Raw genomic sequence first — 56,020 nt, 5'->3', positions numbered from 1 at the left:
TACAAACCATCACCTTCGACAAAACCGATGTAATTGATACCTCGGGCTGCCTGCAACAACGTGGCGGCCAGCTTGACCTGCTGATTTCCCTTGATGTCCTCGGTGCCGATATTCAACAACGCCACGCGCGGACGAGCAATGCCCAGCGTTTCCGCTGCGACCGAGCCCATCACAGCGAACTGCAACAGATGTTCCGCGCTGCAATCGACGTTGGCACCCAGATCGAGCAACTGGCAATAACCCTTCTGTGTCGGAATGGCCGCCACCATGGCCGGCCGATCAATGCCCGGCAAGGTCTTGAGCACAAAACGCGACAGCGCCATCAACGCACCGGTATTGCCGGCACTGACGCAGGCCTGGACCTTGTCATCGCGCAGCAACTCGAGCGCCACGCGCATGGATGAGTCGGGCTTGCCTCGCAGGGCCTGGGCAGGTTTTTCGTCCATGGTGATGACTTCGGACGCCGGAGCAATCGACAGGCGTGCGCGATCCACAGCCGAATGGCCAGCGATCAGTTCTTCAAGAAGGGAGGGTTGACCGACGAGGATCAGGTGCAGCGAGGGGGTAGCAGCCAGACAAGCGAAGCTGGCCTGAACAATGCTGCGGGGACCGAAGTCCCCGCCCATTGCGTCAATCGCGATGACTTGAGCAGACAAGTGATTACTCGTCAGCGCCCTTGTCGATCACTTTACGGCCACGGTATACGCCTTCTGGCGATACGTGGTGACGCAGGTGAACTTCACCGGTGGTTTTTTCTACAGACAGGGTGCTAGCCTCGAGAGCGTCGTGCGAACGGCGCATGTCACGGGCAGAGCGGGATTTTTTGTTCTGCTGAACAGCCATAATTGATTAACTCCTAAACGTTTGGGTCACGCTTTAACTGCGCCAATACACTGAACGGGTTGGACCGCGTTACCTCGTCCTCGCTCGGTTCGGGCTCATCTGCTCCCGCCGGCTGCTGGCATTCTTCCGGATGATGAGCAGGCACAATGGGCAAGGCGAGCAGAAGCTCCTCCTCGATCAGTGACTGCAGATCCAAAGGATCTTCGCCCAGTTCCAGCACGTCATAACCTTTCGGCAACGACTGGGTATTCGCACCCTCCTTCACCACAGCGTAACTGCATTCGCTATGGATCGGCAGGGTGACCAGCTCAAGACAACGCTGGCAAACCATTTTGACCTCGGTGTCGATAAAACTGTGGATGACCACAGATTTACGTTCATCTCGTTCAAAAACGAATTTAGCCTGCACCGTACCGACATTGTCGGAAAGCGGGTCGCAGAGTCTCTTCAAATCGGCCAGCAGCATTTCACCTTGGAGGGTGGTGCCACGATCAGCCAATTTGCGCGGGTCAACGTGAGGTGGAATCGGGTCATTCAACATAGGCGCAGCATTATAGGGATGCACCCGGCCATGTCAAAGGAAATTCAGCCCTGTCCGTCACTTGGAAGCCCCGCTAGAATTCACGACTGTCATTTGGAGTTGCGCATGCTGCCTTTATTACTCGCTTCCAGCTCAGCTTATCGCCGGGAATTACTGACCCGTTTGCAGCTGCCCTTTACGTGCAGCTCGCCGGATATCGACGAGAGCCATCGCCCCGGCGAGCCCGCCATCGAGCTGGTCAAACGCCTGGCCGAAGAGAAGGCGCGCGCCCTGGCGGACAGCCATACCGCTCATCTGATTATCGGCTCAGATCAGGTCGCCGTATTGGGCAACCGCATTATCGGCAAGCCACACACCTTCGAAAAAGCCCGAGAGCAACTCCAGGCCTCAAGCGGCACCAGCGTGACATTCCTGACCGGACTGGCCCTGCTGAACAGCCAGACCGGCCATTGCCAGGTCGACTGCGTGCCATTCACGGTACACATGCGCACACTCGACACCGCACGAATTGAACGCTACCTGCGCGCCGAACAGCCCTACGACTGCGCTGGCAGCTTCAAGGCCGAGGGTCTGGGCGTCAGCCTGTTTCAAAGCACCGAAGGGCCTGACGCGACCAGCCTCGTCGGCCTGCCATTGATTCGCCTGATCGACATGTTGCTGGCTGAAGGCGTGCAAATCCCGTAGGAGCCGGCTTGCTGGCGAACCGGGGCGACGCGGCGCGCCAGGTATGCCGCCATCGCTGGCAAGCCAGCGCCTACAGGTCATGGGAAGGCAAAAAAACCGGCAATGGCCGGTTTTTTTGTGCAATCAAAAGATCAGCGCAGCGACGGACCGTTAAACCCCATCCACATCGCCAGATGCTCAGCCACGCTGGCGCCCAGCTTCTTCGAGAAGCGATCGAATGGCGACTCCTGAACGGTAAAGTCCACCAGCTCTTTCTCGCCGATCACATCCCGCGCAACCGAACTGGCACTGCCCAATCCATCGACAAGCCCTAGCGGCAGCGCCTGCTCGCCGGACCAGACCAGACCGGAAAACAACTCCGGATGCTCCTTGTCCTTCAGGCGATCGCCGCGCCCCTGCTTGACGCTGTTGATGAACTGTTTGTGCGTCGTATCGAGCACACCTTGCCAGAACACCGTTTCTTCCGACTTCTGCGGCTGGAACGGGTCGAGGAACGATTTATGCTCGCCCGAGGTGTATGTGCGACGCTCGACACCCAGTTTCTCCATGGTACCGACAAAACCGTAACCGGCCGCCGTCACACCAATGGAGCCCACGAGACTCGCTTTGTCCGCGTAGATCTGGTCGGCGGCACTGGCGATGTAATACGCCCCGGAAGCCCCCAGATCAGAAATGACCGCGTACAGCTTGATCTCCGGATGCAGGCCACGCAGGCGGCGGATCTCGTCATAGACGTAACCCGACTGCACCGGACTGCCGCCCGGACTGTTGATGCGCAGAATGACACCCTTGACCTTTTCATCCTCGAAAGCTGCGCGCAGGCTGCCAACGATGTTGTCGGCACTGGCCGGCTCCTTGTCGGCGATCACACCGGTCACGTCGATCAACGCGGTGTAGTTGCCACTGCGAGTTGCCGCCTTTTCCATGTCCATCAACGGCGAAAACAGCGCCAATGCACCGAACAGGTACACAAAGGTCAGCAGCTTGAAGAATATTCCCCAGCGACGGGACCGGCGCTGTTCCTGCACGCTGGACAGCAAGGTCTTTTCCAGCAGCTTCCAGCTTTTCGCGTCACCGTCATCAGCGCTCGCCTTGGCAGGCGCTTTCCATTCGTCGGTCATGCCATACACCCCAGCAAAAACGTATTAAGCCTGACGAAGCCAGGCGTGCAATTCGGAAAAACGATCTATGGACAGCCGCGGCTCAAACAGCTTCAGCGCCTCAATGGATTGAGCACCATAGCTCACCGCAACTGAATCCATGCCGGCATTGCGTGCCATTTGCAGATCAAACGACGAATCCCCGACCATCAGCGCCTGCTGCGCAGAAACGCCGCAATGAGCAAGGATTTCTTCCAGCATCAGAGGATGAGGCTTGCTGGCCGTTTCATCTGCCGCACGAGTGACATCGAAGTAATCTTCCCAGCCGTGCGCCTTGAGCACCCGATCCAGCCCGCGACGAGCCTTGCCGGTGGCCACCGCCAAGTGATAACCCTCATTGCGAAAGGCTGCCATCGACTCGACAACACCCTCGAACAACGGCGACGGCACAGCTTCCGATGCGATGTAGTGATCAGCATAGTGCTGACGAAACGCGACGAGCTCGTCATCGCCAATATGCGGATACAACGTGCGAATCGCCTCGGGCAACCCCAGTCCGATGATGCCCTTGACGGAAAAGTCATCGCACAATTGAAAACCGGAGCGCTCGGATGCCACATGCATCGCTTCGACAATCCGACCGATGGAGTCGGCCAGGGTGCCATCCCAATCAAAAATCAGCAGCTTGTAGTCAGATGGGCGCACTCAATCGCTCCACGGTCTTGGCCCACATTTCGTCTACCGGCGCCTGAAGCTTCAGCTCACCACCATCCGGTAACGGCACAGTCAGCATGTAGGCGTGCAGGAACAGGCGCTTGCCGCCCAGATCGCGAATTTCCTTGCTGAAATCGTCATCACCGTATTTGGTGTCACCAGCAATGCAGTGACCCGCGTGCAAGGTATGGACACGAATCTGGTGAGTGCGGCCGGTGATCGGCTTGGCTTCGATCAGGGTGGCAAAGTCGCCAAAACGACGCAGGACCTTGAACACGGTCACAGACTCCTTGCCCTCCTCCTCGTCGACCTCGACCATGCGCTCACCGGAGCGCAGATTGCTCTTGCCGAGCGACGCTCGAACTTGCTTGATCGAGGACGCCCAGTTACCGCGAACCAGCGCCATATAGCGCTTATCGACGCCATCGCCGCCATCGCCGCGCAAGGCTGTGTGCAAATGACGCAGCATGCTGCGCTTCTTGGCGATCATCAGCAGGCCGGAAGTGTCACGGTCGAGGCGGTGAACCAGTTCGAGCTCCTTGCAATCGGGACGCAACTGACGAAAGGCTTCGATGACGCCGTAATTCAAGCCGCTGCCGCCGTGAACGGCGATACCGCAAGGCTTGTTGATCACGATCAACGCCTTGTCTTCGAAGACAATCGAGGCTTCGAGGCGCTGAAGCAGGCCCTGAGCCAGCGGTACCGGCTCGTCGCGCTCAGGCACACGAACCGGCGGCACGCGCACGATATCGCCCGCCTGCAGCTTGTATTCGGGCTTGATCCGCCCCTTGTTCACACGCACTTCGCCTTTGCGCAAGATGCGGTAAATCAAGGTCTTGGGCACACCTTTGAGCCGTGCAAGAAGGAAGTTGTCGATGCGTTGGCCGGCATATTCCGGCGAGACCTCAAGCAGTTGTACGCTTGGAGTCGGGAGGGTAGTCGTCGTCATGCCGCGGATGATAACAATTTTTATGGAATTGAAGCACTTAATCATTGCTGCTATAGTCGCGAACGCCGCCAAAAGCGGCCTGGACAGCGGACCATCGGTCAAAAACCGGCCCTGACCAACGCAATTCACCAGGACGCGAGGCCGTCCTACGGGGCTTTCGCTACGTAACGGTGGAGTTTGCAGGTGTAACGAGCGCAGGTGACATGAGGCCTGAATCACGCTGCAAAACGGAGTATCTCACTCGTTTTGCAAGCCATATTCACGGCCAGTTCACAAAGTGCAGTCAGCTGCGAATGACCCCGAGCGAACGCTTCGGAAACAACGCCTAAATTAGCCATGATGCGTGACCTCCCCTTTCGGAGCTCACGGTAAATGCCAACCCGCTGCGGATTCTGCGCGCGGCAGCACCCGAATTATCAGGGATACGTGTAGGGTGGAGATGCACAACCGCTGGACTGTGTAGCAATAGGCTTTATCAAGACGCTTCATCTCGTCCACAGCCGCTGGTTGATTCCTCCTCCTGACTGAGTGCTTAAGTAGCCACAGCAAGCAGGACGCGTACGTCGCGATGAAGGCCCACATTGGCCAGACTTCGCTGGACACGGGAATGGCCAACCACTCCCGACGCACCTGACACCGACCGTGAGAAGTCGTGTGTGCCGAACGCCGTTTCCGGCAGCCCGGAAACCGACGGTACTACATGAAAAGAATGCTGATTAACGCAACTCAACCCGAAGAGTTGCGTGTTGCACTGGTAGATGGCCAACGCCTCTACGACCTGGACATCGAATCCGGTGCACGCGAGCAGAAGAAGGCCAACATCTATAAAGGCCGGATTACTCGCATCGAACCAAGCCTCGAGGCTGCCTTTGTCGATTTCGGCTCTGAGCGCCACGGCTTCCTGCCCCTCAAAGAAATCTCCCGCGAATACTTCAAGAAAGCCCCTGAAGGCCGCGTCAACATCAAGGACGTCCTGAGCGAAGGCCAGGAAGTCATCGTTCAGGTCGAAAAAGAAGAACGTGGCAACAAGGGCGCCGCCCTGACCACCTTCATCAGCCTGGCCGGTCGATATCTCGTTCTGATGCCGAACAACCCGCGTGCCGGCGGTATCTCCCGTCGCATCGAAGGCGAAGAGCGCAATGAACTGCGTGAAGCCCTGAACGGCCTGGTTGCCCCGGCTGACATGGGTCTGATCGTGCGCACTGCCGGCCTGGGCCGCAGCAGCGAAGAAATGCAGTGGGACCTCGACTACCTGCTGCAACTCTGGACCGCCATCAAAGAAGCCTCGCTGGATCGTTCCGCGCCGTTCCTGATCTACCAGGAAAGCAACGTGATCATCCGCGCCATCCGCGATTACCTGCGCCAGGACATCGGCGAAGTGCTGATCGACAGCGTTGAAGCCCAGGACGAAGCCCTGACCTTCATTCGCCAGGTGATGCCGCAGTACGCCAGCAAGATCAAGCTGTACGAAGACAGCGTTCCGCTGTTCAACCGCTTCCAGATCGAAAGCCAGATCGAGACCGCTTTCCAGCGCGTCGTTGAACTGCCTTCCGGCGGTTCCATCGTCATCGATCCGACCGAAGCCCTGGTGTCCATCGACATCAACTCGGCGCGCGCCACCAAAGGCAGCGACATCGAAGAAACCGCGCTGCAGACCAACCTTGAAGCCGCCGAAGAAATCGCCCGTCAGTTGCGCCTGCGCGACATCGGCGGCCTGATCGTCATCGACTTCATCGACATGACCCCAGCCAAGAACCAGCGTGCCGTGGAAGAGAAAGTCCGCGAATGCCTGGAAGCCGACCGCGCTCGCGTGCAAGTCGGTCGTATCTCGCGCTTCGGCCTGCTGGAAATGTCCCGTCAGCGCCTGCGTCCGTCCCTGGGCGAAAGCAGCGGCATCGTCTGCCCGCGTTGCAACGGCACCGGCATCATCCGTGACGTTGAATCGCTGTCCCTGGCGATCCTGCGCCTGATCGAAGAAGAAGCCCTGAAAGACCGTACCGCCGAAGTTCGCGCACAAGTGCCGATCCCGGTGGCCGCGTTCCTGCTCAACGAAAAACGCAACTCGATCACCAAGATCGAACTGCGCACCCGTGCCCGCATCGTCATTCTGCCGAACGATCACCTCGAAACGCCGCACTTCGAAGTGCAGCGTCTGCGTGATGACAGCCCGGAAGCCGCGACCAACCAGTCCAGCTACGAAATCGCTGCTGCCGCTGCCGATGTGGAAGAAGTCCAGCCAGCCGCCGCGACCCGCACCCTGGTTCGCCAGGAAGCCGCCGTCAAGACCGCACCGGCCCGCGCCAACGCTCCGGTTCCGACCGAAGTCGCCGCTCCGGCCCCTGCTCCGGTTGCAGTGCCTGAGCCAAGCCTGTTCAAAGGCCTGGTGAAGTCGCTGGTCAGCCTGTTCGCCACCAAGGAAGAGCCTGTTGCTCCGACCGTGGTTGAAAAGCCTGCGACCACCGAGCGCCCGGCCCGTAACGAAGAGCGTCGCAACGGTCGCCAGCAGAGCCGCAACCGTAACGGTCGCCGCGATGAAGAGCGCAAGCCTCGTGAAGAACGTGCTCCGCGTGAAGAACGCGCCCCACGTGAACCGCGTGAAGAGCGTCAGCCACGCGAAACCCGTGAAGAAACGCCGGCCGTAGCCCGCGAAGAACGCGCACCTCGCGCACCTCGTGAAGAACGTGCACCGCGCGCACCGCGTGAAGATCGCAAGCCACGTGGCGAGCGTGAAGAACGCGTTCGTGAACTGCGCGAACCTCTGGATACCACGCCAGCCGCCGCTCCAGCTCCAGTTGCAGCTGTCACCGCTGAAGAGCGTCCGGCCCGCCAGCCACGTGAAGAACGTGCTCCACGCCCACCGCGTGAAGAACGCCAGCCACGTACCGAGCAAGCCGCTGCCGCCGTCGCCGAAGAAGAACTGCCGACCAGCGAAGAGCAACTGCAGGAAGACGGTCAGGATGGCGCCGAAGGCGATCGTCCACGCCGCCGCTCCCGTGGTCAGCGTCGTCGCAGCAACCGTCGCGAGCGTCAACGTGACGCCAACGGCAACGTGATCGAAGGTTCGGAAGATTCCGAAGGTAACGAAGGCGCCGAAGGCCCTGAAGCACCAAGCACTGCCGATCTGGCCGCCGGCCTGGCTGTTACCGCAGCCGTTGCCAGCAGCGTGATCAGTGCTCCAGCCGAAGCACAGGCCAACGAGCAAGCCGAACGCGCGACTGCCTCCACCCTGGAAACGGCTCCGGTCGAAGCGCCAGCTGTTGAAGCGACCACGCCGGTCGAAGTCACTGCCGCGCCAGAAGTCGAAGTCGCACCAGCACAGCCTGTTGTTGAAGCCGCTGCCGAACCCGCCGTGGTTGCGGAACCGGTTGTTGAAACCGTGTCTGAAACCGTTCGTGAAGTTCGCGAAGAGCAAACCGCATTCAACTGGGTTGCCGAGCCTGCTGCCGCTGAAACACCAGCACCGGTGCCAGTCGCTGAACCTGAAGTAGCGCAAGCGATGGTTTCCGAACCTGTGGTTGCTGCTGCCGAGCCTGCGCCAGTTGTTGAAGCGCCAGTTGTTGCCGAAGTTGCACCGGTCGTCGCTGAAGTGACCACACCTGTCGTGGAAGCTGCCCAAGTCAGCGCCCTGACGCCAAGTGGTCGCGCGCCTAACGATCCACGCGAAGTGCGTCGTCGCAAGCGTGAAGAAGAGCGTCTGCAGAAGGAAGCCGAACTGGCCGCCGCTGCTGCACCGACTCCGATCGTGGCTGAAGCGGTTGAGGCAGCACCTGCCGAGACGGTTGAATCCGTGATCGAAGAAGCACCGCGCTCGGTTCAGGAAGCCGTAGAGCAACACGAACAAGCCGAGGAAAAAGAACACGAGCCTAAACCGCTCGTCTGATTCCGACGCTGACTAAAAAGCCCCGCCTGGTGATCCAGGCGGGGCTTTTTATTGCAATAAAGATCCCGCAGCCTTCGGCAGCGCCTACAGATGCTCGACGCAGGAGCTGCCGAAGGCTGCGATCTTTTTGATTTCACCCAAAGACCAACTTCTCCGGCACATCCACATCCCACAAAACCCCGGGATCATCCACCGAAACCTCAACCACTCGCCCCTGCGCAAACAAGGGCTTGGCTCCCCGATCTCCCGAAAGCGCCATCAAGCCAGGTCCAAAACTGCGACCGAAACCGACCGGATGCCCGTAGTCACCATCATGTACCGGGACACTGATACCATCTTCAGCAACTTGAACCACAATTTGCTCGATAGTCGACGGCAAAACAAACGGCATATCCCCCAACACCATCAACCATCCCCCGAGCTCCCCGCACGCAGCCACACCCGCGGCAATGCTGTCGCCCATTCCAGTGGACTCGATCAGCACGATCGCGCAACCATAAGCCTTTGCCATGCGGATCACTTGCGGGCGGTCAGCGGTGGTTACCAACACCCGCTTCTCCAGGGTTGCCGGCAGATTGACCAGCACCTGCTCAATGACAGATCGAACCGCGCCATCTCGACCGACGCAGTCAGCCAGCAACTTGTCTTTCTCGGCACCGGCGACCTGGCGAAACCGACTCCCCTGCCCCGCTGCCAGCACAATGACGCCGATGGGCTCGCTCATACATCCTCCTGCAACGGTTTCTTCTGTTTCAACTCGACGCCATTTTTGATCGCCACGATTTCGGCCATGAGCGACAAGGCGATTTCCGCTGGATTATGACTACCGATATGCAGACCGATCGGGCCGTGCAATCGAGCGATGGCCTGTTGTGACAAACCCAGTTGAGCCAGGTTGTCCCGGCGTTTCTGGCTGTTGATCCGTGAGCCCAGTGCGCCGACATAGAACGCCTTGGAATCGAGGGCTGTCAGCAGCGCCATGTCGTCCAGGCGCGGGTCGTGAGTCAGGGCGACGATGGCCGTGCGTTCGTCGGTCTGGATACTCAGGACGGCCTCGTCGGGCATGCCCGAGACAAAACGTCCGTGCTGCGCTTCCCAGCCATAGACGAACTCGGTGCGCGGGTCGCAGATCAGTACTTCAAAATCCAGCAACCGGGCCATTTCGGCGACATACCGGGACAGCTGCCCCGCGCCAATCAACAACAGACGCCAACGCGGACCATAAATTGCGCGCAAGGTCTGCCCGTCGAACATCAACACGTCCGACTTGCTGGCTGGCGTCAAAATCACTTGGCCGGTTTCAAGGTTGAGTTCCCGTGCGACGATTTCATGGGCCTCACAGTGGACCAGCAATTGCTCGACCCAGGCCGCATCATCGACGCGCTCTTCGATCAAACGCAGCGTACCGCCACACGGCAAGCCGAATCGCGCCGCCTCTTCACGGGTGATGCCGTAGGTAATCAGTTGCACCGCTGGCCCGTCGACCGGGATTCGACCGTCGTGCTGCCGTGCAATCAGATCATCTTCGACGCAGCCACCGGAGACCGAGCCAATCACCACACCGTCCTCGCGCAGCGCCAGCATCGCCCCAGGCGCCCGGGGAGCGGTGCCCCAGGTCTGGGCGACGCTGTACAACATTACCCGCTGACCAGCGCGGCGCCACTCCAACACGCTGCGCAGGACATTCAGGTCGGCGCTGTCCATCAGGCGCCTGCCTTCTGCCAACCCGACAGCTGATAACGAACCGGCAAATTGCGAATGCGTTGGCCGGTGGCGGCGAAGATCGCATTGCACAGCGCCGGGGCAATCGGTGGCACACCCGGTTCGCCGACGCCGCCCAACGGAACGTTGCCCGGTGGGGTCACCAAGTGTACGGCGATGTCTTTCGGCGCCAGGGACATGCGCGCCACTTCGTACATGTGGAAGTTGTCCTGCTGGACCTTGCCGTCCTTGAAGCTGATTTCACCCAGCACCGCGTTGCCCAGCCCCATGACACAGGCGCCTTCGAATTGAGAGCGAATCCGTTCGGGGTTGATCTGCGGTCCGCAATCGACGGCAATATCGGCCTTGTGCACGATCAGCGTGCCGTCGTCTTTGACTTCAACCTCGATCACCGCTGCCACGTACGTCACGAAACTGTAATGCACCGCCAGACCCAATCCTCGCCCTTTGGGCAACTCGCGCCCCCAACCGGCCGCCTTCGCGGCAGTTTCCAGCACCGTACGCAGGCGTGCCGTATCGATCGGATAACGCTCCGGCGATTCACCGTAGTTCCATTCTTCACTCAAGGTGCGCGGATCGATCTGACGGTCCGGGCCGAGCAATTTGACCTGATACTTGAGCGAGTCCTGTCCGGCCTTGTGCGCCAGTTCATCGATAAAACTCTGGACCGCAAAGCCATGGGGAATATTCGACACCGAGCGATACCAGCCGACCCGGGTGTGTGCCGTCGCTTCAGGGTTTTCCAGGCGGATGTTGGGAATGGCATAGGCCATGTTGGTGAAACCCATGCCCAGTTCGAACGCCGCTTCATGGCTCATGCCCGGCGCAAACAGCGCAGTGATGCTCGGCGCCACGGTGCGGTGCAACCAGCCAGAGGGCAAGCCGTCCTTGTTCAGGCTGGCCTTGAGGTATTCCACCGACACGGTGTGGAAGTAGGAATTGTGGATGTCGTCTTCACGGGTCCACTGCACACGCACGGCTTTGCCGGGGAATTCCTTGGCCAGGATGGCGGCTTCGATGATGAAGTCAGGTTTGGACTTGCGCCCGAAACCGCCGCCCAGCAAGGTTACGTTGAACGTGACCTTGTCCAACGGCAATCCCAGGCGCTCGCCGATCCGCTGGCGGCTCACCTGTGGCGCCTGACTCGGCCCCCAGGCTTCGCAGACGCCATCCTTGTAGCGTGCGATGGCGACCATCGGTTCCATCGGCGATTGCGACAAGTGAGGCAGGTAGTAGGACGCTTCCAGCGTGTTGTCGGCGCTGCTCATGGCTTCGTCGATGTTGCCGGTATTGCGCACCACTTTGCCGGGTTTGAGTGAAGCAGCTTCCAGTTCCTTGCGGTAGGCAATCGAGTCATAGCTGGCATTAGGGCCGTCGTCCCACTCGATCTTCAGCGCCTCGCGCCCCTTGATCGCGGCCCAGGTATTACTGGCCACTACGGCGATTCCGCCCAACGGTTGAAACTCGGAAGGCAACGGACGGCTGTCGATCTGAATGACCTTCAGCACACCGGGGACTTTCATCGCCGCACTGCCATCGAAACGTTTGACCTTGCCGCCATAGACCGCAGGCCGGGCGATCACCGCGAACAACATGCCGTCGAAATGCACATCGGCGCCATACACGGCACGACCATTGACGATGTCGTCACCGTCGATGGCCTTGGTGCCTTCCTTGCCGATGTAGCGAAATTCCGACGGCTGCTTGAGCTTGAGGCTGTCGCGTGCCGGTACAGCCAAGGCACCGGCAGCAGCGGCCAGCGCGCCGTAGTCCAGCTCGCGGCCCGACGGTGTATGGATGACTTTGTGCAGTTGCGCATGGCATTCGCTGACCGGCACTTTCCACTGCTCGGCGGCGGCTTGTTCGAGCATGGTCCGCGCGGCGGCACCGCAACGGCGCATCGGTTCGTACCAGTGGCGCATGCTGCGCGATCCGTCAGTGTCCTGATTGCCGAAGCGCACTTCGTCACCCGGCGCCTGCCGTACTTTGACCCGCGCCCAATCGGCTTCCAGTTCATCGGCCACGACCATGGTCAGGCTGGTGCGCACGCCCTGGCCCATTTCCGAACGGTTGCACACCACGGTCACCGTGCCATCCGCGGCAATGCTCACATAGACCTTGGGGTCATCGATCCAGCCGTTGGGCATACCGTCGGCGCCGAACTTTTTCTCTTTCTCTTCAGCAAACGCCTCCTGCCAGCCCCAACTGGCGGCAACGACCAATGCACCAGTGGCGCCGACACCCTTGAGGAAGCCTCGGCGACTGAGGTTGCTCAGGGCGAAGCCATTCGGTAACTGGCTCATGCCTTGGCCTCCTTCAGGTGAGTGGATGCCTGACGGATGGCGGTCTTGATGCGATTGTAGGTGCCGCAACGGCAGATGTTGCCGACCATCGCTTCTTCGATCTGCTCGTCGCTCGGGTTCGGATGGATCTTGAGCAACGCGGTCGCGGACATGATTTGCCCCCCTTGGCAAAACCCGCATTGGGCCACCGCGCTATCGAGCCAGGCTTGCTGCACGACTTTGCCAATCGGGTCCGCGTGCAGGTTGTCGATGGTGGTGACGTTCTGCCCGATGACCGAACCGATCGGTGTGATGCAACTGCGCGCCGGAGCGCCTTCGATATGAATGGTGCACGCCCCGCACAGGCCCATGCCGCAGCCGAATTTTGTGCCGTTGTAGCCGGCGACGTCACGGATTGCCCAGAGCAGCGGCATGTCCTCGGTGACATCGAGTTGATGGTTCTGACCGTTGAGTTTCAGGGTAATCATGGGCACGCCCGCAGAGTGTTCGGGTTATGGGGTCGAGTAATCTGCCGCTGGAAGGTCAGCGGTTGGCATCACGCAGATCGACTCAGGCTAATGGGCTCTCTTGTGCAGACGAACACGTCTGCACCGGGCCTTTGATGGAGTAAATGCATTGCATCGTTAGCTCGCTAAGTTAACGCAGCATTAACAAAAAAGCCCTGCACTAGTTACGGTACAGGGCTTTGGATTCAGACTTGAGAGCGTAGCCTCAATAGCGATTCGGCTCCATTTCCAGATCGACGTGGAAACGTTCTGAAATGTCTTTCTGGATGCGTTGCGCCAGGTGGAGCAATTGCAATCCGGTGGCGCCGCCGTAGTTGACCAGCACCAGCGCCTGCAATTTATGCACGCCCGCGTCCGCATCACGGAAACCTTTCCACCCTGCCCGCTCAATCAGCCATCCGGCGGCCAGTTTCATCTGCCCATCGGGTTGCGCGTAGGCCACCAGGTCCGGGTACTCACCCTTGAGCCGTGCAGCCAGCGCGGCCGACACTAACGGGTTTTTGAAGAAACTGCCGGCATTGCCGAGCACGGCCGGGTCCGGGAGTTTTTCGCTGCGAATGCTGCAAATGGCCTGGCTGACGTCGGTGGCGGTTGGATGCTCGATACCTTGCTCGGTCAGGCGCTGGCGCACCGGGCCGTATTCAAGATGCAAATGCGCTGCGCGGTCGAGTACGAAACGCACGCGCAGGATCAACCATCGCCCCGGCTCCTGTTTGAACAGGCTGTCGCGGTAGGCGAAGTTGCACGCCTCCAGACTGAAGTCGCGCAGTTCACCGCTTTGGCGATCGAGGGCAGTCAGACCGGCGAACACGTCCTTGATCTCGACCCCGTAGGCGCCGATGTTCTGCATCGGTGCGGCGCCGACGGTACCCGGAATCAGGCTGAGGTTTTCAAGCCCCGACAACCCTTGCGCCAAGGTGTGCTGCACAAACGGATGCCACGGCTCACCGGCTTCGGCTTCGATCACCACCTTGCTGCCGTCATCGCTGAGCACACGAATGCCACGGGTGGCCATGCGCAGCACCAGCGAGTCGATATCCGCTGTCAGCAGCAAATTGCTGCCGCCGCCGATCACCAACACCGGCACTTGGTGCTCCCGGCCATAAGCCAAAGCCTCACGCACATCAGCGTCGCTATGAGCCTCGGCGAACAACCGCGCCTGAACGTCCACTCCGAAGCTGTTGAACGGCTTGAGCGAAACCTGCGACCGAACCTGCAAACTCATAACCGTCCCTTCAATTCGATCACCAGCAAATCACTGGCGCGCTCGATCAGGTCCAGCACCTGCTCGAAACCTTGATCGCCGTCGTAATACGGGTCCGGCACTTCATCGACTTCCGACTCATAGCGGCGCAGGAACAGGTCCAGCTCGGCCCTGCCCTTGGCCGGTTGCAGGGCCTTGAGGTTGCGCAGATTGCTGTTGTCCATCGCCAGGATCAGGTCGTACGTGGCGAAATCGGCGCGGCTGACCTGCTGGGCGCGCTGGGCGGACAGGTCGTAGCCGCGCAGCTTGGCCGCTGCCTGACTGCGCTTGTCCGGCGCTTTGCCGACATGCCAGTCACCGGTGCCGGCGGAGGCGACTTCAACTTGATTGGCCAACCCCGCCTCACGCAGTTTATGGCGCAGCACGCCTTCGGCCGTGGGCGAACGGCAGATGTTGCCCAGGCAGACAAACAGAACCCGCATCAGGCCTCCAGCAGGCGACGAACGCGCTCGAGGTCTTCGATGGTATCGACACCGGCCGGTGGTGCGATCAGCGCGTCGGCAACGTGGATCCGCACGCCGTGCCACAGGGCACGCAGCTGCTCCAGGCACTCGGTGTTTTCCAGCCAGCACGGGCCCCAGCTGACGAAGTCATGCAGGAAACCGGCGCGGTAGGCATAGATGCCGATGTGGCGACGGTAAGGCACGCCTTCCGGTAGCTGCTCGCGGTTCTGGGCGAAGGCATCTCGCGCCCAAGGCAGCGTGGCGCGGCTGAAGGTCAGTGCCAGACCATTGAGGTCGCTGACCACCTTGACCACGTTCGGATTGAACAGGGTTTCCACGTCTTCGATCGGCTCGGCCAGCGTGGCCATGCGCGCTTCGGTGTGGGCAGCCAGGTTGGCGGCGACCTGATCGATCACGCTCGGCGGAATCAGCGGTTCGTCACCCTGGACGTTGACCACGATGGCGTCCGGCGCCAGCCCCAGTTTCTCGGCCACTTCGGCCAGGCGATCGGTGCCGGAGTTGTGGTCTTCACGGGTCAGCACCACTTCGGCGCCAAAGCTTTTGCAAGCCTCGATAATGCGCGCGTCGTCAGTGGCAACCACCACACGCTCGGCGCTGCTTTTGCATGCCTGCTCCCAGACATGCTGGATCATCGGCTTGCCGGCGATCAGCAGCATCGGTTTGCCCGGCAGACGGGTCGAGGCATAACGCGACGGAATGACGACGGTAAAGGCTGTGGTCATTTATCCAGGCGCTCGTCGTTGGTCAGGGTGCGCGCTTCGGATTCGAGCATCACCGGGATGCCGTCACGAATCGGGTAGGCCAGGCCTGCGCCTTTGCTGATCAGCTCGGTCTTGTCGGCGCTGAGCTTGAGCGGGCCTTTACAGACAGGGCAAGCGAGGATATCGAGCAATTTGGTGTCCATGAACATTCCCTGGATAAAAACGGATTAAGGCAACAAACGAGCCGGCAACAGGCGCATCAACTGCGTATCGAACCAGGCCACGAAGGCCGGCGACGGCGCAGCATCGACCGCCAGGTACCACCAATCGGCAGCGGCGAAGGCACGGCACTTCACCGCGTCCTTTTCCGTCATCACCAACGGCAATGACGGCGTGAAATTCAAGGCCTCGACGCTGTATTCGGCGTGGTCGGCAAATGCATGTGGAACAGGCTGCCAGTGTAGCGTTTCGAGGGTTTTGAAGAAACGCTGCGGGTTGCCGATTCCGGCCACGGCGTGCACGGCCTGGCCTTTGGGGAAGTGATCGAGGGGCCGACGTTCGCCGCTGCGCAGGTTAACCAGTTCGGAGGGTTGCAACTGGAAGGCAAAGCCATCGTCGCGGTCAGCCGGGGCGCCGTTGTAGAGCACAGCGTCAACGCTTTGCAGACGTTCGACCGGTTCACGCAACGGCCCGGCCGGCAAGCAGCGCCGATTGCCCAGTCCGCGGGCGGCGTCGATCAGTACCAACTCCAGATCCCGGGCCAGCCGATAGTGCTGCATACCGTCGTCAGACAGGATCAGGTCCAGCGGTTCACTGGCCAACAGGGCTTTGACGGCGTTGCTGCGGTTGGGGTCGATCATCAGCGGCACACCTGTGCGCTGGACGATCAACAGCGGTTCATCGCCTGCGATGCCTGCGGTTTGATCCGTCTCGACCCGCCATGGCAATTGCGGCGGTTTGGCACCGTAACCACGGCTGACCACACCGACCCGCAGCCCACTGCGCTGACAATGCTCGATCATCCACAAAATCAACGGTGTCTTGCCGGTGCCACCGACCGTGATGTTACCAACGACGATCAGCGGCACGGGCGGCTGATAGATCTCGCCCTCACCCGCCAGAAAGCGTTTGCGCTTGTTCATGACCACGCGCCGGTACAACCATTCCAGTGGCTGTAACAGCTTCAGGGCCGGATGACCGTCATACCACGCGGCGAGCAATCGATCGGACATGGCCATCAGGGCGCGGGAGGCGCCGCCTCGACAGTGGTCATGCGCAAGTGGCTGAAACCGAGTTTGCCGGCGGCGTCCATGGCGATGATGACGGACTGATGTTGAGTCTTGCCATCCGCGCTGATCGACAGCGGTCGGTTGGTGTCGCCATTGGATTCTTTCTGCAGCGCCTCCATCAGCGAGGCCAGGTCGCTTTTCGGCAGGATCTGGTTGTTCACCGAGAACACGCCTTCGGCACTGATGGTGATATCGACCGGCTTGTCCTGATCCTCCGCGGGCGAACCGCTGATCGCTTCCGGCAGATCGACGCGCAACTGGGTTTCACGGGTGAAGGTGGTGGTCACGACGAAAAACAGCAGCAGGATGAACACCACGTCGATCAGCGACGCGAGGTTGATGTCCACCGTTTCCCGTGGTTTGCGGCGGAATTTCACGCTTTGCTCCTGGACAGGTCCACATCACGGTCGCCCTGAACCACCTCGACCAGTTTGATGGCCTCTTGCTCCATGCCGACCACCAGTTCATCGATCCGGCGTTGCAGGAAACGGTGGAAGAACACTGCCGGGATACCGACCATCAAGCCTGCGGCCGTGGTGATCAAGGCTTTGGAGATACCACCGGCCAGTACCGAGGCGTTGGTGGTCATGCCGTTGCCGGTAAACGCGCTGAAAATATCGATCATGCCCAACACCGTACCCAGCAACCCCAGCAACGGGGCCATGGCGGCGATGGTGCCGAGGGCGTTGATGTAGCGCTCCAATTCGTGAATGACCCGCGCGGCGGCCTCTTCGATGCACTCTTTCATGATCTCGCGACCATGTTTTGAGTTGGCCAGGCCTGCCGCCAGGATCTCGCCCAACGGTGAGTTGAGGCGCAGTTCCTTGAGTTTTTCTTTATTGAGTTGTTTGTCCTTGATCCAGACCCAGACCTGCCCGAGCAAATGCTCCGGGGTCACACGGCTGGCTCGCAGCGTCCAGAGGCGTTCGGCGACAATCGCCATGGCGGCGATGGAACTCAAAATGATCGGCAGCATCATCCAGCCGCCGGATTTGACCAATTCCCACACAGTGACAATCCCCTCGAAAAAGTGCGCCACTCTAACATAGGGGGTCGGCGCACCGAAGACCGTGATGTCGCATCCGGTCGGGCTTTAATAACCGGGGGTTATTTATTTCAGGGCGGCGGATCGCGCCAGAAACGCCGTTCCAGACGCATCGACGACGGGGATGCAAACTGTCCCAACTGCAGATGAATGGCACCCTGCTCGGCGCTGTCGTAAATCGCCATCCCGCGTTTTCGGTAGCGCGCCATGACCGTCGGATGCGGGTGACCAAACGAGTTACCATGCCCTCGGGAGATCAGCACCGCCTTGGGTTGCAGCTTGTTGAGCAGTGCCATTGAAGACGAACTGCGACTGCCATGATGCGGTGCCTGCAACCAGTCGGTTGCAATGGCAAAAGGACTGTCGAGCAGCGCCCGCTCGGCAGCGGCGTCGATGTCCCCCGTCAGCAACAGGCGCTCGCCATGGGCTTCGATCTGCAGAACGCAGGATTTCTGATTGCTGTCTGTGGCTGACGGAAATTGCCAGAGCTGGAATTTAACGCCGTCCCAGGTCCATTGCAGGCCCGCCTCACAGGCTGAAGCGTGCAGCTCAGCCGGCAAGCCTGCGGGATCGCCACTGAGCACTTGCTTGACGGTCATGCCGTTGGCTACCGCCCGGGCGCCACCGGCGTGATCGGCATCGGCGTGGCTGATCAACATCAGATCGAGTGTTTCTACGCCCAATTTGCGCAACGACGGCAACACCACCCGCTCGCCCAGATCGAAATCCCCGAAACGCGGCCCCGCGTCATACAACAATGTGTGATGGCGGGTTCGTACCAGAATGGCCAGTCCTTGCCCGACGTCCAGCTGCCAGACATCGGCGATGCCTTCCGGCAGTTCCGCACGGGGTGGAAACACCAGCAGCAACAGCATCGGCCATCCCAACGGGCGTAACGGCACACCTCGCGGCAGCAGCAGTAAAAATGCTCCCAGCGCACCGAGGCCCCAGACCCAAAACGGAATCGCCTTGGGTACCCACGCGGGTATCTCACCGGCCAGCATCGCCAATCCGTTGAACAGCCAGTCGATCAATCCGCCCGCCAGCCACAGCAATCCCTCGCCCACATAAGGCACGGGCAACAACACAGTACCGAGCAAGGCTGGCGGCAACACCACAAGGCTGATCCACGGCACGGCCAACAGATTGGCCGCTGGCCCACTGACGCTGATGGGTAATCCCAGCACCAACAACAACGGGCACAGGCCGATTGCGATCAGCCACTGGGCGCGCGTCCAGGTTTGCCACCAACGCCAGGGTCCCAACCGGCCACCAAAGGTGAAAATCAATATGGCCACTGCCACAAAAGACAGCCAGAACCCCGGTTGCAGGCTCGCCAGCGGGTCCATCAATAAAATCCCATTGAGCGCCAGCAACAGTGGCCACCAGGCACCGAGATGACGGAACCGCAGGCGCCATAACAACACCAGGCCAATCATCAGGCAGGCCCGTCGAACCGGCACTTCAAAACCGGCCAGCAGCCCGTAACCCAGCGCCGCGGCGAATGCGAGTCCGCACGCCCAGGGCAGCCACGGCAGGCGGTCCGGCCACAGCCCATAGCGGGCCAGCCCGGCGATCAACAGGTAGACGACCCCCGCCAGTAACCCGATGTGCTGCCCGGAAATCACCAGCAGATGCACCGTGCCGGTGTCCTGCAACACCTGCCAGTCTTCACGACTGAGCCCGGCGCCGTCGCCCAGCACCAATGCGGTCAGTGCACCGGTTCGACCCTGGGCGTCCACAGACTGTAAGCCTTGGCGAATACCGTCCCGCCAGGCCCAACGGGCGTCGGTGAGTTTCTGGCCATCCTTGACCGTTCCGGTCGCCCCAATGCGTTGCGCGAGCAACCAGGCTTCGTAGTCAAAGGCATGGGGATTGAGCAGCCCGACCGGACGCTTCAATTTGACCGCCAGTCGCCAGCGCTCACCACTGTTCACCGCCGGACCGCCATGCCAGACCAGACGCAAGCGCTGCGGCAGTTGCGCGCGCCGAGACTGACTGTCGCTCAACTCGAAGCGCACCACGCCGTCGGCATTTTGCGGCAACCCCGTCACCCGTCCTTCGACCCAGCGGGTTTCGCCATCCAGCCTCGGTGACAAGCGATCATCCAGTGCCCATTGCGCCTGCACGCAGGCCCAACTGAACCCAAACAGAAAAAACGCCACCGGATACGTCCTGAACGGCAGCAACATCAAACCCGCCACCGGCATCAACCACAACAACCAGACCGGCGGTAGTGCCGGTAAAAAACGCAATGCCAACAAACCCAGCGCCAGCGCCATCATCCCTATGCGCATATGCCCGTCCTTGAGAGTCCTTACCCTAGGCTTAGCCCGTCCGTCGCATCGTCGCCGTTATCAATTGTCACAAAGTCTGAATGGGCAGTTCATGGATTCCAGACATACTTGCCGCCTTAACCGACCGAGAAGCCCTATGCCCCGGCGCTTATTCAAACGTTACATGCCTGACCCGGTCAGCATCAGGGAACACAAATCCTTACGCTTTCTTGGCACGCTGCTGCATGACCCGAACCTCTGGCACCTGAACCGGCACTCGGTCGCCCGCGCCATGGCCGTCGGTCTGTTCGCGGCTTTCCTGCCGATTCCGATGCAGATGCTGCTCGCGGCTTTCCTGGCCATTGTTGTGCGCGGCAACATGCCTATTGCGGTGAGTCTGGTCTGGCTGACCAATCCGATCACCATGCCTGCCGTGTTCTTCTGCACGTACCAGACAGGTGCCTGGCTGATGGATGTTCCCACCCGGAGTCTGCCGGATGAACTGACCTGGGAATGGGTCAGCAGTGAGCTTTCGACGTTGTGGCAGCCGTTTTTGCTGGGCTCGGTGGTGACGGGGCTGGTCCTTGGAGCCGTGGCCTATTTTCTGGTGATGATGTATTGGCGCTGGTGGGTGGCGCGGCAATGGAAGCGGCGCAAGAAAAGCAGGATGTGAGAATGTGGAACGGCCTCTGATTTTGGAGGCCGTTTTTTTTTGCATTTTTAAAGGGGTACATATCCGTTGCTGCGGTAACGGCGGCTATCGGTTCCGCCCTTACGACCCCGCCGGCCTGATTCTAATGCGTGTGCGCTTCCCTGTAGGAGCTGTCGAGTGCAACGAGGCTGCGCCTACGAGGCGGACGACTTACGTCCGCATCCCGCGCCCACTGACCAGTAACCGCGCACACCCGAGGTACAGCACCACGGTGGCCACCAGCATGAACGTGATCGCAATGCTGATCCTGATGTCCGACACCCCGAGGATGCCGTAACGGAACGCGTTGACCATGTGCAGCACCGGGTTCGCCAGCGAGACGGTCTGCCAGAACGGCGGCAGCAACGAGATCGAGTAGAACACCCCGCCCAAATAGGTCAGCGGCGTCAGCACGAAGGTCGGGATGATCGAGATGTCATCGAAGTTGCGCGCAAACACGGCGTTGATGAAGCCCAGCAACGAGAAGATCGTCGCGGTCAGCACCACCACCAGAATGGTCACGCCCAGGTGATGCACCTGCAAGTCGGTGAAGAACAGCGACAGCAGGGTCACGATAACCCCCACCATCAACCCGCGCAGCACGCCGCCCAGGGTGTAGCCGATCAGGATCGTGTGTGGCGACAGCGGCGACACCATCAACTCTTCGATGGAGCGCTGAAACTTGCTGCCAAAGAAACTCGATACCACGTTGCCGTAGGAGTTGGTGATCACCGACATCATGATCAACCCCGGCACGATGTACTCCATGTAGGTGAAACCACCCATGTCGCCAATTTGCCGACCGATGAGGTTACCGAAAATCACGAAGTACAAAACCATGGTGATTGCCGGCGGCAGCAAGGTCTGCGGCCAGATCCGGGTAAAGCGTCGGACTTCACGGTAAACGATGGTGTTGAGGGCAATGAGGTTGGGGCGCAACTCGGAACTCATACCGCCACCTTCGACAGATTTTTCTCCACCAGGGACACGAACAACTCCTCGAGGCGATTGGTTTTGTTACGCAGGCTCAGCACTTCGATGTTCTGCTGCGCGAGTTGGGTGAACAGCGCAGTGATGCCCATGGCCTTGTCCACCTGGACTTCCAGGGTGTGGCTGTCGATCAGCCGGGACGGGTAGCCCATCAACTGAGGCGCCACTTGCAACGTGTTCTTCATGTCCAGCAGGAACGTTTCCACATGCAGCTGGCTGAGCAACTGCTTCATGCTGGTGTTCTCGACGATCGTGCCGTGATCGATGATGCCGATGTTGCGGCACAGCTGTTCAGCCTCTTCCAGGTAGTGGGTGGTGAGAATGATGGTGATGCCTTTCTGATTCAGCTCGGTGAGGAAACTCCACATCGAGCGACGCAGTTCGATGTCCACACCGGCAGTCGGTTCGTCGAGGATCAGCAGGCGCGGCTCGTGAACCAGTGCGCGGGCGATCATCAGTCGACGCTTCATGCCGCCGGACAGCGAACGCGACGGCACGTCCTTCTTGTCCCACAGCCCGAGTTGGGTCAGGTATTGCTCGGCGCGTTCCTTGGCGATTTTCGGCGGGATGCCGTAGTAACCGGCCTGGGTCACGACGATGTCGAAGGTCTTTTCGAACTGATTGAAATTGAATTCCTGCGGCACCACGCCGATGGAGCGCTTGAGTTGCGCAGGATTCTTGTCCAGGTCGTGACCGAAGATATTCACCGTGCCGCTGGTCTTGTTCACCAGGGTCGAGAGAATGCCGATAGTCGTGGATTTGCCGGCGCCGTTAGGGCCGAGCAAAGCGAAAAAGTCACCTTCGGCGACATCCAGATCGATACCACTCAAGGCCTGGAAACCGTTGCCGTAGGTTTTGGTTAGCTGCCGGATGGACAGAGCGGAACTCATATCGGATTTACGCACCAAGAAGGGAGGAAAGGGATAACTATGGGCGGGCGGCGAGCAATGCAACCGCGGCGCATGAACGCAATGGTGCTTGTCGCCGCCACACAAGTACAGTCAAGTGTGTCGATAGTGAGTATTAAGTCAACGCGGTCATAACGGCCTTGCGATACGCCGGACGCTGTTTCAACCGGGCGTACCAGGCCTCCAGATGAGGCTGCGGAGCGCGCTCGATCGGCATCTCGAACCAGGCATAAATAAAACAGCCGAGGGGAATGTCGCCCATGCCGATCTCATCGCCGGACAGGTACGGTTTGGCGGCCAACGCCTGATCGGCCATTGCCAGCAAACCTTCGCACTCCTTGATCGCGGCGTTGATGGCAGACCAGTCCTGCTGCTCGGCGGGGGTGCGCAGCACGCCCCAGAACACCGTGCGAAACGGGCCGGCAAAACTTGAAGTGGTCCAGTCCATCCACTTGTCGGCGGTGGCGCGAGCCTTCAGATCCGCCGGGTACCACGCGGTGTCCTTGGCGTGCAGCGCCATCAGGTAACGAACAATGGCGTTGGACTCCCACAGCACGAACCCGTCATCTTCAATCACCGGGACACGACCATTGGGATTCATGGCGCGGTACTCGGGCGTATCGACCACACCAAAAGCACCGCCCGCATCGATGGCTTCATAGGCCAGCCCCAATTCTTCAGCGGCCCACAGCGGCTTTCTGACATTCGACGAGTTTTTCCGACCCCAGATATTCAGCATGACCGCCTCTTTTTCGATAAGTGGACAGGCAGCATACGCCGGATCAGGCGCGACTCAAATCGCTCTGCATGTCACCCAGCAGCGGCGCCAACTGATCGCCGAACAGGTGCGGATAACACTTTTCCAGGTGCTCGAAAAAGAACTGTTCCGGCACATCGGCAAATTGTCCGTGATCGACCAGATACTCCATCAGCTTCTCGCCATCACGGTTGTAGGGGTGGAAAACGCTGTCGTTGATCCCGTCGAAGTCCAGCGGCGCCACATTGAACAGGTCGCAGAGTCTCTGGTTGAACGCCGGGGTGGCCTTGACCCAGCGATCATTCAAATAGAACTCGGTGTAGCCGTGCATGGCGAACATGTCGCTCTTGAGTAACTCAAGCAGGCGTGGCGTGGACAAATGATTGCGCACGTCGGCCAGTCCGATCCGCGCAGGAATCCCGCAATGTCGCGCGGCACCTGCCAGCAATGTGGCCTTGGGTACGCAATAACTTTCGCCGGTCACCAGCGCATAACTGCCGCGCAGGGTCTGCGGGTCACGACTGAAGGTGTACGGGTTGTAGCGCACCGCCTCGCGCACGGCGTAATAGAGATTGATCGCCTGCTCAAGCGGATCGCGGCTGACGCCACGGTGTTTTTCGGCGAACTCCACCACGGACGGGTGGTCACTATCGATGAAGCGGCCGGGACTCAGATACTCGTGCATGAGAACAATCTCCTGGGGAAGTCCCGAGTCTATCGAGAGGTTCAGCACAGAGATAACGACGTTTCGGCCAAATATGGGCGCATTGTCGCTCGCTCAATTTTCCTACGCCCGCCATTAGATGGGGCTACGAAATTCATCCAGGGTTTCCCACGACTTCAGTCGCATGCCGCGACCAACCGGTTTTTCGGATGCCGTCTAAGCTCTGAGGGTTGGTTCGCCCTGGGTTCACGGAGGATTAAATATGCTGCTGTTGTGGATACTGGTTCTGGTTGTCGGAATTGCTTATTTAGCTCACCGCCGCATTTCGCCGCTGCCTGCCCTGGGCATCGTGGCTGTCTATATCGTGGCCATGGGAGCCTTCAGTCGCGCACCGGGCTGGCTGCTATTGATTTTCTGGGTATTGATTGCGGCAGTCGCTGCGCCGTTGTTGCTGCCTGACCTGCGCCGTAAATTTTTCAGCGCGCCGATGTTCAACTGGTTCCAGAAAACCCTGCCACCGATGTCGCAAACCGAACGCGACGCCATCGATGCCGGTACGGTGTGGTGGGATGGCGAGTTGTTCAGCGGTCGCCCGGACTGGAACACCTTGCTCTCCTATCCCAAGGCGCAATTGAGCGAAGAAGAACAGGCCTTCATCGACGGCCCGACCGAAGAGCTGTGCGCCATGGTCAGTGACTGGGAGCTGGGCCAGACCATGGACCTTCCGGCCGAAGCCTGGGCCTTTATCAAGGACAACGGCTTTTTCGCCCTGATCATTCCCAAGGAATTTGGCGGCAAGGGTTTCTCGGCCTACGCCCACTCGCAAGTCGCAATGAAACTGGCCAGCCACAGCGGCGACCTCGCCTCCACCGTGATGGTCCCCAACTCCCTCGGTCCGGCCGAACTGTTGCTGCATTACGGCACCGACGAACAACGCAACCATTACCTGCCCCGCCTGGCTCGCGGCGACGACATTCCGTGCTTCGCCCTCACCGGCCCATTGGCCGGCTCCGACGCCGGTGGCATGCCCGACACCGGCGTAATCTGCAAAGGTGAGTGGGAAGGCCAGGAAACCCTGGGCCTGCGCCTGAACTGGGAAAAGCGCTACATCACCCTCGGACCGGTGGCCACCCTCCTCGGCCTGGCATTCAAGGCCTACGACCCGGATCATCTGTTGGGCGACAAGGAAGACCTGGGCATCAGCCTGGCGCTGATTCCGACCGATCTTCCCGGCGTCGATATCGGTCGCCGCCACCTGCCTCTGGGCGCAGCCTTCATGAACGGTCCGAATGCGGGCAAGGATGTGTTCGTACCGTTGGAGTTCCTCATCGGTGGCCAGGAAATGCTCGGCAAGGGCTGGATGATGCTGATGAATTGCCTGTCGGTCGGGCGCTCGATTTCCTTGCCGGCGGTGGGTTCCGGCATGGCCAAGTTCACCAGTCTGGTGACGGGCCAGTACGCGCAGATTCGCGAACAGTTCAACGTCCCGATTGCCGCGTTCGAAGGCATTCAGGAAGCCATGGCCCGCATCGGCGGCAACGCCTGGATGATGGACGCCGCCCGCATGCTGACCGCCAACGCGGTGGATCTGGGTGAGAAGCCGTCAGTCCTGTCGGCCATTCTCAAGTACCACCTCACCGAACGCGCCCGTGATTGCATCAGCGATGCCATGGACGTGCACGGCGGCAAGGCGATCATCGAGGGACCTAACAATTACCTCGCGCGCAAATGGAGCGGCGCGCCCATTTTCATCACCGTCGAGGGCGCAAACATTCTTTCGCGCAACCTGATGATCTTCGGGCAAGGCGCGATTCGCTGCCATCCCTTCGTGCTCAAGGAAATGGCCCTCGCCGGCCGTGAAGACAAGGATCAAGCCCTCAAGGAGTTCGACGAACTGCTGCTCCAGCACATCGGGTTTGCCGTGAGTAACGCCGCCAGCACGCTGGTGCTGAACCTCGGTTTTGGACACTTGGAGCACACACCCGGCGACAAGCTCAGCCAGGGTTATTTCCGCGCCCTCAATCGTCAGGCCGCGGCTTTTGCCTTGCTCGCCGACCTCAGCATGATGTTGCTGGGCGGCGCACTGAAACGCCGCGAACGCCTCTCCGCACGGCTCGGTGACATCCTGAGCAATCTTTACCTGGCATCCGCCGCGCTCAAGCGTTATCACGACCTCGATGCACCGGATTACATGACGCCGCTGGTGACCTGGGCCATGGAAGAAAGCCTGGGCCAGGCCGAACGGGCCATGGACGAACTGTTGAGCAACTTCCCGAACAAAGTCGTGGGCGGCCTGTTGCGCGTCATCGTGTTCCCGCTCGGTCGGCGGCACAAAGGACCGTCGGACAAGCTCGGTGCCGAAGTGGCTGCAATCATCGGCCGCGCCAAGGGCGACCCGGCGCTGGAGGAGTTGCTCCTGGGTTGCTATCGCCCACAGTCGAGTGACGATGCGGTCGGTGCCCTGCAACATGCCTGCGACCTGTTGAACGCGGCTCAGCCGTTGCAGAAAAAACTGCATGTCGCGCTCAAAAGCGGTCAGGTCAAACCGGCTGCCGGGGAACATGTCATCGACGCCGCGCTGGAGGCTGGTGTGTTGCAACCGGTGGAAGCACAAACCCTGCGAGAGGCAGAAGCAGCACGGCGCAAAGTGATCGATGTCGACGATTTCGATAAAGAAGAACTGGCGCTGGCCGACGGCAAAGTCCGCTGATCCACCCGGGCATGTAAAAACGGGCGCTGGAGCTTTATACTCCGGCGCCCGTTTTGCTCTTGAGGACTTATCTCGTGTCCAACATCGTTGCCGATCATCTCGTTTTACTCGACCACTTGCGCAGCATTCTGGTCGCCGTAGGTGAGGCCGAGCAGGTTCCCGAAGAAAGCCATGCCTTGTTCCTGGAGCGCTTCGACGAACTGCTGGCGTCACTGCCGATCGATCCGATCGAAAGCCAATACCTGGGCCAGGACATCCTGACTCAAGTCATTTCCCGTTATCCGCAAATCGCCCACCTGATTCCACGGGATCTGCTGTGGTATTTCGCCGGTGACTGCCTGCACTACTTGGCCGATGAAGAAATCGACCTGTATCAAGCACTGGAAGAACGTCGCTTCGAAGCCGAACAGAATGACGAGCCGTTCGACTGGAACCAGGAGAAACAACTGCTGGCATTGTCGAACCAGGACAGCAAACACTGATCCTGGCGTCCGTAACGCAAAAGGCCAACGCAGAAGCGTTGGCCTTTTTTGTGGGTGCCGGCTCCGGATGCAGGATCGGCCATTCATTTTTTGTGTAGCCGGGCTCACCGTCGAATCAGCAGCAGTAACAGCGCCACCGTCGAAAACCCTGCACCGGTATAGAAAGTCATCGCCGCACCATAGGTTTGCCAGAGCCAGCCGGCCACCACGCTGGCTAGCAGCAAGGCAATGCCGCTGACGAGGTTGAACAGGCCAAACGCTGTGCCTTTGAGATCGGCTGGCGTGGTGTCGGCTATCAACGCCGCCAACAGACCTTGGCTGAAGCCCATGTGCAGGCCCCATAGGGCCACGCCCAACAGCACCATGGTCACGGAATCGGCATAAGCCAATACCATGTCTGCCACAATCAATAACAGCAACCCGACACTCAACAACGCTGTGCGACTGATGCGATCGGACAACTTGCCCACAGGATAGGCAGACAGCATGTAGAACCCCGCCATTACCATCATCACCAGAGGTACCCAGGTGTTGGAGAATCCCAATTGCTGCGCACGCAACACCAGAAACGCCTCGCTGAAGCGCGCCAGGGTGAAGACCGCGCCGATCCCGACAACCCACCAGTAGGCCTTCGAAAATTGCTGGAGTGAGTTGAAACGAATGGGTGAGCGAAAGTGATGCGGCCTGCTCTCATGCGTTGGCTCACTCACGCCCGCCATGAGAAAACCTACCGCCAAAAACGCCGGGATCACGGCAAACCACAGCACACGTGAAATATCATTGGCGAACCAAAGCATCAGCAGAATCGCCAGGATGGGACCTAGGAAAGCCCCCACTGTATCCATTGACTGCCGCAGCCCAAAACAGGCACCGCGGATTTCTGGCGGTGCCACATCCGCGACCAGCGCATCGCGCGGCGCCCCTCGAATCCCCTTGCCGATCCGATCCAAAATGCGCGCGGTAAACACCAGTTCTGCCGAGGCTGCCAGGGGAAACAACGGTTTGGTGAGCGCCGCCAATCCGTAGCCGAGCAACAGCAGGCTTTTACGGCGCCCCATGAAGTCGCTGATCGCCCCGGAAAAGACTTTGACGATCAGCGCGGTTGCCTCTGCAACCCCCTCAATCAAGCCAACGGTCAGCATGCTCACGCCCAGCGTTCCCACCAGAAACACCGGCAGCAGACTGTGTACCAGTTCGGACGACAGATCCATGAACAAACTGACGAATCCCAGCACCCAGACCGTGCGCGGGATGGCTGTGCGGCGTGATTTGGCAGCAGGCGCTTCCATCTCTACTTCCTTGCTCGTTTTGATTCGTGTCAAACACACAGACAGGAATGATATGTATTTACTTACAAAAGATAATGCTTATCATCTGCGCGATAATTCATACAAAAGGTGTTCATGGTGGCTCGATCGCGCATTTACCCAGCCTCTCTGTCGTTGCTGGGTGTTCTGGTTGTACCTGATTTACAGGCAGAAACGGAAACTGCTTTAACCCTGCCGACAACCGCTGTGAACAGTGAGTTCAGCGAGCAGAGCTACATGTCGACCGAGAGCAGGAGCGCGCTGAAGATCGATGCCCCTCTGCGTGATATCCCGCAAACCGTCAACGTGGTCCCCCAAAGCGTCATCAAGGATCAGGGGGCGAAATCGATGGAGGACGTCCTGAAGAATGTCCCCGGTATCGGCATGTCCAACGGTGACGGCCAACGTGACCAGGTCACCATCCGTGGTTTCAACGCCATTGGCGACATGTACATCGACGGCATTCGCGACGATGCGTTGTATTTCCGCGATCTATCCAACGTTGAGCGGGTGGAAGTGATCAAGGGGCCGGCGGCGGTGCTCTATGGCCGTGGCTCTTCGGGTGGCCTGATCAACAGCATCAGCAAGAAACCCAACTTCGCACCCAAGCAGGAGGTTGGCGTCAGCGTCGACAGCGAGGGCGAAAAACGCACTCAGTTCGATGCCGGTTGGGCCGATCAGCAGCATGGCGATAAAGCCTTTCGTGTCACAGGTGCGCTAGAGAACAGCGACACCTTCCGGGATGACGGCTACATCGACCGCAAGGCCATCGCGCCTTCGGCTTACTTCAAGCTCTCGGATGATCTGGAACTGAACCTGGGCGCCAGCTATCTGTACGACAAGCGCTTGATCGACTTCGGCATCCCGGCGCGAGGCGATCGCCCGGTCGATGTGGATCGTGACAAGCGCTTCGGTGCCGCGGATCCCGATGACGACTACTCACGCAGCGAAGTGTTCTCGTTCACGGCCGGAGTTGATTACCGTATCAACGACGACTTCAGCCTGAGCAATACCAGTCGCTACTACCACTACGACCTGGATCGCAACAACACACTCGCCGACTCCAGCCCGACACGCTTCGTCACCGCTGCCAATGGTGAGCTGCTGGTGAAACTCAACCGCGGCAACGTGCAGCGCAAAGAAGACGGCTGGTTCAACCAGACCGAACTCAAACAGCGCGCCATGCTCGCGGGGATGAACCATAACCTGCTTTATGGCGTCGAGCTGGGGCGCCAGGTGAAGGACCAGAACGTATTCAGCCAATCCGATGTGGCCAGGGTGCCGGTGTACCGCGATGGCCTGGTCGACGTGCCGTTTCAGGCCAACCGGCAAACCGCCAAGGGCACCAATACCCAGGACACCGCCGGATTCTACATACAGGACATGATCGAACTGGCACCACAGTGGAAGGCTCTGCTGGGTGTGCGTTATGACGTGTTCGACCAGGAATACGCCGATGACCTGACGCACAACAAGCTGTCCCGCACCGATACGACCTGGAGCCCGCGGGTCGGCCTGGTCTATCAACCTGATCAAGTGCAGTCCTATTACGTCTCGGTGAGCCGTTCCTACCAACCCTCCGCCGAGATGTTCGCCCTGAGTACGACGAACCAGGATCTTGAGCCCGAGGAAACCACCAACGTCGAGATCGGCGGCAAGTGGGACCTGCTCGACAATCGCCTGGCGTTGACGGCGGCGCTGTTCCGCCTGGAACGCACCAACATGAAAACCAGCGACCCGGCGAACCCGACGAAACTGGTGCTTGCGGGCGAGCAGCGCACCGATGGTCTAGAGCTGACCGCCAGCGGAGAGTTGAGTGACAAATGGCAGGTCTATGCCGGTTACGCCTTTCTGGACGCCGAGATCACCAAATCCAACAGCCGCACCAACGGTGTCCCCAACGAAGGCCAGGTACCTACGTTGACGCCTCGCCACAGCGCGAACCTGTGGCTGGTACGTTCACTGACACAAACCTGGCGTTTGGGCATGGGCGCCAACTATGTCGATGATCGCTACACCGCGCTGGATAACAATGTGGTCATGCCAGCTTATACAACCGTGGACGCCGCGTTGTTGTACAACCAGCCAACATGGGACATGGCCCTGCGTCTGCGCAACGTTTTCGACAAAGACTATTACGCCTCGGCGCATGGTTCGGTGGATCTGATCACGCCGGGTGCACCGCGGACGCTGGAGCTGAGCACCAACTACCGGTTCTGAATACGAGCCTGCGAAGACAGCCCGGCAGTGTGGCACTGCCGGGCTTTTTATGCCTTCAAAACAAGCCATCACTCTCGGGCAACTCATACTCCGATACCGCGATATTCAGACTGCTCGACTTGCCGGGCTTGGCCAGTGTCGGTTCCTGCTCCAGGCACTCCACCAAATAATCAATCAACACCCTAAGCTTCGGCGGCAAATATCGGGTTGGCGAATGCAGCAACCAGGCGCCGCCGTGATAGGACGCCAAAAAGGTCCAGTCCGGCAGCACTTGCACCATCAAGCCTTTCTCCAGGGCACGGCGCGCCGTGAAGTACGGCAGGCTGCCAATACCGATGTGTTGCAGTACCGCGCCAAAGCGTACGCCCGTGTGGTTGGCGGCATATCGGCCGCGCACACCGACGGAGACAGACTTGCTGCCTTTCTTGAATTTCCAGCGCGCATCGCTCGGGGTTTCGCCCAGGTAAATGCAACTGTGATTGAGCAGGTCATGGGGGTGCGTCGGCGTACCGTGCTCGGCCAGATATTGCGGTGTCGCGCAGAGCAGATGGTCGATGGTCAGCAACTGTCGCCCCACCAACCCTACTGGCGGTCGATCAGTGATACGAATCGCCAGATCGACATGATCGTCGATCAGGTCCACCTGGCGATCCTCCAGCAACAGTTCCACATCCACTTTGGGATAACGGCGCAGAAACTCCGGCATATGCGGGTGGATCACGATGCGACCCACCGCTTTTGGCACGCTGAGGCGCACAAGCCCCTCGGGCTCATCGGTGAACTGGCCGCTGATTTCCATCACGGCCCGAGCGGCGCTGACCATCTCCTGGCAGCGCTTGAATACCTCGTCGCCCCCATCGCTCAGACGCAACTTGCGCGTGGTTCGTTGCAGCAGGCGCGTGGCAAGCGCTTTCTCCAGCCGGGAAATACTGCGACTGACCGCCGAGGGTGAAGAGCCCAACTGACGTGCCGCTTCGGAGAAGCTGCCCGTCTCGACAACCTTGACGAAAATCGCCATTTCGCCCAGCAGTGGCAACGGAAGATTTATGCTCACAGCGCAACAGTCCTTTGATGATTGGCCGGATTATCACGCATATGCAGGCTTCCTATAATAAAAAATAGAAATTCAATTGAGCCTGAAATATGACGCTGCGCCTTTTTTTCCATAGTGATGAGCTCAAGGCCAACGTGGAAGTCCTGGAATGCACCCCCTGTGAAAACGAGTTCGCCGTGGTCCTGCGTGCCACCCTGTTCCACCCCCAGGGCGGTGGACAACCTCACGACACGGGCTGGATCGGCGAAAGCCAGGTATTACGAGTCGTTCAGGATCCCGAGCGGATCATTCATTTCGTCGACCTGCCGGTACGACTCGGCATGACCGTCATCCGGGTCGATGAGCCGCGTCGTCGGTTCAACACACGCATGCATTCGGCCGGGCATCTGATCGGCCATTTTGTACAAGCCATGGGCTGGATGCCGGTCAAGGCGCATCACTGGCCAGGTGAAGGCCGCGTTCAGTTCAAGCCCGGTAACTCGGCCCAGGAAGTCGATGCCCAAGCGGTCCAGCAGGGAATCAAGCAATGGATTTCCCACGATTTGCCGCGCCTGACGTCCCTGCGCGATGGTGCCCGGGAAATCGGTTTCGGCGAACTGCCCGCCTACGGTTGCGGCGGCACCCACGTCCGTAGCCTGAAAGACCTGGGCGCGGTCACGATCAACAGCCTTTCGCAAAAGAAAGGCACGTTATCCGTCCACTACCACGTGGACTGAGCGCAGGGCGTTCGGGAGGACGCCTGGTTTTATCGATGCAAGCATTGCCCAGAACGCAAATGGCCCGCTCAGTCAGACTGTCGGGCCATTTTTTTGCGCGCAACCATCGACATCAGACCACCACACAGTGCCCACCCCTCTCACCTGCGTCTCACCCCAGCCTTTGCCCTCACGATTTTTTATTTCAGATCATGGCACTTTGGTTTGATTGAACTACCGTCAAACCATAAGAAGTCATAACGGCTCGATTTTCCACGTTAGCTTCAGTGATCAGTAGCGGCTTGGCAAAAGGAGTTACCTCACGATGATCCTGGCAGGGGCTTTACAGCGTTGTACCTTCATTGCCGATTTCATTCCTGGGGCGCCATGTCGACGAACAGAACCGTCCCGGAACGCGAGTATCGCTCTGGGGGGCAGTTCAGGTAACCGGATCACTAAATACCTTTTTTGCAAAGGTCGCTCGCTGTCCAGCCAGATCAGCGAATTGCGCCCGCTCGTGCAGGGAATAACGCCAAGGCCATGGAAATGTGACCTGGCGCATTGGGGGGGATAGTCCGATCCCCGTGAAGTGATCAGAGAACAAAAGTCTGCCTAAAGACGGCCTATCCTGTGAGGATGTACCTGATGAGCTTTCGTACCGTGCCCGCTTTCAAGCGAATTTTCCATGGCCTGTTCTGGATGGGCCTCAGCGTGGATGCGGCTCAGGCCGCTCCGGCCAATTGTTCGCAACTGGACAATTGGCCGACGACGTACGAGGTCGGTCAGGGACTGCAAAATGAACTGCGCAGCCCCGTTGCCGTCACGCAACTCGCGGTGGGCGACCCGAAAGTTGCCGACGTGCAACCCAGCGGCAGCAACGCTTTCATCCTCACGGGCATTGCGCCGGGGACCACCAGCCTGATGGTCTGGACCGCCTGCTCGAAAACGCCGCGCCAAAGCATGGTGTTCGTCAAGGGCAAGGCCACCTCGGCGCTGACCAGCGTGCCATCGGTGCCTTCCGACGACCCGCTGCTGCCGAGCCAGGTGCAGACCGATGTCCGCTTCGTTGAAGTCAGCCGGACCAAACTCAAGGAAGCTTCCGCTTCGATTTTCGGTGTCCGGGGCAACTGGCTGTTCGGCTCGCCGAGAACCTTGCCCAGCATTGGCGGCATCGTCACGCCGTCGCTGCCGGTGAGCAACGACATGTTCAACCTCACGTTTGCAACCGGCAGCACCCTGGTGGCGATCAACGCGCTGGAAGGCAGCGGTTTCGCCTACACCCTGGCGCGACCGAGCCTGGTGGCGCTCAGCGGGCAGAGTGCGAGCTTCCTGGCCGGCGGTGAAGTACCGATTCCGGTGCCCAGTTCAGGCAGCGATAACGTGTCCATCGAGTACAAGGAGTTCGGTATCCGCCTGACCCTGACCCCGACCATCGTCGGCAAAAACCGTATCGCGCTGAAAGTCGCGCCGGAAGTCAGTGAGCTGGACTTCACCAACGCAGTGAGCATCGCCGGCACGATTGTCCCGGCCCTGACCGTGCGCCGTACCGATACCAGCATCTCGCTTGCCGACGGCGAAAGCTTCGTCATCAGCGGCCTGATCAGCAGCCACAACGACTCTCAGGTGAACAAGTTTCCGGGGCTGGGCGATATCCCGATTCTGGGCGCGTTTTTCCGCGACAGCGTCATCAACCGTGAAGAGCGCGAACTGTTGATGATCGTCACTCCGCATCTGGTCCAGCCACTGGCTGCCAATGCACAACTGCCGTCATTGCCTGGCGAGCAGCTGCGTAATTACGATCCGAACTTCTATCGCATGTTCTTCCTGGAGAACGGCGACTTCGACAGCCTCAGCGGGCTCTCGCAATGAACCGATACCTGAACCAGACGTGCCTCACACACACTCCCAACGGTGACGTTGAACGTTTTCCGGGCCAACGCTATTTCCATTGGCCCTGCGTTCAACGTGTTGTCACCACTGGACCTTCGATGAAAGCAGTCATAGCAATAGCGGCGACCTTGATGCTCGCCGGGTGTGCCAGCAATGGCCTGTCTTCGCGACCGGCTGCCTGTGCCAAGCCCAGCTCTGATCAGGAACTGGCCCTGAGCCTGGCCGACAACATGACCAACGAAGGCCGTTTGTATGCCAGCCTGGCGAATCTGGAAGGCTTGCCCGATGACCTGGTCCAGGTTCGCCTGCGCAAGGCTCGGGTGCTGCGCTTGATGGGACGTAACACCGAGGCGGCGCCGTTGTATCAAAGCCTGCTCGGCACCTGTCTCGCTGCCGAAGGGGAACATGGACTGGGCCAGTTGGCCTCCGCCAGAAATGACAACGCCACCGCTACCGCTCACCTTGAGCGCGCGGTGAAGATGGCCCCCACCGACGACCGGATGCGAAATGACCTGGGCGTCGTTTACCTCAATCAGCGCCGGATCCCTGAAGCACGCTTTGAGTTCATGACCGCCATGGAGCTCAAGCAGGCAAACACCCTGGCGGCACTCAATATGGTGACACTGCTGATCTACCAGAATAACTGGAAGGCGGCGGCCGAACTGGTGACCCGCGCCGACTTGAGCCCCAAGCAAGTCACAGAGGCTCAAACCCGCGCGGAAAGACTCAAGACCTCCGCCCCAAAAGTGGTGGCCTCCGAGGGCAATCATGGGGCTGAGGTAGCTGATGCCTCTGCCAGTGCAAACAAGTAAAACGTACGAGGAGTCGAGATGAATACCAAAAGTCTGTTGATCGTCTGCACGGCTTGTCTGTCCACCAGTGCCTGGGCTATCGAACCGGGTCCCTCTTCGCCCTATCAACAAGGCACCGAACAGTGGTTGCAGCTGCAGATTCGCGGTGTGGTTGCCTCCCCTAAACTGCAAACCGCTTCGGCCACCGAACGTGATCTGGCCATGCAGCGCTGGCTGAACAGTTTCAACTACCCGATTCCGGAGTTTTATGACCAGGATACTGGGGGGCAGATCACTAGCAGCGACTGACGCCTATCGATAGTTGATCAGTCTCTGGTGATCCAGAATGGCCTGGCTAAAAAGCCAGGCTTAATCATGAATGCAGGAAAATACAGTCCAGTAACTACAAAGTGGAGCAGGCGATTGGAGTGAATACACTCCGCCCCCCTGCTCCACCCCGTTTTAATGCAGTACAACCACCTGTGCGGAAGCAAACCACTCTGCTTGTTTAGCTGAAGGCTTTGATTATCCCGATCATGGCGGGGCCGATAGCGACCAGAAAGAAGCTCGGCCATAGACAGAAAATCAATGGAAATATCAGTTTGGTACCGATTTTCGCCCCCATCTCTTCGGCGGCCTGGGTACGTCGGTCACGGAATTCATCAGCGTAGATACGCAAGGTATCGGCCACGCTGGTACCAAAGCGGATGCTCTGCGCCAACAGACTGACCAGCCCTTGTACGTCTTCCAGACCCGTGCGTACGGCCAGTTGCTTCAGTGCCTCGGTACTGGAAATGCCTGCGCGGATTTGCGCATTAACCAGGGCCAGTTCTTCGGCCAGTTCGACCTGACTGACCGACATCTCCTCAGCCACTCGCTCAATGGTCGTGGGTAGGGCCAGACCCGACTCCACGCATACCACCATCAGATCCAGCGCATCCGGAAACGCAGCACGCAACCGAGCTTGTCGAACCTGCTTGCGCTTGGCGACATACAGCGCCGGCACCAACCATCCGATAGCGGTCACCATGAATACCAATAGCAACCCCATGTTCAGGGAAATTTTGGGAATCATCGGCAACAGCAACAGCGCAATGCCGATCAATAACAGCGGCAACATCAAGCGTATCGCCCAGTAGATCTGCACCGCCGACGAGGAGCGGTATCCTGCATGCATCAACAGGGTCTGGGTGGCGGACGTCTGAGCCGATTCGGCCGAGCCAAAGCGCTGGCCGACCCGCTCCAGCAACAATTGCAGGTTACTGGGGGCCTCTTGCCCTGCGGTATTGCCTAAATGACCACGTTTGATCAGTGCGAGGCGACGCTGTACGGGGTCCTGAAGACCCTGCATCAGCAAGATCACGGCACCCGCCGCGAGCACCGTACTCAATCCGATCACGCCCAGGAACAACAAGCGCGCCATCTCCTCGTTCCCCGTGACCCGACTGAACAATCCAAGTAAAAAATCCATGATCTGTACCTCTCGGTAGCGAAGAACGCTTAAACCTGAATCCTGATGATTTTGCGAATCCAGAAAATCCCGATCAACATGGCGCTGAACGCACCGATGATCATCTTGCGGCCGTTAGGATCATTGATCAGCATAGGCATGTAGTTCGGCGTGGTGATCAAGATTACGATCGCCAGCACAAAGGGAACCGCCACCAGCACCCAGGCCGACATGCGTCCCTCCGCCGACAGGGTTTTGACTTTGCGCTGAAAACGGAAGCGCCCGCGAATCAGCCGACTTAGGCGCTCCAGCACCTCCGTCAAATTACCGCCTGTCTCGCGATGGATGAGGATCGAGGTCACCAGCATCATCACCGTCATGCTCGGCATGCGCTCCAACAGGCCAAGCATGGCCCGGCGCACATCGTTGCCATAGTTGATATCGGCGAAGGTCAGGCCGAACTCATGCGCAACCGGCCCCCTGTGCTCCTCGGCCACCAGGCGCAGGGTTTCATTGAAGGGGTGCCCGGCGCGCAAAGCGCGGCACATGGAATCCAGCGCATCCGGCAGGCCTTCCTCGAACGCGGCAAAACGCTTGGCACGGTCGCGAGAGATTTTCAGTAGGGGTAACCAGAGGACCGCGAAACCCGCCAGCAGCGCCATCCACCAGACGGATGAAACAGTCCAGATCAAGATGCCCACCACCCCCCCCAGCACCAGCCCGAGCAGCAATACCCGGTAGGCTCGGTATTCGTGCCCGGACTGTTCAATCATTTGCGTCAATGATTCCATAAAGGGCAGCTGCTCAAGCCTGGCCTCCCATGGCGACAAACGCGTCAGGTACTTCTGTCGCAACACGCTCTGCATGCTGGACTGATTGTTGGCTTTCTCCAGTACATGCAAACGGCCGCGAATGCGCTTGCGCATCTTGCCGGCCTCACCAAACACCGGCACTGCCACGCCCTGGGACAAAAGGAAGACGGCAATAAACACCATGCCGAGGAACATCAGAATGAATTCACCTGGGACCTGGTTCATGATTGCCGAGCCTCCATCCACTCAGGCCTGAACATCGCAAGCGGCAACTCGATACCGCGCTTGGCCAGCACATCGCGGAAAGCGGGGATCATGCCGCTGGGCCGGAAATCACCGAGTACTTCGCCGTTTTCGCCCACACCATGGCGCTCGAAGGAGAAGATTTCGGTCATGGTAATGATCTCGCCCTCCATGCCGTTGATCTCCTGCACGCTGACCAGACGGCGCTTGCCGTCCTCCTGGCGCTCCAGCTGGATGACCACGCCGATGGCCGAAGCGATCTGTTGGCGCAAGGCCTTGATCGGAAAGGTCGCCCCGGTCATCGACACCATGTTCTCAACCCGCCCCAACGCATCGCGCGCGGTGTTGGCGTGGATCGTGGTCAACGAGCCGTCGTGGCCGGTGTTCATCGCAGTCAACATGTCCAGCGCTTCGGCGCCGCGCACTTCACCAATCACGATGCGGTCCGGACGCATCCGCAAGCTGTTGCGCACCAACTCCCGCTGGCCCACCTCGCCACGCCCCTCGATATTCGAAGGTCGGGTTTCCAAGCGCACTACGTGGGGTTGCTGCAACTGCAGTTCGGCGGAGTCTTCGATGGTGACGATCCGTTCGTTGTGCGGGATGAAACTGGACAGCACATTGAGCATGGTGGTCTTGCCGCTGCCGGTACCGCCGGAAATCAGCACGTTCAAGCGCCCACGGACAATCGCCTTGAGCAGCAGGGCAATGGCCGGGGTCAACGCCCCCACCTGGATCAGGCTGTCGGTATTGAGCAGGTCCACAGCAAAGCGCCGGATCGACATGCTCGGGCCGTCGATGGCCAGCGGCGGGATGATCGCGTTGACCCGCGAACCGTCCTTGAGTCGCGCATCCACCAACGGCGAGGACTCGTCAATACGCCGCCCGAGGCTGGAGACAATGCGGTCGATGATGTTCAGCAAGTGCTGATCATCACGAAAACGCACATCGGTCCGTTGCAGTTTGCCGAAACGCTCGACATACACGGAGTCATGCCGGTTGACCAAAATATCGGACACACTGTGATCAGCCAATAGCGGCTCCAGAGGCCCCAGACCGAGCACCTCGTCGGTGATCTGCTTGATGATCAACTGGCGACTGGCAGTACTCACCGGTGCCGAATGCTCATCGAGCAGGCGCTGGCAAATATCGCGAATCTGCCGCGCGGCCTCCGCTTGTTCAAGGGAGTCCAGCAAGGACAGGTCCATGACTTTGAGCAATTGCTGGTAGATCTTTTCTCGCCACTCGGCCTCCACCGGGGTGACCTGGCTTCTGGTTTCGTAAAGAATGTCCGGCGTTGAACGCTCCCATGCCATTGTTTCGTCGACCGGGTCCGGCAGGTCGTCACCCGGCTGTCCAGACGACGAAGAGGCGGATTTAGCGGACGGTTTGCGCAAGCGGTTACGAAAGTCGCTGATCATGGGTCATCCCCCGAAAAAACGGTTGAAGGCGCGTTTGAACAAGCCTTTGTTTGCAGCCATCTGGATGCCGACCAGGTCATCGGCGACAGTTCGTAGCGCTACGGTGATCGCCGCTTTCGGCGCATGTATCCCCAACGGCACGCCAGTGTTCTGACTCTGGCTGACCAGGTTGAAGTCGTTGGGTAATTTCGAAATATTCGTGCAGCGCAACGCCTCGCCGATATCTTTGAGACTGATCGCTGCCGCCTTGTCATAGCGGTTGACCACTATCTGCAATTGATCCCCGCGTACGCCCAGGTCTTCGCGAAGAATTCGCACCAGGGAGCTGGCATCCCGCAGATGGCTGACGCTTTGCTGTACCACCACGTACACCCGATCCACCTGCTCCAGCACGGAACCGGTGAGGTGGTCGATTTGCCGTGGCAGATCGATCACCACCCAGTCATAGCTGGCGCGTGCCAACTGCAACAGGGTGTCGAGCTGCTCGGGTTGAGCATCCTGGGGTAGGCACAGCTCACCGGCCCGGCCGCCCAACACATGCAAAGTCGGACTGAAGTGGCTGCAAAAACCCCGCAACGCGACGCTGTCCATACCATCGATTTGATGCATTACTTCCAGATGGCTGTGGGTTTGCGCCACATCCAGGTAATGCGTCACGCTGCCAAATTGCAGGTCCATATCCAGCAACAGGGTACTGCCACCCTTCATGCTGAGCTGCTGAGCCAGGTTGCAGGCCAGCAAGGTTCCACCGGAGCCGCCCTTGGCGCCCACCACGGCGATCAATTTACCTTCTGCCCCAGTGCCGTTCCGAACCTCCGTGACCAGACGATTCAAGGCGGCAACCAGTTCTGTCTCGGCGACAGGCTCCGGCAGCACGTCACGGGCCCCAGCCTGCATCGCCAGACGCATGCCCTCCTGTTCGCTCAACAGCCCGCACACCAACATCGGCGGACGTTCATGGGCCGGGCGCAACAACAGTGCCGCGAGCTCCTCGCGCCACAGATGACTGACACGCAACAGCAACAGATCGGGCATCCGGTCAAGACCGTAGAGCGGGTCGACGTGCCCATTGCTCACCAGGCGAGTGCTCACCTCCAGGCTGGGCATGCGCTGGCAAACGCTCTGCAGATCGCGCAACGACGTGGCGTCACGACTGCTGATCAGCAACCGTAGCCCGGCTTTGCCAGAGGAGGTGGAGAGTGGATTTTCCTTGGTATTCAGCATGGCGTGATCTCCCCGGAATCGGAATGACGCCCGAGGCTTTCACGTGGCAACGTTGCCCTGAATGTAGGCAGCGTAATGGGCACACCGAACCCGGGAATAAACAGATTGAAAACAAAATTTTGCAGACTCAACCGGACGTAGCGGATAGCACGGAATCCGTTGACCCCACTCGTGTCGGCGGGGTTGGCCACCTGCGCGCCGTTTGCGTCCAGATAACTTAGCGTCAGATGGCTGGTGGCCAGATTACCGATCAGCTGGCTATTGCCTGCATCGTCCGCCGCGTTGAAAATCGCCCGCCGCAACACCACCGGATCGCTGATATTGCACACTGCAGCCAGGCGCGTGCCACGACGTACGGCTTCATCCAACGCATTGACCGTGAAATACAGACGACCCATTTCCACTACGCCGAACAACAGTGTGAACATCAGCAGACCAACGACAGCGAATTCCACGACATAGACGCCTCGCATATGTTTTCTGTTCATCACAGTGCCCTCATCACGGTAGTGGCGACCAGCGGAAAGCCCAGCGCAATCTGGCTACCCAAAAATCCTGGAATCGCTCCGGCGCAATTGCCACCCCCAATCACCGGGCAGAATGTATAAGTGATGGTGACTCGCACATGGTCGGCACCCACTGCGGCGACGACCACGCTGTCAGTTGTCAGCCCTGCCAACACCGCGGTCCCGGTGTTGGCAGGTACGCCATATACCGCAACGTTTTTCGTCTGGGTCTGTAGTGCATTGCTCATAGAAACCGCACCAAGCGTAGAGTCCCAGGCTTGGCTGGAGACGAAACGATCGGCATCACGACTGGCTTGCAGTAGCACGTTGTATTGATAGAGCATGCGGCCGAACTCACCAAAGGCAAGTAACAGAAACAGCAACACTGGCAGGACCAAGGTGAACTCGACCATAGCCACGCCTTGCTGGCACTGCCGCTTTTTACATCCGTGAAGTCTCATGACGCCTCCTACGAGTCAGTGCTCGGAGTGCCGCTGCCGTTGAGATAGGTTTTGTAGAGCTGAATGATCTGCGGGCCGGAGTCGGTAGATGGTGAAGGGCCGGCCACGTTGTCGCCCTCGCACTCCTTCACGAACTGACCGAAAATCTCCGCGTCCCCCCCGCCACCACTCATAGGCTGCACCACGAAATAGCAGCCAAAACCGAGAACGGGGATCGAGGTTGAACCGCCCTGCTTGCCGGCGCAGTTGCCCACTACGATTTTTAGCATCCGGCGCTCGAACACCCCATTGCTCTCACAACCACTGCCTCCTGCCACACACGTCGAAACGCTCGTACGCCAGTCGTTGTAGTCCAGTATCGCGTTGCCGCCCGCCGAGAGAGAGCCATTGTTCGAGGTGACGACTTGCCCCTGGTACTTTGGTCCTGTGCCGTCGTCAGTGATGGCGGGGTTACTGGACGTGGTCACCAGATCCGGCGGATAGTCCGAAGCGCTGACCGGGCCATTGTAGATACCGAAGCGTGTATTCAGACCTTGAGAAGCAGGACCGACCATGTTGCCGGGTGAAGTCTGAACACTTTGCCCCACGTCGCGACAGACCTTGCCACCGCCAGCCAGATCCTCCCGGACCTGGCTACCGCCCGAGCCAAAATCGAGCAACTGAAAATTGCCTGGACCAATGGGCGAAGAATTGCCCGCCGCCGTCTTCAATACTTTCAAATCACCAAATTGAAAGCCCCAGAACATGCCTGTACTCGGGTTGTATTGAGTCGGGTCGCCACAGACCATCAACGGTGCGAGATCACACGGACTGGTCGGACTGGGGCCCGCAGTGGCAATCGCCGCCACCGCTTTAGTCCTTAGGCTGTCGGTGTTAAATAGCTGAGCCACGCTCCAGAAAAAACCGTTCAGGTTATAAGTCGGGACCGACACCCGAACGTATTTGGCATCCGTCGGCCCTGGATAGGAGAACGGGCCATAAACGCTACTTGCCAGTTCCACTACCGCAAATGCGCCTGCATTGCCGGCGACCGCCGTAGCCAATTCGCTGTTGCCCGTGGCATTGGCATTTTGAATCAGCGTATTGAGCGAGGCGGTACGCGTCGAGCTGGCACTGTTGATGCCACCCGTCACTTGGCTCAAGGTTTTGGCGCCACTCAGGGCGGCGGCGTCCACCGCATTCTGCAGACGCGTTTTGTTCAGCATCATATGCCCGCCGTCCAAAGCCAACGCAGCCATCATGGCCATCACCACCAACGCGATCACCATCAATACACTCACCGATCCTTCCTGGCGCCTTGGCGTCGAAGTGAACGGCCGCTGAATACGAAGATTCATCATCAAGCCCTCGATTGCCGATACGGATCCGGACTGGCTCCGCCAATACCGGGGTGCCCGGGCACCTGTTGCGCTCTGTCAGCGAATTTTGACTACATTGGCTTCGGCCCCGCGAATAACAGTAATGCCCCCGCCACTCTCACCATTGCTGCGCTGCATCACGCGTTTTGGCGCCTCGACGGCGGCCATAGCAATGGCTGGCGCAACCGGCGCAACCGGCGCTATGACGTCAGCTTTTTTCTCAAGGTTCAGGGGGTTACGCAGTGCCAGTTGTAACTTGCCTTCTGTCTGTGCCGTGACCAGGGCTTCAGCTTCAGCGACCGACATTTCAAGCGTCACTGCACGCACCACCACCGGTTGGGTTTTGTCGGTGCCAGCAGTCTGGTCTACCGCCAACACACGCAAATTCTCGAGGATCGTCCTTGAGGTCGCGCTGTTACTGCCGGCACCCGTGGTTTTGGTCGCCAGTACATCCACCCGGTTACCCGGCAGCAGGAATCCACCCACGCCGACCACATCGTCCACTCGTACCGATATGGCGCGTTTGTCAGGGGCAATCAATGAGGCCAGGGTGCTGCCCCCCAAGTGCTCGCTCAGACGTGCCCCCCGCACAATGTCGCCACTGAGAATGTCGAACGTTGCGATCTTGCCCACAGCTTTTTCGGTTGAGTCAAAGGCATCGTTCGGGATCGTATCCATCGGCATGCGTACGGTCGTGACCTGGTGGGCCTCGACCATCTGCCCGAAGGGAATCTCCACCGTGGCGACCACCACGCTTCGAAGGTGGTCATCCGGGCTGGCGTTGAGCCGCGCGCTCAGCCAGGAGTCGGCCATCCATGCTGCCCCAAGGCCCATGACCAGAGAAACGCCTATCAGGGTAAGAGTACGAGAGCTCATGTCAGTATCTCCGTATCAAAGAAAGTTGAGCTGGACGAAGTAGTTGTTCCAGGCCCATTCCAACTCTTTCGGTGACAGTGATCCGGAACCGCCCATATAACGCTGACGATCGAGCGCCATGTTCAGGAGATCGCGGGGATGGCAGGGCACCAGCGGCATGCCTTCATATGCATAAAGCCTTTGCAGCACATAACGCACCAGCAGCGGGTCGTAGGAAATGCCCAGCCGCTCGCTTTCCTGACGCCAGATCTTTTCGTACTCCTCGGGCTTCAGGTAACCGAACTGAACCTTGTAGCCAATCCGGCGAAGGAAGGCCTCATCGGCCAGTTCCAGGGGATTGAGGTTGGTGGAAAACACCAGGACCAGATCGAACGGCAGCTCGCAATGCCGACCGCCACCCAGGTTGAGGAAATCGCGTTTCTCTTCCATCGGAACGATCCAGCGATTCAACAGCTCAGCGGGGGCCATGCGCTGGCGCCCCATGTCGTCAATGATGAACAGGCCATTGCTCGCTTTGAGCTGTAGGGCGGCCTGGTATTGACGGGTGGAGGGGTCAAAACGAACGTCCAGTTGCTCCATGGTCAACTCACCGCCCGTGATGACGATCGGGCGTTTGCAGCACAGCAGTCGACGGTCGATCCCTTCGTTGAGCATCAGATTGTTCTGCTGAGCGTTGTCATCGAGCCGCTGATGCACCTGCGGGTCATAGATCTCGATCACCGACTCGTTGATGACGATGGCATGAGGCACCCAGATGGCCTCGGCGAACAGGCGGATCAACCGACTGCTGACATAGGTCTTGCCGGTACCCGCGGGGCCATAAATCATGATTGCGCGCCCGGAGTTCATCGCCACACCCAACTGGTCGAGCATCTCCTCCGTGAGCACCACGCCAGCAAGGGCATTGCGCATATCGTTGGCGTTGATGCGACCATGGTGAATGGTCTGTAGCTTGATCAGGGAGCGGTAGGTACTCACCGGGAAGGGTGCCGCGCCGATGTAGCCACTGCGAGACAGGGCATCGCGGGCGGCACTGCGTCCGCGTTCGGTCAGGCCATAACGCAATGACTGCCCGCCCGTTTGACTCACCTGACCAAGCACTTCAATACGGCCATCCTTGCGCAAAAACGCCAGGACCTCCTCGAGTACCGCGCCGGTCAACGCCAGGCGGTCCACCAACCGCGACATGTCCAGTACACCGGCATCAAACAAATGCTTGCACACCAACTCACCGAGAAAACTGTCGGTCAGACCGGTTTCTCGGATAGTGCAGGGCTGCGGGGCTAGGCGTTGCACCGCGTTCCGATTGCTGGGGTAGGCATCACTATCGTTGATGACGTGCATGTCTAACCTCCGAATCCACTGACATTGAGTTGCCAGTAGATGCTGTTCAAAGTGCCGATCAAGATTGCAATCGAATAGGGGAAAGGCTTGCCGGCTACTTCGTCTGAAGTGGGCGCCAGATAAGCCTGAGCCCTTAAAATCAGCCAATAGCGCCCAAAGGTCTGACGTAGTTGACCGCGAACCAGCACGATCAAAACACCGCAGACACCACCGGCTATCAGGCTGAACATTGCAGCCCACAATGCGTAATGGACCGGTAGAAAACTGCCGACCATGGCCATCAACTTGACGTCACCGGCCGCCATGCCACCGAAGGCGTACATCGGCAGAAACAGCGCAAAACAGATCAAGATACCCAGCAGACTGTCACCCAATCCGCTGAGACCACCTGAATACATTTGACCGATCAATCCCAAGGCAAGGCCCAACAGGACAAGTATGTTGGGAATACGGTGGTGAAGCAGATCGCTCACCACCGCCACGCCCAAAAGTCCTGTCAGTAAAACCATCGATACCAGTTCCGTAGACATGGCATGTCTCCCTTCAGGTATTAATCGTCAGCACGCAATGTCGCTATCTGGCGGCCTTGGGCGGCACAGGATTTGCGCGCTCTAAACAAATTGACAGGAACAACGCAATGTTCATTAAGAAAGGTGCCGGCGCCCTATCAGAAATAGTGGCAACCGGCCGCCCCATGGACATCGACGCGTCCCCCAGCGGGAGTTGTCAGCAAGCGCTACCTTTGAGACCGGTGCACAGCGCTTGCATTTTGGTCTGAACCTGCGTTCCAAGGGTCGTGAACAATCCAACGACAAGCGCTGTAATCAACCCACCCGCCACCGCGTATTCCACAATGGTCAGGCCGTCTTCGTCTTTGACGAACTTCACTACCGAAGCCTTGATTGTTTGCATGATCATTTTGCCCACCTCACTAGAAAGTTGTTTTTTCTGAGGCAGTACGTTTTGCGCTGCCTGATGCAACCCTAGTCAGGGACAAGGCATGGGCGTTAGGAGGATTTTGCACATCGTTAGGATTTTTTTGCGGGGTGACCAACCAGAGGGGATTGGCCTTGCAGGAGTAACGGGGGGGAACCGGGGGATAAACAAGGCATTGAAACGTGAACGCAATTGTCATTGATTCACAAGCGACCAGCGGTTTGTTAACAACACATCACCAAAAACGCGCTCGGAACCGCCTTACAGGCATTACATAGAACGAACGAAACTAAAGACCGTATCACTTATCAGGATTTAATCTTTAGCGTGATAGCACATTGCTCAATACTCCGTATTCAAGAGAGGCATTAAGAACTCTAGAGTAAAGACATGACGTCCAATTTGACCAGAAGGCCTTCGTTACTATGGTTCGATCTGACTCATGATCGGTCCACCCAAGAACTCCTCACGCAGTTCGACAGTACGTGCGACTGCAAATTGGCGAAAAACTTCGTGTTACCCATCGCGGAACACGCAGACATGATCTGCATCCATTTTGATCGCCCCGACACCGCAGGGTTGAGGCAATTGCTGGAGATCAAACGCACCACCCCCACCATCCCGATCACCATGTTTACCGTGCAACATTCAGAGGAACTGGCTGTGTGGGCCATGCGTTCCAGCGTCTGGGAATACATGGTGCTGCCGCTCTCGGACAGCGAGAAGAAGCGCTACCTGTCGGCGGTGCTGCAGCTCTGCGAGCTGCGCCGAAATTTCAAAGGCCTGGGCAAGACATCACAGATCGACCACTCCCCGACCCTGCCGGACAGTATCCGGCTGACCTCAGGGCACCAAAAACACCAGGCGCTGAACAGCGTCATGCTGTACATCGAACAGCATTTTCGAGACAGCATCGATCAACGGGACCTGGCACAGCGCTGCGGCATGACGACATTTCGCTTCAGTCGCCTGTTCAAGGAATCCAATGGACTGGGTTTCACGGATTACATCTTGAACAAGCGCATGAACTTCGCCAAAGAACTGCTCGACAACAGCCAGATGCCTATCACCAGCATCGGCTATGAGGCCGGTTTCAAGGATCCTTCCTACTTCGCTCGTGCTTTCAAACAGTTCGCAAACTGCACGCCCAGCGAATACCGCTTGGCACGTCAACTCCGGGCGACGGCCAATGCGCAACTGATGCAGGATGAAAAAACCACGGAAGCGCTCGAAAGCCTGGTGCAAAGCCTCAGCAATTGATTTGTTTTTTACGCGCACACAAAAACGCCGCTCAATGAGCGGCGTTTTCGTTAAATATGGAGCGGGAAACGAGACTCGAACTCGCGACCCCGACCTTGGCAAGGTCGTGCTCTACCAACTGAGCTATTCCCGCAAATGGCGTCCCCTAGGGGACTCGAACCCCTGTTACCGCCGTGAAAGGGCGGTGTCCTAGGCCACTAGACGAAGGGGACACGCTGCCCGGAACACATGGTGTGTGTTTCGGTGCCCAGAGCCGCATCCGAAGACTTGGTTCTGGTTTCACTCAGCCCTGCCCGAAAGCAACGCTGTTTAAAATTGGAGCGGGAAACGAGACTCGAACTCGCGACCCCGACCTTGGCAAGGTCGTGCTCTACCAACTGAGCTATTCCCGCAATGGCGTCCCCTAGGGGACTCGAACCCCTGTTACCGCCGTGAAAGGGCGGTGTCCTAGGCCACTAGACGAAGGGGACACACGTACAACATTCACTCCCTGCCGCGTTTCGCTGTGTGCTTTACGCTGCAAGTGGCGCGCATTCTATGGATGGATTGAGAAGTCGTCAACCCCCAGATATAAATTTATTTAAATCAATGACTTCGCCCTGCTTTTGGGCGCCTTCGAGGATTTTGGGCTGCCCGACGTTTGACGCCTATATTCTGGCATCCATCAAGAGGCTATAGTCCATTCAATGATGGCAACCGGCTTCTCAGGTGCCATCATTTATAGAAGCGAGACTGCGGCCGATATAGTCACAAGCCTGTCCGATTCACCCGTCGTGCGGACCTATGCGCTCAAATGCCCAGCCACTACACTCGCACGCAAACCCTATATAAGAGGTCTTACCGGTGACACCACTCATGATCACCCTGCTGGTTGTAGCCGGGATCGCTTTGTTGATTGCCATTGGCTACATGAACCATGTGGTGGAAAACAACAAGCTGGAAAAGGCCCGTACCAAGGTTGAACTCAATGATCGCCTGCGTCGCTGCGGCGAAATCACCGAGACCTTCCCCGGCCAGTTGATGACTCCTGCACTTAAACTGCTGGTGACTCGCCTGGAACTGAACGTCTGCCAACGCCTGCTCAATCTGGAAAAATCCAGCGCCAACCTCAAGGCCCGGATTACCGAACTGGAGACTCTGGTCGGCCAAGGTGAATCCATCCCGGTCAACAACCCGCCAGCCCCTATCCAGACCGAAGCCAAGGCCAAGGACGTGCGCTTTCTGCTGGAAGCGTTGCACGGCCAGATTACCCGCGCCGCCCAGGACGGCTTCCTGCCGCCCAACGAAGCCAAGCGCTGGATCCGCGAAGTGCGCCACATCCTGGTGCTGCTGCACATCGAGTTCTTCAACAATCTCGGCCAGCATTCCCTGCAACAAAATCAGCCCGGCCAGGCACGCCTGGCATTCGAGCGCGGCGTGCAGTACTTGCGCAAACAGCAGGATCCACAGGTTTATGCCGAACAGCTGGCGTACCTGGAAAAACTCCTGGTTCGCGCCAACGATCAGGTCATGGATCGCATCGCGCCGGTAGAAGGCGAAGTCAACCAGTTGACTGAAGGCCTCAAAGACGTTGAAGCCGATGCGGACTGGAAAAAGAAAGTGATCTACGACTGATCATCGAGTGCAACACGTGTAGGAGCGAGCTTGCTCGCGATGGACTCAAGAACGCTGCGTTTAGCCAGTAAACACGCGTTATCGTTAACGACCATCGCGAGCACGCTCGCTCCTACAGGAGTGGACGCCTTAAAGCCTGAAATGCCCCACCATCCCCTTCAACTCAACGCCCAGCTGCGCCAACTGAATACTGGACGCTGCGTTCCCCTGCATCGCCAACGATGATTGATCCGCACTGGCGCGAATGCTGGTAACACTGCGATTGATCTCCTCCGCCACCGAGCTCTGCTCTTCGGCAGCCGCCGCAATCTGCTGGTTCATCTGCTGGATCAACGACACCGCCGCCGCGATGCTCCCCAGCGCACTCTCGGTCTGCAATGCATCGCTCACCGCCAGTTTCACCAACTCGCCACTGTTCTGAATCTGCTGCACCGACGACTGCGCTGCCGAACGCAAAGCGCTGACCAAGCGCTCGATTTCCTCGGTTGATTGCTGGGTCCGCTTGGCCAGGGCACGCACTTCGTCGGCCACCACCGCAAACCCTCTGCCCTGCTCACCGGCACGGGCGGCCTCGATCGCCGCGTTCAACGCCAACAGGTTGGTTTGTTCGGCGACGCTTTTGATTACACCCAACACCGCGCCGATGTTCTGGATTTGTGCACTCAGGCTTTCGATACTTGAACTGGCCGACGTTGCAGAGTCCGCCAACTGTTCGATCCGCGCCATGCTCTGACGCACCACCTGCTGACCGCTTTCAACTTTGCCATCCGCTGTCTGCGCGGCTCGGGCGGCCTCTTCCGCATTGCGTGCGACGTCGTGCACGGTGGCGGTCATTTGATTCATCGCCGTGGCAACCTGTTCGGTTTCTTCCTTTTGGCTGCTGACTTCGAGGTTGGTTTGCTCCGTCACCGCCGACAGTGATTGAGCGGAAGTCGACAACTGCTCGATGCCTGACTGCAAACCGCTGACGATCTGGCTGAGCCCTGCGCCCATTTGCTGCATCGCCTTCATCAACTGGCCTATTTCGTCACGGCGTGTCACCTCAACCGTCGTACTCAAATCCCCCGCAGCAATCTGCTGTGCGACGTGGATCACACTGCGCAACGGCGCCACGATCAAGCGGGTAATCAGCCACGCGGCAATGAATCCGACCAACAATGCCAACGCAGAAGAGCCGATGATCAGAAGCGAGTTCTTTTCCAGTTCGGCCTGCATCGACCGGTCTTCGGCCACGTAAGCCTGATCCACCCGTTCAACCACTTGACCTGCGCGCTGGTGCAGTTGCTGGTAGACGGTTTTTTCCTGCTCCAGCAGGCCGGTGTACTCGGCAAGTTTGTCGCTGAAGCTGGCGATATGGCCCGTCACCTCGTTAAGGACGGTCTGATAGCCTTCGTCCTTGACCATGGTTTTGAGCTGCTCAGCCTGGATCAGCGCCTGACTGGCCTGTTCGATTTTGCCCTGCCCGGCGCTGTCATCACCCTTGCGGCTCTGGTCCAGGCGTACGCGCGCTTCGTTCATGGCCTGCAGCATCAACCGCGACACCTGACTGACCTGACTGGCTTGCTCGATGAATTGCGCACCGTCCTTGCCTTCGGAATCCTTCAAGGCATAGGCACCATCATCGGCGAGCCCGGCCTGCAACACGTCAAGATTGTTGGCCACACTGGAGACCGACCAACTGGCCATTTCCAGCGCAAGGTCCTTGGCTTGACTGAGTGAGACAAATTCGTCAAACGCCTTGCGGTATGCACCCAGGGACTGTTCGACGTCATTCATCACCGGCACGTTGGCCGCAGACTCAGACTTGAGCTGATTGGCCAGGGCGATCAGACCGTCAACGCCCTCGTGCAAGGCATCGACGGTTTTCGGGTTTGCGTGCAAGGCATATTCCTGCTCCAGCAGCCGCACCTTGAGCAAACCACTGTTGAGCGACGACATCTGTTTCAACCCGTCGAAGCGCTGGCTGATGGTTTGCAGAGACCAGACCCCAATGCCTGCCACCAAGGCGGTCAACAACAGCACAAGCAGAAAACCTGTACCCAGTTTCTTCGCCATACCGAGGTTGGCAAAACGTCCCTGCACGGCCGAATTCATTGCACTTGATCCCCTGCCATAGTCTGTGGACGAAGACTCTCAACGGGCTTGTAGCAACACAAGACGCTGGCGCCTGAATAATGGCAAAAAGCTACGCCAACGTCGTTTTCAGAACGCTTGAGGTCGATCCGCAGCCGTGGCCTGGAAGAACGCCCGGGCCCGAGGATCGCAGGCATACGCCACGTTGATGCGCTGCCAGCCACAGGGTTTGCCGGCAGGGCTGAACGCAGTGTTTGAAGATAGCTGCACGCCAAAGCGCCGTGCCTGCGCCTGGACCTGATCAAGGTCTGACATTCGTGAGCGCGCCCAAATGTACAACCCCCCCGCCGGTTTTGCGAAAACCTCCCAGTCGGCATCTTCAAGCAGCTGTAATGCCGCCAGCCTGTTGCTGCTCAACCGTTGTGCCTGGCGCTGCACCAGGCCTCGATAGGCACCACTGGCCAACAGAGACGCCAACACCGATTCACAAAATAGCGAGGCGCCCATGCTGCTGATCATCTTGACCTCGGCCAGACGCGAAATCACTTCGCCACTGGCCACCACGAAACCGACCCGCAAGGAACTGCTGAGGGTCTTGGAATAGCTGCCGACGTAGATCACGTTGTCATCCAGTGCCGCCAACCGCGTGCCTGGCCCGGTGTGCAAATCTGCATAGACGTCGTCTTCGATCAGCAGAACGCCATGGGTGCTGGCCAGTTGCACAACCTGCCGCGCCATCATGGGCGCAAGGCTGCTGCCGGTCGGGTTGTGATGGAAGCTGTTGATGAACAACCCGCGCGGCCGGTGCTTGAGCAACAACGCTTCAAGGACTTCGATGTCCGGCCCTCGCGGGGTTCGTGGCACTTCAATCATGCCGATACCGTGCAGTTTGAGCAGGTCGAAGAGCAAGGGATCACCAGGGCTTTCAACCACGACACAATCACCGGACTGGAACAGCGTTCGTACAATCAGGTCAAGCCCTTGACTGGCTCCCGTCGTGGTCACGATTTGATTCTCTTGCGTCGTAATACCCAGGCTTTTGAGACGTTTGAGGATCTGTTGACGCAACGCTGGCAGGCCCAGCGGCGTGCCGTAGCTGAACAGAGCCGCCATGTCGGTGCGGCTGACCCGGCGGATCGCGTAACTCAGGTCATCCGTCTCGCGCCAACTCTCGGGCAAGCCGCCGCAACCCAGCCTCAACTCCTCACTCCGGCTTGAACCCTGAAGGAGGATTTCACCCTCCTTCGCGGATGCTGCCGGATCAGCAACCCAATAGCCGCCCCGATGACGTGACAGCAGCAGACCCTGCGCGACCAAACGGTCGCAGGCCTCGGAAACCGTCGATTGACTGAGCAGATTGATCCGCGCGATGTGCCGTACCGAAGGCAAGCGTACGCCGGGGGCTACTGCGCTGGAGCGAAGCCAGCAGGCCAGCGCATCGACGATTTGCTGTACGACCGGCACCAATGCCTGTCGATCGATTCTCAACTCCATGAGCTAGCAAACTCCTGTCCGTTTTGCGAAAAACAGTTAATCACAGGAACGCTCGACGGGATGTGCGAGAACACCGTCAAAACTTGCAATTCTTACCGTTTGAAACACATTCTCCGGTCGCCTGTTGGCGTGATGCTACAACTCAAAAAAATGTTGGATCGAGCAAAAAAAACGTGGCGAGGGAGCTTGCTCCCGCTGGGTCGCGAAGCGGCCCCACCTCTTTGCCAAACGAGATGGGACTGCTACGCAGTCCAGCGGGAGCAAGCTCCCTCGCCACAGGTCATGTCATACAGGCGTGGGTCAGAACGCTGTCACGCCACCGTCTACCGCCAACGAATGCCCGGTGGTGAAGGCCGCGCCATCGCTGCACAGGTACAGCACCGCGCTGGCAATTTCCTCGACCTTGCCGATGCGACCCACCGGATGCATGGCATTGGCGAACTCGCCCTTTTTCGGGTCGGCTTCATAGGCGCGACGGAACATGTCGGTATCGATGACTGCCGGGCACACCGCGTTGACCCGGATCTTTTTCTTGGCGTATTCGATGGCGGCCGATTTGGTCAGGCCGATCACCGCATGCTTGGACGCCGCGTAGATGCTCATTTTTGGCGCCGCCCCCAGGCCGGCGACCGAGGCAGTGTTGACGATCGCACCGCCGCCCTGGACCAGCAGCAATGGCAACTGGTACTTCATGCACAGCCAGACGCCTTTGACATTGACGCCCATGATCGCGTCGAACTCGTCGACGGTGCCTTCGGCCAGTTTGCCTTTTTCGATCTCGATGCCGGCATTGTTGAAGGCATAGTCGAGGCGCCCGTAAGTGTTGATCACCTCCTCCATCAGGTTTTTCACGTCGTTTTCCAGCGTCACATTGCAGCGCACGAAGGTCGCTTCGCCGCCCGCCGTACGAATCAGCGCTACTGTGCCCTCACCGCCCGCCGTGTCCATATCGGCCACCACCACCTTCAGGCCTTCGGCGGCAAATGCCTGGGCGGTTGCGCGACCAATGCCGGCCGCTGCACCTGTCACCACTGCCACCTGACCGGAAAACGTCATGCTCATTGTTATGCCCTCGGAAGAGAAGAATGCGGGAAGTTACGTGCCCCCAGTCTAGGCACAGGGACCTTGGGCGCGGCAGCACTATCAAAAGGCCGGTTGGACGCCCATGAGTTGCAGTGATGGACCTGCCGGCAGCTCCATCACCACACTGGATCGGCGTGTATTCGCCACATCAGCCAGACTTGCAGCCGCGACGCTAAGCAGCTATCAACAAGGCTTCATTCATCTTGAGTGCCTGTCATGACTTCCCAGACCAACCGTCAATTCCTGCTCGCCAAACGTCCGGTAGGCGCGGCGACCCGCGAGACATTCACTTATCAGGAAGTACCGGTCGGCGAACCGGCGGCGGGTCAGATCCTGGTCAAAAACGAATACCTGTCGCTTGATCCGGCGATGCGCGGCTGGATGAACGAAGGCAAGTCCTACATTCCGCCGGTCGGTCTTGGCGAAGTCATGCGCGCATTGGGTGTAGGCAAAGTCGTTGCCTCGAATAATCCAGGCTTCGCGGTCGGGGACTACGTCAATGGCGCCCTTGGCGTGCAGGACTACTTCCTCGGTGAGCCGCGAGGCTTCTACAAGGTCGATCCCAACCTGGCGCCGCTGCCGCGTTACTTGTCCGCGCTGGGCATGACCGGGATGACGGCGTACTTCGCCCTGCTCGACGTGGGCGCTCCGAAGGCCGGTGACACGGTGGTGTTGTCGGGCGCAGCGGGTGCAGTGGGCAGCATTGCCGGGCAAATCGCCAAGATCAAAGGATGCCGGGTTGTCGGCATCGCCGGTGGCGCGGACAAGTGCAAGTTCCTCATCGATGAATTGGGGTTCGACGGGGTTATCGATTACAAGAATGAAGATGTGATCGCCGGCCTTAAGCGCGAGTGCCCGAAAGGTGTGGACGTGTATTTCGACAACGTCGGTGGCGACATTCTCGACGCCGTGTTGAGCCGTCTGAACATGAAAGCGCGGGTGGTGATTTGCGGCGCCATCAGCCAGTACAACAACAAGGAAGCGGTCAAAGGCCCGGCCAACTACCTGTCGCTGCTGGTCAACCGCGCGCGCATGGAAGGTTTTGTGGTCATGGACTACGCCGCCCAGTTCGCTGCCGCAGGGCAGGAAATGGCCGGCTGGATGGCCAAGGGGCAGCTCAAGAGCAAGGAAGACATTGTCGAAGGACTGGAGACGTTCCCGGAGACGCTGATGAAGTTATTCAGCGGGGAGAATTTCGGGAAGTTGGTGTTGAAGGTTTAACGTTGCCCTTGTAGGAGCTGGCTTGCCAGCGATCGCATCACCGCGATTACACAGGTAAACCGTGGTGATGCGATCGCCGGCAAGCCGGCTCCTACAGGCTGGATGTTTACGCCAGTTCGGCCACGACCGATGCCAGCGCCTTGGCCGGATCCGCCGCCTGGCTGATCGGACGGCCGATCACCAGATAGTCCGAGCCGGCATCCAGTGCCTGACGCGGCGTCAGGATGCGGCGTTGATCGTCCTGGGCGCTGCCCGCAGGACGAATCCCCGGGGTCACCAGTTGCAGCGACGGGTGCGCCGTTTTCAGGGCCTGGGCTTCCAGGGCCGAGCACACCAGACCGTCCATCCCGGCTTTTTCCGCCAGCGCAGCCAGACGCAGCACCTGCTCCTGCGGCTCGATATCCAGACCGATACCCGCCAGATCCTCACGCTCCATGCTGGTCAGCACGGTCACGCCGATCAGCAGTGGCTGCGGGCCGCTGCGCTTGTCCAGCACTTCACGGCACGCGGCCATCATGCGCAGGCCACCGGAGCAATGCACGTTGACCATCCATACGCCCATTTCCGCAGCAGCCTTGACGGCCATGGCGGTGGTGTTCGGGATGTCGTGGAACTTGAGGTCCAGGAACACTTCGAAACCCTTGTCGCGCAGGGTGCCGACGATTTCCGAGGCGCAGCTGGTGAACAGTTCTTTACCGACTTTGACCCGGCACAGCTTCGGGTCCAACTGATCGGCCAGCTTCAGTGCGGCGTCACGGGTAGGGAAATCCAGGGCGACGATGATAGGAGTCTGGCAGGCGGACATGAGTGGGCTCTCAGGCAAGTCGAAATCGGCGCGCATTGTAGCGGAACCAGCGTCGCTGCGGGACCCGATGATCGGTAAATCGTCGCAGCATTACAGGAAAGACTAGCTCCCGGCGCAAAAAACCTCAGGGCCGACGATCTTCAACCCGCGCCTGAGTCTTGCTCCAGTCGGTCAACAGGCTGTAAGCCACCGCCAGCAACGTAGGCCCGATGAACAGGCCGATGAAGCCAAAGGCAATCAAACCGCCAAACACCCCCAGCAGCACAATGACCAGCGGCAGATTACCGCCACGGCTGATCAGGTACGGTTTGAGCACGTTGTCGACGCCACTGATGATGAACATGCCCCAGGCCCCGAGAAACATGGCCATTCCATATTCACCTTTCCAGGCCAGCCAGG

General features: G+C 59.1%; 54 protein-coding genes, 4 tRNA genes and 1 pseudogene (2 of these 59 only partly in view). 14 read left to right on the top strand and 45 right to left on the bottom strand.

What is annotated here, in order from left to right:
• The 3 genes in view from plsX to CKW19_RS03540 are tightly spaced (at most 13 nt apart) and all read right to left on the bottom strand, a layout consistent with a single transcriptional unit that may run on beyond the window.
• Window positions 1-656 carry the 5' portion of a phosphate acyltransferase PlsX gene (gene plsX / locus CKW19_RS03550; RefSeq protein ID WP_095056618.1) on the bottom strand. The gene continues 355 nt to the left of window position 1, outside the view, so only the first 656 of its 1,011 coding nucleotides appear in the window; the start codon lies at window positions 654-656; the stop codon falls past the left edge of the window.
• Between the two features lie 4 nt (window positions 657-660).
• Complete coding sequence (gene rpmF / locus CKW19_RS03545) at window positions 661-843, bottom strand: 50S ribosomal protein L32 (RefSeq protein ID WP_003179396.1); 183 nt, start codon at window positions 841-843, stop codon at window positions 661-663.
• Between the two features lie 13 nt (window positions 844-856).
• A complete protein-coding gene (locus tag CKW19_RS03540; protein ID WP_008066540.1) occupies window positions 857-1,384 on the bottom strand; it encodes a YceD family protein in 528 nt (175 codons plus the stop codon).
• Window positions 1,385-1,489: 105 nt separating this feature from the next.
• On the opposite strand from CKW19_RS03540, the gene CKW19_RS03535 reads away from it, so the two are divergent.
• Window positions 1,490-2,068, top strand: a complete 579-nt coding sequence (locus CKW19_RS03535) for a nucleoside triphosphate pyrophosphatase (RefSeq protein ID WP_095056617.1) — start codon at window positions 1,490-1,492, stop codon at window positions 2,066-2,068.
• A gap of 131 nt (window positions 2,069-2,199) precedes the next feature.
• On the opposite strand, the gene CKW19_RS03530 is transcribed toward CKW19_RS03535, so the two are convergent.
• Genes CKW19_RS03530 through rluC form a run of 3 tightly spaced genes read right to left on the bottom strand, consistent with a single transcriptional unit; the run spans window position 2,200 to window position 4,831 of the window.
• Window positions 2,200-3,189 (bottom strand): S49 family peptidase, encoded by a 990-nt coding sequence (locus CKW19_RS03530; RefSeq protein WP_095056616.1) that lies wholly within the window; start codon window positions 3,187-3,189, stop codon window positions 2,200-2,202.
• A gap of 24 nt (window positions 3,190-3,213) precedes the next feature.
• Window positions 3,214-3,873: an HAD-IA family hydrolase gene (locus CKW19_RS03525; protein ID WP_095056615.1), complete on the bottom strand. Its 660-nt coding sequence runs from the start codon at window positions 3,871-3,873 to the stop codon at window positions 3,214-3,216.
• Complete coding sequence (gene rluC, locus CKW19_RS03520; protein WP_095056724.1) at window positions 3,860-4,831, bottom strand: 23S rRNA pseudouridine(955/2504/2580) synthase RluC; 972 nt, start codon at window positions 4,829-4,831, stop codon at window positions 3,860-3,862. The genes CKW19_RS03525 and rluC overlap by 14 nt, the downstream gene beginning before the upstream one ends.
• Window positions 4,832-5,531: 700 nt before the next feature.
• On the opposite strand from rluC, the gene rne reads away from it, so the two are divergent.
• Window positions 5,532-8,711, top strand: coding sequence for a ribonuclease E (gene rne / locus CKW19_RS03515; protein WP_095056614.1), 3,180 nt, complete (start codon window positions 5,532-5,534; stop codon window positions 8,709-8,711).
• Window positions 8,712-8,844: 133 nt separating this feature from the next.
• Here rne and CKW19_RS03510 read toward each other — a convergent pair whose 3' ends face one another.
• The 12 genes from CKW19_RS03510 to CKW19_RS03455 all read right to left on the bottom strand — a co-directional run bounded on the left by CKW19_RS03510 (window position 8,845) and on the right by CKW19_RS03455 (window position 20,302).
• Window positions 8,845-9,435 (bottom strand): nucleotidyltransferase family protein, encoded by a 591-nt coding sequence (locus CKW19_RS03510; RefSeq protein WP_095056613.1) that lies wholly within the window; start codon window positions 9,433-9,435, stop codon window positions 8,845-8,847.
• Window positions 9,432-10,415 carry an XdhC family protein gene (locus CKW19_RS03505; RefSeq protein ID WP_095056612.1) on the bottom strand — a complete coding sequence of 328 codons (984 nt, stop codon included), beginning with the start codon at window positions 10,413-10,415 and terminating at the stop codon, window positions 9,432-9,434. Before CKW19_RS03505 ends, CKW19_RS03510 begins: the two co-directional genes overlap by 4 nt.
• Window positions 10,415-12,736, bottom strand: coding sequence for a xanthine dehydrogenase family protein molybdopterin-binding subunit (locus tag CKW19_RS03500; protein ID WP_095056611.1), 2,322 nt, complete (start codon window positions 12,734-12,736; stop codon window positions 10,415-10,417). Before CKW19_RS03500 ends, CKW19_RS03505 begins: the two co-directional genes overlap by 1 nt.
• Window positions 12,733-13,203 carry a (2Fe-2S)-binding protein gene (locus CKW19_RS03495; protein WP_095056610.1) on the bottom strand — a complete coding sequence of 157 codons (471 nt, stop codon included), beginning with the start codon at window positions 13,201-13,203 and terminating at the stop codon, window positions 12,733-12,735. The genes CKW19_RS03500 and CKW19_RS03495 overlap by 4 nt, the downstream gene beginning before the upstream one ends.
• Before the next feature lie 244 nt (window positions 13,204-13,447).
• The gene (murB, locus tag CKW19_RS03490; protein WP_095056609.1) at window positions 13,448-14,467 is read right to left on the bottom strand and encodes a UDP-N-acetylmuramate dehydrogenase; all 1,020 of its coding nucleotides are present in this window, start codon (window positions 14,465-14,467) and stop codon (window positions 13,448-13,450) included.
• Window positions 14,464-14,928 carry a low molecular weight protein-tyrosine-phosphatase gene (locus CKW19_RS03485; RefSeq protein ID WP_095056608.1) on the bottom strand — a complete coding sequence of 155 codons (465 nt, stop codon included), beginning with the start codon at window positions 14,926-14,928 and terminating at the stop codon, window positions 14,464-14,466. The genes murB and CKW19_RS03485 overlap by 4 nt, the downstream gene beginning before the upstream one ends.
• Complete coding sequence (kdsB, locus tag CKW19_RS03480; protein WP_095056607.1) at window positions 14,928-15,692, bottom strand: 3-deoxy-manno-octulosonate cytidylyltransferase; 765 nt, start codon at window positions 15,690-15,692, stop codon at window positions 14,928-14,930. Before kdsB ends, CKW19_RS03485 begins: the two co-directional genes overlap by 1 nt.
• Complete coding sequence (locus CKW19_RS03475) at window positions 15,689-15,874, bottom strand: Trm112 family protein (protein ID WP_095056606.1); 186 nt, start codon at window positions 15,872-15,874, stop codon at window positions 15,689-15,691. The genes kdsB and CKW19_RS03475 overlap by 4 nt, the downstream gene beginning before the upstream one ends.
• A gap of 24 nt (window positions 15,875-15,898) precedes the next feature.
• Window positions 15,899-16,909 carry a tetraacyldisaccharide 4'-kinase gene (gene lpxK, locus CKW19_RS03470; RefSeq protein ID WP_095056605.1) on the bottom strand — a complete coding sequence of 337 codons (1,011 nt, stop codon included), beginning with the start codon at window positions 16,907-16,909 and terminating at the stop codon, window positions 15,899-15,901.
• A complete protein-coding gene (locus CKW19_RS03465) occupies window positions 16,909-17,337 on the bottom strand; it encodes a biopolymer transporter ExbD (protein WP_095056604.1) in 429 nt (142 codons plus the stop codon). The genes lpxK and CKW19_RS03465 overlap by 1 nt, the downstream gene beginning before the upstream one ends.
• Window positions 17,334-17,969 carry a MotA/TolQ/ExbB proton channel family protein gene (locus CKW19_RS03460; RefSeq protein ID WP_177408771.1) on the bottom strand — a complete coding sequence of 212 codons (636 nt, stop codon included), beginning with the start codon at window positions 17,967-17,969 and terminating at the stop codon, window positions 17,334-17,336. The genes CKW19_RS03465 and CKW19_RS03460 overlap by 4 nt, the downstream gene beginning before the upstream one ends.
• 107 nt (window positions 17,970-18,076) lie before the next feature.
• On the bottom strand, window positions 18,077-20,302 hold the full coding sequence (locus CKW19_RS03455; RefSeq protein WP_095056602.1) for a DNA internalization-related competence protein ComEC/Rec2: 2,226 nt from the start codon (window positions 20,300-20,302) through the stop codon (window positions 18,077-18,079).
• A 136-nt stretch (window positions 20,303-20,438) separates the two neighbouring features.
• Here CKW19_RS03455 and CKW19_RS03450 point away from each other — a divergent pair, with 136 nt between their 5' ends.
• Window positions 20,439-20,954 (top strand): DUF2062 domain-containing protein, encoded by a 516-nt coding sequence (locus tag CKW19_RS03450; RefSeq protein WP_095056601.1) that lies wholly within the window; start codon window positions 20,439-20,441, stop codon window positions 20,952-20,954.
• Window positions 20,955-21,143: 189 nt separating this feature from the next.
• Here the strand turns inward: CKW19_RS03450 and CKW19_RS03445 are convergent, their stop codons facing one another.
• The 4 genes from CKW19_RS03445 to CKW19_RS03430 all read right to left on the bottom strand — a co-directional run bounded on the left by CKW19_RS03445 (window position 21,144) and on the right by CKW19_RS03430 (window position 24,312).
• Window positions 21,144-21,923: an ABC transporter permease gene (locus CKW19_RS03445; RefSeq protein ID WP_095056600.1), complete on the bottom strand. Its 780-nt coding sequence runs from the start codon at window positions 21,921-21,923 to the stop codon at window positions 21,144-21,146.
• Entirely contained in the window at window positions 21,920-22,852 is a 933-nt protein-coding gene (locus CKW19_RS03440; RefSeq protein WP_095056599.1) for an ABC transporter ATP-binding protein, read from the bottom strand. Before CKW19_RS03440 ends, CKW19_RS03445 begins: the two co-directional genes overlap by 4 nt.
• Before the next feature lie 133 nt (window positions 22,853-22,985).
• Complete coding sequence (locus CKW19_RS03435) at window positions 22,986-23,609, bottom strand: glutathione S-transferase family protein (protein WP_095056598.1); 624 nt, start codon at window positions 23,607-23,609, stop codon at window positions 22,986-22,988.
• 43 nt (window positions 23,610-23,652) lie between these two features.
• On the bottom strand, window positions 23,653-24,312 hold the full coding sequence (locus CKW19_RS03430) for a transglutaminase family protein (protein WP_095056597.1): 660 nt from the start codon (window positions 24,310-24,312) through the stop codon (window positions 23,653-23,655).
• A 241-nt stretch (window positions 24,313-24,553) separates the two neighbouring features.
• On the opposite strand from CKW19_RS03430, the gene CKW19_RS03425 reads away from it, so the two are divergent.
• Window positions 24,554-27,001, top strand: a complete 2,448-nt coding sequence (locus tag CKW19_RS03425) for an acyl-CoA dehydrogenase (protein ID WP_095056596.1) — start codon at window positions 24,554-24,556, stop codon at window positions 26,999-27,001.
• A gap of 74 nt (window positions 27,002-27,075) precedes the next feature.
• Complete coding sequence (locus tag CKW19_RS03420) at window positions 27,076-27,483, top strand: PA2817 family protein (protein WP_053161955.1); 408 nt, start codon at window positions 27,076-27,078, stop codon at window positions 27,481-27,483.
• Between the two features lie 104 nt (window positions 27,484-27,587).
• On the opposite strand, the gene CKW19_RS03415 is transcribed toward CKW19_RS03420, so the two are convergent.
• Window positions 27,588-28,772, bottom strand: a complete 1,185-nt coding sequence (locus CKW19_RS03415) for an MFS transporter (RefSeq protein WP_095056595.1) — start codon at window positions 28,770-28,772, stop codon at window positions 27,588-27,590.
• Between CKW19_RS03415 and CKW19_RS28815 the strand changes: the two genes are divergently transcribed.
• Together CKW19_RS28815 and CKW19_RS03410 are read left to right on the top strand one after the other, a co-directional pair.
• Window positions 28,693-28,980: a hypothetical protein gene (locus tag CKW19_RS28815; RefSeq protein WP_177408768.1), complete on the top strand. Its 288-nt coding sequence runs from the start codon at window positions 28,693-28,695 to the stop codon at window positions 28,978-28,980. The two genes, CKW19_RS03415 and CKW19_RS28815, sit on opposite strands and share 80 nt — an antisense overlap.
• Window positions 28,887-31,010, top strand: a complete 2,124-nt coding sequence (locus CKW19_RS03410) for a TonB-dependent siderophore receptor (RefSeq protein ID WP_095056594.1) — start codon at window positions 28,887-28,889, stop codon at window positions 31,008-31,010. The genes CKW19_RS28815 and CKW19_RS03410 overlap by 94 nt, the downstream gene beginning before the upstream one ends.
• A gap of 55 nt (window positions 31,011-31,065) precedes the next feature.
• On the opposite strand, the gene CKW19_RS03405 is transcribed toward CKW19_RS03410, so the two are convergent.
• Window positions 31,066-32,064: a LysR family transcriptional regulator gene (locus tag CKW19_RS03405; protein WP_095056593.1), complete on the bottom strand. Its 999-nt coding sequence runs from the start codon at window positions 32,062-32,064 to the stop codon at window positions 31,066-31,068.
• Window positions 32,065-32,153: 89 nt separating this feature from the next.
• Between CKW19_RS03405 and CKW19_RS03400 the strand changes: the two genes are divergently transcribed.
• The 4 genes from CKW19_RS03400 to CKW19_RS03380 all read left to right on the top strand — a co-directional run bounded on the left by CKW19_RS03400 (window position 32,154) and on the right by CKW19_RS03380 (window position 35,749).
• A complete protein-coding gene (locus tag CKW19_RS03400; RefSeq protein WP_095056592.1) occupies window positions 32,154-32,780 on the top strand; it encodes a hypothetical protein in 627 nt (208 codons plus the stop codon).
• A 624-nt stretch (window positions 32,781-33,404) separates the two neighbouring features.
• Window positions 33,405-34,628 (top strand): type II and III secretion system protein family protein, encoded by a 1,224-nt coding sequence (locus CKW19_RS03390; RefSeq protein ID WP_095056590.1) that lies wholly within the window; start codon window positions 33,405-33,407, stop codon window positions 34,626-34,628.
• Window positions 34,629-34,747: 119 nt separating this feature from the next.
• Window positions 34,748-35,461, top strand: a complete 714-nt coding sequence (locus tag CKW19_RS03385; RefSeq protein WP_095056589.1) for a tetratricopeptide repeat protein — start codon at window positions 34,748-34,750, stop codon at window positions 35,459-35,461.
• Window positions 35,462-35,479: 18 nt separating this feature from the next.
• The gene (locus tag CKW19_RS03380) at window positions 35,480-35,749 is read left to right on the top strand and encodes a DUF3613 domain-containing protein (RefSeq protein WP_095056588.1); all 270 of its coding nucleotides are present in this window, start codon (window positions 35,480-35,482) and stop codon (window positions 35,747-35,749) included.
• A 199-nt stretch (window positions 35,750-35,948) separates the two neighbouring features.
• Here CKW19_RS03380 and CKW19_RS03375 read toward each other — a convergent pair whose 3' ends face one another.
• From CKW19_RS03375 to CKW19_RS03325, 11 genes are all read right to left on the bottom strand, one after another.
• Window positions 35,949-36,911 carry a type II secretion system F family protein gene (locus tag CKW19_RS03375; protein ID WP_095056587.1) on the bottom strand — a complete coding sequence of 321 codons (963 nt, stop codon included), beginning with the start codon at window positions 36,909-36,911 and terminating at the stop codon, window positions 35,949-35,951.
• Window positions 36,912-36,940: 29 nt separating this feature from the next.
• Complete coding sequence (locus CKW19_RS03370; protein WP_095056586.1) at window positions 36,941-37,927, bottom strand: type II secretion system F family protein; 987 nt, start codon at window positions 37,925-37,927, stop codon at window positions 36,941-36,943.
• Entirely contained in the window at window positions 37,924-39,366 is a 1,443-nt protein-coding gene (locus CKW19_RS03365) for a CpaF family protein (RefSeq protein WP_095056585.1), read from the bottom strand. Before CKW19_RS03365 ends, CKW19_RS03370 begins: the two co-directional genes overlap by 4 nt.
• A 3-nt stretch (window positions 39,367-39,369) precedes the next feature.
• Window positions 39,370-40,590 (bottom strand): AAA family ATPase, encoded by a 1,221-nt coding sequence (locus CKW19_RS03360; RefSeq protein WP_095056584.1) that lies wholly within the window; start codon window positions 40,588-40,590, stop codon window positions 39,370-39,372.
• Window positions 40,584-41,078, bottom strand: coding sequence for a TadE/TadG family type IV pilus assembly protein (locus CKW19_RS03355; protein WP_095056583.1), 495 nt, complete (start codon window positions 41,076-41,078; stop codon window positions 40,584-40,586). Before CKW19_RS03355 ends, CKW19_RS03360 begins: the two co-directional genes overlap by 7 nt.
• Window positions 41,078-41,557, bottom strand: a complete 480-nt coding sequence (locus CKW19_RS03350) for a TadE/TadG family type IV pilus assembly protein (protein ID WP_095056582.1) — start codon at window positions 41,555-41,557, stop codon at window positions 41,078-41,080. The genes CKW19_RS03355 and CKW19_RS03350 overlap by 1 nt, the downstream gene beginning before the upstream one ends.
• Window positions 41,558-41,565: 8 nt before the next feature.
• Window positions 41,566-42,897: a TadE/TadG family type IV pilus assembly protein gene (locus CKW19_RS03345; protein WP_095056581.1), complete on the bottom strand. Its 1,332-nt coding sequence runs from the start codon at window positions 42,895-42,897 to the stop codon at window positions 41,566-41,568.
• 75 nt (window positions 42,898-42,972) lie between these two features.
• Window positions 42,973-43,791, bottom strand: a complete 819-nt coding sequence (gene cpaB / locus CKW19_RS03340) for a Flp pilus assembly protein CpaB (RefSeq protein ID WP_095056580.1) — start codon at window positions 43,789-43,791, stop codon at window positions 42,973-42,975.
• Between the two features lie 15 nt (window positions 43,792-43,806).
• Window positions 43,807-45,135: an AAA family ATPase gene (locus CKW19_RS03335; protein WP_095056579.1), complete on the bottom strand. Its 1,329-nt coding sequence runs from the start codon at window positions 45,133-45,135 to the stop codon at window positions 43,807-43,809.
• 2 nt (window positions 45,136-45,137) lie between these two features.
• Entirely contained in the window at window positions 45,138-45,665 is a 528-nt protein-coding gene (locus tag CKW19_RS03330) for a prepilin peptidase (RefSeq protein ID WP_095056578.1), read from the bottom strand.
• A 196-nt stretch (window positions 45,666-45,861) separates the two neighbouring features.
• Window positions 45,862-46,053 carry a Flp family type IVb pilin gene (locus CKW19_RS03325; protein WP_095056577.1) on the bottom strand — a complete coding sequence of 64 codons (192 nt, stop codon included), beginning with the start codon at window positions 46,051-46,053 and terminating at the stop codon, window positions 45,862-45,864.
• Window positions 46,054-46,461: 408 nt separating this feature from the next.
• Here CKW19_RS03325 and CKW19_RS03320 point away from each other — a divergent pair, with 408 nt between their 5' ends.
• Entirely contained in the window at window positions 46,462-47,331 is an 870-nt protein-coding gene (locus CKW19_RS03320; protein ID WP_095056576.1) for an AraC family transcriptional regulator, read from the top strand.
• Between the two features lie 57 nt (window positions 47,332-47,388).
• Here the strand turns inward: CKW19_RS03320 and CKW19_RS03315 are convergent.
• From CKW19_RS03315 to CKW19_RS03300, 4 genes are all read right to left on the bottom strand, one after another.
• Window positions 47,389-47,464: transfer RNA gene (locus CKW19_RS03315), tRNA-Gly, on the bottom strand.
• A 3-nt stretch (window positions 47,465-47,467) separates the two neighbouring features.
• Window positions 47,468-47,543: transfer RNA gene (locus CKW19_RS03310), tRNA-Glu, on the bottom strand.
• Window positions 47,544-47,647: 104 nt separating this feature from the next.
• Window positions 47,648-47,723: transfer RNA gene (locus CKW19_RS03305), tRNA-Gly, on the bottom strand.
• A 2-nt stretch (window positions 47,724-47,725) separates the two neighbouring features.
• Window positions 47,726-47,801 (bottom strand) — tRNA-Glu (locus CKW19_RS03300).
• Window positions 47,802-48,186: 385 nt separating this feature from the next.
• Between CKW19_RS03300 and CKW19_RS03295 the strand changes: the two genes are divergently transcribed.
• Window positions 48,187-48,945, top strand: coding sequence for a hypothetical protein (locus CKW19_RS03295; protein WP_177408770.1), 759 nt, complete (start codon window positions 48,187-48,189; stop codon window positions 48,943-48,945).
• 129 nt (window positions 48,946-49,074) lie between these two features.
• Here CKW19_RS03295 and CKW19_RS29435 read toward each other — a convergent pair whose 3' ends face one another.
• The 4 genes and pseudogenes from CKW19_RS29435 to CKW19_RS03280 form a co-directional block, all read right to left on the bottom strand.
• The gene (locus tag CKW19_RS29435; protein ID WP_371856315.1) at window positions 49,075-49,938 is read right to left on the bottom strand and encodes a methyl-accepting chemotaxis protein; all 864 of its coding nucleotides are present in this window, start codon (window positions 49,936-49,938) and stop codon (window positions 49,075-49,077) included.
• A pseudogene (locus CKW19_RS29430) lies at window positions 49,933-50,160 on the bottom strand (HAMP domain-containing protein); the annotation flags it as partial. The gene CKW19_RS29435 and the pseudogene CKW19_RS29430, both read right to left, overlap by 6 nt.
• A 987-nt stretch (window positions 50,161-51,147) precedes the next feature.
• The gene (locus tag CKW19_RS03285) at window positions 51,148-52,512 is read right to left on the bottom strand and encodes a PLP-dependent aminotransferase family protein (protein ID WP_095056573.1); all 1,365 of its coding nucleotides are present in this window, start codon (window positions 52,510-52,512) and stop codon (window positions 51,148-51,150) included.
• A gap of 300 nt (window positions 52,513-52,812) precedes the next feature.
• Entirely contained in the window at window positions 52,813-53,574 is a 762-nt protein-coding gene (locus CKW19_RS03280; protein ID WP_095056572.1) for an SDR family oxidoreductase, read from the bottom strand.
• A 237-nt stretch (window positions 53,575-53,811) separates the two neighbouring features.
• Between CKW19_RS03280 and CKW19_RS03275 the strand changes: the two genes are divergently transcribed.
• Window positions 53,812-54,816, top strand: a complete 1,005-nt coding sequence (locus CKW19_RS03275) for an NADP-dependent oxidoreductase (RefSeq protein ID WP_095056571.1) — start codon at window positions 53,812-53,814, stop codon at window positions 54,814-54,816.
• Window positions 54,817-54,922: 106 nt separating this feature from the next.
• Here CKW19_RS03275 and pyrF read toward each other — a convergent pair whose 3' ends face one another.
• Window positions 54,923-55,621, bottom strand: a complete 699-nt coding sequence (gene pyrF, locus CKW19_RS03270; RefSeq protein ID WP_177408769.1) for an orotidine-5'-phosphate decarboxylase — start codon at window positions 55,619-55,621, stop codon at window positions 54,923-54,925.
• Window positions 55,622-55,745: 124 nt separating this feature from the next.
• Window positions 55,746-56,020, bottom strand: partial view of an AI-2E family transporter gene (locus tag CKW19_RS03265; protein WP_095056569.1) — the 3' portion only. 781 nt of this gene lie beyond the right edge of the window; the window shows 275 of its 1,056 coding nt (coding positions 782-1,056); its start codon lies off the right edge, out of view; it ends in the stop codon at window positions 55,746-55,748.

Source organism: Pseudomonas sp. Irchel s3f7, from assembly GCF_900187615.1.
Classification (GTDB): Bacteria; Pseudomonadota; Gammaproteobacteria; order Pseudomonadales; family Pseudomonadaceae; genus Aquipseudomonas.
Note: the sequence above shows the minus strand (reverse complement) of the source record. Positions and strands in the feature narration are given on the sequence as shown.

Bases quoted from the DNA above. Each gene is read 5' to 3' on its own strand.
- rpmF (WP_003179396.1), bottom strand. From the start codon at position 843: ATGGCTGTTCAGCAGAACAAAAAATCCCGCTCTGCCCGTGACATGCGC.
- CKW19_RS03540 (WP_008066540.1), bottom strand. From the start codon at position 1,384: ATGTTGAATGACCCGATTCCACCTCACGTTGACCCGCGCAAATTGGCT.
- CKW19_RS03535 (WP_095056617.1), top strand. From the start codon at position 1,490: ATGCTGCCTTTATTACTCGCTTCCAGCTCAGCTTATCGCCGGGAATTA.
- CKW19_RS03530 (WP_095056616.1), bottom strand. From the start codon at position 3,189: ATGACCGACGAATGGAAAGCGCCTGCCAAGGCGAGCGCTGATGACGGT.
- rluC (WP_095056724.1), bottom strand. From the start codon at position 4,831: ATGACGACGACTACCCTCCCGACTCCAAGCGTACAACTGCTTGAGGTC.
- rne (WP_095056614.1), top strand. From the start codon at position 5,532: ATGAAAAGAATGCTGATTAACGCAACTCAACCCGAAGAGTTGCGTGTT.
- CKW19_RS03510 (WP_095056613.1), bottom strand. From the start codon at position 9,435: ATGAGCGAGCCCATCGGCGTCATTGTGCTGGCAGCGGGGCAGGGGAGT.
- CKW19_RS03505 (WP_095056612.1), bottom strand. From the start codon at position 10,415: ATGGACAGCGCCGACCTGAATGTCCTGCGCAGCGTGTTGGAGTGGCGC.
- CKW19_RS03500 (WP_095056611.1), bottom strand. From the start codon at position 12,736: ATGAGCCAGTTACCGAATGGCTTCGCCCTGAGCAACCTCAGTCGCCGA.
- CKW19_RS03495 (WP_095056610.1), bottom strand. From the start codon at position 13,203: ATGATTACCCTGAAACTCAACGGTCAGAACCATCAACTCGATGTCACC.
- murB (WP_095056609.1), bottom strand. From the start codon at position 14,467: ATGAGTTTGCAGGTTCGGTCGCAGGTTTCGCTCAAGCCGTTCAACAGC.
- CKW19_RS03485 (WP_095056608.1), bottom strand. From the start codon at position 14,928: ATGCGGGTTCTGTTTGTCTGCCTGGGCAACATCTGCCGTTCGCCCACG.
- kdsB (WP_095056607.1), bottom strand. From the start codon at position 15,692: ATGACCACAGCCTTTACCGTCGTCATTCCGTCGCGTTATGCCTCGACC.
- CKW19_RS03475 (WP_095056606.1), bottom strand. From the start codon at position 15,874: ATGGACACCAAATTGCTCGATATCCTCGCTTGCCCTGTCTGTAAAGGC.
- lpxK (WP_095056605.1), bottom strand. From the start codon at position 16,909: ATGGCCATGTCCGATCGATTGCTCGCCGCGTGGTATGACGGTCATCCG.
- CKW19_RS03455 (WP_095056602.1), bottom strand. From the start codon at position 20,302: ATGCGCATAGGGATGATGGCGCTGGCGCTGGGTTTGTTGGCATTGCGT.
- CKW19_RS03450 (WP_095056601.1), top strand. From the start codon at position 20,439: ATGCCCCGGCGCTTATTCAAACGTTACATGCCTGACCCGGTCAGCATC.
- CKW19_RS03445 (WP_095056600.1), bottom strand. From the start codon at position 21,923: ATGAGTTCCGAGTTGCGCCCCAACCTCATTGCCCTCAACACCATCGTT.
- CKW19_RS03440 (WP_095056599.1), bottom strand. From the start codon at position 22,852: ATGAGTTCCGCTCTGTCCATCCGGCAGCTAACCAAAACCTACGGCAAC.
- CKW19_RS03435 (WP_095056598.1), bottom strand. From the start codon at position 23,609: ATGCTGAATATCTGGGGTCGGAAAAACTCGTCGAATGTCAGAAAGCCG.
- CKW19_RS03430 (WP_095056597.1), bottom strand. From the start codon at position 24,312: ATGCACGAGTATCTGAGTCCCGGCCGCTTCATCGATAGTGACCACCCG.
- CKW19_RS03425 (WP_095056596.1), top strand. From the start codon at position 24,554: ATGCTGCTGTTGTGGATACTGGTTCTGGTTGTCGGAATTGCTTATTTA.
- CKW19_RS28815 (WP_177408768.1), top strand. From the start codon at position 28,693: ATGAACAAACTGACGAATCCCAGCACCCAGACCGTGCGCGGGATGGCT.
- CKW19_RS03415 (WP_095056595.1), bottom strand. From the start codon at position 28,772: ATGGAAGCGCCTGCTGCCAAATCACGCCGCACAGCCATCCCGCGCACG.
- CKW19_RS03410 (WP_095056594.1), top strand. From the start codon at position 28,887: ATGGTGGCTCGATCGCGCATTTACCCAGCCTCTCTGTCGTTGCTGGGT.
- CKW19_RS03400 (WP_095056592.1), top strand. From the start codon at position 32,154: ATGACGCTGCGCCTTTTTTTCCATAGTGATGAGCTCAAGGCCAACGTG.
- CKW19_RS03390 (WP_095056590.1), top strand. From the start codon at position 33,405: ATGAGCTTTCGTACCGTGCCCGCTTTCAAGCGAATTTTCCATGGCCTG.
- CKW19_RS03385 (WP_095056589.1), top strand. From the start codon at position 34,748: ATGAAAGCAGTCATAGCAATAGCGGCGACCTTGATGCTCGCCGGGTGT.
- CKW19_RS03380 (WP_095056588.1), top strand. From the start codon at position 35,480: ATGAATACCAAAAGTCTGTTGATCGTCTGCACGGCTTGTCTGTCCACC.
- CKW19_RS03375 (WP_095056587.1), bottom strand. From the start codon at position 36,911: ATGGATTTTTTACTTGGATTGTTCAGTCGGGTCACGGGGAACGAGGAG.
- CKW19_RS03370 (WP_095056586.1), bottom strand. From the start codon at position 37,927: ATGAACCAGGTCCCAGGTGAATTCATTCTGATGTTCCTCGGCATGGTG.
- CKW19_RS03365 (WP_095056585.1), bottom strand. From the start codon at position 39,366: ATGATCAGCGACTTTCGTAACCGCTTGCGCAAACCGTCCGCTAAATCC.
- CKW19_RS03360 (WP_095056584.1), bottom strand. From the start codon at position 40,590: ATGCTGAATACCAAGGAAAATCCACTCTCCACCTCCTCTGGCAAAGCC.
- CKW19_RS03355 (WP_095056583.1), bottom strand. From the start codon at position 41,078: ATGAACAGAAAACATATGCGAGGCGTCTATGTCGTGGAATTCGCTGTC.
- CKW19_RS03350 (WP_095056582.1), bottom strand. From the start codon at position 41,557: ATGAGACTTCACGGATGTAAAAAGCGGCAGTGCCAGCAAGGCGTGGCT.
- CKW19_RS03345 (WP_095056581.1), bottom strand. From the start codon at position 42,897: ATGATGAATCTTCGTATTCAGCGGCCGTTCACTTCGACGCCAAGGCGC.
- cpaB (WP_095056580.1), bottom strand. From the start codon at position 43,791: ATGAGCTCTCGTACTCTTACCCTGATAGGCGTTTCTCTGGTCATGGGC.
- CKW19_RS03335 (WP_095056579.1), bottom strand. From the start codon at position 45,135: ATGCACGTCATCAACGATAGTGATGCCTACCCCAGCAATCGGAACGCG.
- CKW19_RS03330 (WP_095056578.1), bottom strand. From the start codon at position 45,665: ATGTCTACGGAACTGGTATCGATGGTTTTACTGACAGGACTTTTGGGC.
- CKW19_RS03325 (WP_095056577.1), bottom strand. From the start codon at position 46,053: ATGATCATGCAAACAATCAAGGCTTCGGTAGTGAAGTTCGTCAAAGAC.
- CKW19_RS03320 (WP_095056576.1), top strand. From the start codon at position 46,462: ATGACGTCCAATTTGACCAGAAGGCCTTCGTTACTATGGTTCGATCTG.
- CKW19_RS03295 (WP_177408770.1), top strand. From the start codon at position 48,187: ATGATCACCCTGCTGGTTGTAGCCGGGATCGCTTTGTTGATTGCCATT.
- CKW19_RS29435 (WP_371856315.1), bottom strand. From the start codon at position 49,938: ATGGGCGCAGGGCTCAGCCAGATCGTCAGCGGTTTGCAGTCAGGCATC.
- CKW19_RS03285 (WP_095056573.1), bottom strand. From the start codon at position 52,512: ATGGAGTTGAGAATCGATCGACAGGCATTGGTGCCGGTCGTACAGCAA.
- CKW19_RS03280 (WP_095056572.1), bottom strand. From the start codon at position 53,574: ATGAGCATGACGTTTTCCGGTCAGGTGGCAGTGGTGACAGGTGCAGCG.
- CKW19_RS03275 (WP_095056571.1), top strand. From the start codon at position 53,812: ATGACTTCCCAGACCAACCGTCAATTCCTGCTCGCCAAACGTCCGGTA.
- pyrF (WP_177408769.1), bottom strand. From the start codon at position 55,621: ATGTCCGCCTGCCAGACTCCTATCATCGTCGCCCTGGATTTCCCTACC.